The 54,507-nt window shown below is 45.5% G+C and carries 65 protein-coding genes and 1 tRNA gene (2 of these 66 only partly in view); 29 read left to right on the top strand and 37 right to left on the bottom strand.

All coding sequences use genetic code 11. From position 1 onward, the window contains the following. Window positions 1-1,266 carry the 5' portion of an FAD-dependent oxidoreductase gene (locus THAL_RS02300; RefSeq protein ID WP_012991503.1) on the bottom strand. Its footprint begins 57 nt before the window's first position, so 1,266 of the gene's 1,323 nt are visible here — the first part of the coding sequence; it begins with the start codon at window positions 1,264-1,266; its stop codon lies off the left edge, out of view. 164 nt (window positions 1,267-1,430) lie between these two features. On the opposite strand from THAL_RS02300, the gene THAL_RS02295 reads away from it, so the two are divergent. Beyond that, complete coding sequence (locus THAL_RS02295) at window positions 1,431-2,690, top strand: S8 family peptidase (protein WP_012991502.1); 1,260 nt, start codon at window positions 1,431-1,433, stop codon at window positions 2,688-2,690. Then, on the top strand, window positions 2,660-3,670 hold the full coding sequence (locus THAL_RS02290) for a histidine kinase (protein ID WP_012991501.1): 1,011 nt from the start codon (window positions 2,660-2,662) through the stop codon (window positions 3,668-3,670). Before THAL_RS02295 ends, THAL_RS02290 begins: the two co-directional genes overlap by 31 nt. Here THAL_RS02290 and THAL_RS02285 read toward each other — a convergent pair. Both THAL_RS02285 and gatA read right to left on the bottom strand, forming a co-directional pair. Continuing rightward, a complete protein-coding gene (locus THAL_RS02285) occupies window positions 3,654-4,232 on the bottom strand; it encodes a tRNA threonylcarbamoyladenosine biosynthesis protein TsaB (RefSeq protein ID WP_012991500.1) in 579 nt (192 codons plus the stop codon). The genes THAL_RS02290 and THAL_RS02285 overlap by 17 nt on opposite strands. Then, window positions 4,229-5,677 carry an Asp-tRNA(Asn)/Glu-tRNA(Gln) amidotransferase subunit GatA gene (gene gatA / locus THAL_RS02280; RefSeq protein WP_012991499.1) on the bottom strand — a complete coding sequence of 483 codons (1,449 nt, stop codon included), beginning with the start codon at window positions 5,675-5,677 and terminating at the stop codon, window positions 4,229-4,231. Before gatA ends, THAL_RS02285 begins: the two co-directional genes overlap by 4 nt. 19 nt (window positions 5,678-5,696) lie before the next feature. Here gatA and mtnA point away from each other — a divergent pair, with 19 nt between their 5' ends. The 9 genes from mtnA to THAL_RS02235 all read left to right on the top strand — a co-directional run bounded on the left by mtnA (window position 5,697) and on the right by THAL_RS02235 (window position 12,169). After that, window positions 5,697-6,653: an S-methyl-5-thioribose-1-phosphate isomerase gene (gene mtnA / locus THAL_RS02275; protein WP_012991498.1), complete on the top strand. Its 957-nt coding sequence runs from the start codon at window positions 5,697-5,699 to the stop codon at window positions 6,651-6,653. Further along, complete coding sequence (gene hslV, locus THAL_RS02270) at window positions 6,650-7,168, top strand: ATP-dependent protease subunit HslV (protein WP_012991497.1); 519 nt, start codon at window positions 6,650-6,652, stop codon at window positions 7,166-7,168. The genes mtnA and hslV overlap by 4 nt, the downstream gene beginning before the upstream one ends. Window position 7,169: 1 nt before the next feature. Then, window positions 7,170-8,462: a ribosome biogenesis GTPase Der gene (gene der / locus THAL_RS02265; protein ID WP_012991496.1), complete on the top strand. Its 1,293-nt coding sequence runs from the start codon at window positions 7,170-7,172 to the stop codon at window positions 8,460-8,462. 11 nt (window positions 8,463-8,473) lie between these two features. After that, window positions 8,474-8,962, top strand: a complete 489-nt coding sequence (locus THAL_RS02260; protein ID WP_012991495.1) for an ADP-ribose-binding protein — start codon at window positions 8,474-8,476, stop codon at window positions 8,960-8,962. Beyond that, window positions 8,963-9,985: a chorismate-binding protein gene (locus THAL_RS02255; protein ID WP_012991494.1), complete on the top strand. Its 1,023-nt coding sequence runs from the start codon at window positions 8,963-8,965 to the stop codon at window positions 9,983-9,985. It begins immediately after the preceding gene. Continuing rightward, window positions 9,982-10,632: a (d)CMP kinase gene (cmk, locus tag THAL_RS02250; protein WP_012991493.1), complete on the top strand. Its 651-nt coding sequence runs from the start codon at window positions 9,982-9,984 to the stop codon at window positions 10,630-10,632. The genes THAL_RS02255 and cmk overlap by 4 nt, the downstream gene beginning before the upstream one ends. Before the next feature lie 13 nt (window positions 10,633-10,645). Further along, a tRNA-Leu gene (locus tag THAL_RS02245) sits at window positions 10,646-10,732 on the top strand. Between the two features lie 7 nt (window positions 10,733-10,739). Continuing rightward, on the top strand, window positions 10,740-11,534 hold the full coding sequence (locus THAL_RS02240; RefSeq protein WP_012991492.1) for a TIGR00282 family metallophosphoesterase: 795 nt from the start codon (window positions 10,740-10,742) through the stop codon (window positions 11,532-11,534). Continuing rightward, window positions 11,531-12,169 (top strand): hypothetical protein, encoded by a 639-nt coding sequence (locus tag THAL_RS02235; protein WP_012991491.1) that lies wholly within the window; start codon window positions 11,531-11,533, stop codon window positions 12,167-12,169. Before THAL_RS02240 ends, THAL_RS02235 begins: the two co-directional genes overlap by 4 nt. On the opposite strand, the gene hisG is transcribed toward THAL_RS02235, so the two are convergent. Both hisG and tpx read right to left on the bottom strand, forming a co-directional pair. Beyond that, window positions 12,138-12,749 (bottom strand): ATP phosphoribosyltransferase, encoded by a 612-nt coding sequence (gene hisG, locus THAL_RS02230; protein WP_012991490.1) that lies wholly within the window; start codon window positions 12,747-12,749, stop codon window positions 12,138-12,140. The two genes, THAL_RS02235 and hisG, sit on opposite strands and share 32 nt — an antisense overlap. Window positions 12,750-12,760: 11 nt before the next feature. After that, complete coding sequence (gene tpx / locus THAL_RS02225) at window positions 12,761-13,270, bottom strand: thiol peroxidase (protein ID WP_012991489.1); 510 nt, start codon at window positions 13,268-13,270, stop codon at window positions 12,761-12,763. Window positions 13,271-13,376: 106 nt separating this feature from the next. Here tpx and THAL_RS02220 point away from each other — a divergent pair, with 106 nt between their 5' ends. From THAL_RS02220 to THAL_RS02205, 4 genes are all read left to right on the top strand, one after another. Continuing rightward, entirely contained in the window at window positions 13,377-14,240 is an 864-nt protein-coding gene (locus tag THAL_RS02220) for an SDH family Clp fold serine proteinase (RefSeq protein WP_012991488.1), read from the top strand. 127 nt (window positions 14,241-14,367) lie between these two features. Further along, a complete protein-coding gene (glyA, locus tag THAL_RS02215; RefSeq protein ID WP_012991487.1) occupies window positions 14,368-15,654 on the top strand; it encodes a serine hydroxymethyltransferase in 1,287 nt (428 codons plus the stop codon). Window positions 15,655-15,689: 35 nt separating this feature from the next. Further along, on the top strand, window positions 15,690-15,965 hold the full coding sequence (locus THAL_RS02210) for an acylphosphatase (protein ID WP_012991486.1): 276 nt from the start codon (window positions 15,690-15,692) through the stop codon (window positions 15,963-15,965). Then, window positions 15,934-17,193 (top strand): LysM peptidoglycan-binding domain-containing protein, encoded by a 1,260-nt coding sequence (locus tag THAL_RS02205; RefSeq protein ID WP_012991485.1) that lies wholly within the window; start codon window positions 15,934-15,936, stop codon window positions 17,191-17,193. Before THAL_RS02210 ends, THAL_RS02205 begins: the two co-directional genes overlap by 32 nt. Here THAL_RS02205 and THAL_RS02200 read toward each other — a convergent pair. After that, the gene (locus THAL_RS02200; protein WP_148209089.1) at window positions 17,165-17,611 is read right to left on the bottom strand and encodes a RusA family crossover junction endodeoxyribonuclease; all 447 of its coding nucleotides are present in this window, start codon (window positions 17,609-17,611) and stop codon (window positions 17,165-17,167) included. The two genes, THAL_RS02205 and THAL_RS02200, sit on opposite strands and share 29 nt — an antisense overlap. Beyond that, a complete protein-coding gene (locus THAL_RS02195) occupies window positions 17,527-17,922 on the bottom strand; it encodes a DUF4149 domain-containing protein (protein ID WP_012991483.1) in 396 nt (131 codons plus the stop codon). Before THAL_RS02195 ends, THAL_RS02200 begins: the two co-directional genes overlap by 85 nt. Window positions 17,923-17,988: 66 nt before the next feature. On the opposite strand from THAL_RS02195, the gene THAL_RS02190 reads away from it, so the two are divergent. Then, a complete protein-coding gene (locus THAL_RS02190; protein WP_012991482.1) occupies window positions 17,989-19,101 on the top strand; it encodes a S41 family peptidase in 1,113 nt (370 codons plus the stop codon). Here THAL_RS02190 and THAL_RS02185 read toward each other — a convergent pair. Next, window positions 19,058-19,576, bottom strand: a complete 519-nt coding sequence (locus THAL_RS02185; protein ID WP_041434169.1) for a P-loop nucleotide/nucleoside kinase family protein — start codon at window positions 19,574-19,576, stop codon at window positions 19,058-19,060. The genes THAL_RS02190 and THAL_RS02185 overlap by 44 nt on opposite strands. Window positions 19,577-19,598: 22 nt before the next feature. Between THAL_RS02185 and THAL_RS02180 the strand changes: the two genes are divergently transcribed. Genes THAL_RS02180 through pyrG form a run of 5 tightly spaced genes read left to right on the top strand, consistent with a single transcriptional unit; the run spans window position 19,599 to window position 25,143 of the window. Continuing rightward, complete coding sequence (locus THAL_RS02180) at window positions 19,599-20,891, top strand: M16 family metallopeptidase (RefSeq protein WP_012991480.1); 1,293 nt, start codon at window positions 19,599-19,601, stop codon at window positions 20,889-20,891. After that, window positions 20,888-22,150, top strand: coding sequence for a M16 family metallopeptidase (locus THAL_RS02175; protein ID WP_012991479.1), 1,263 nt, complete (start codon window positions 20,888-20,890; stop codon window positions 22,148-22,150). The genes THAL_RS02180 and THAL_RS02175 overlap by 4 nt, the downstream gene beginning before the upstream one ends. 8 nt (window positions 22,151-22,158) lie before the next feature. After that, entirely contained in the window at window positions 22,159-23,373 is a 1,215-nt protein-coding gene (locus tag THAL_RS02170; protein WP_012991478.1) for a (Fe-S)-binding protein, read from the top strand. Continuing rightward, a complete protein-coding gene (locus tag THAL_RS02165; protein WP_012991477.1) occupies window positions 23,342-23,557 on the top strand; it encodes a MoaD/ThiS family protein in 216 nt (71 codons plus the stop codon). The genes THAL_RS02170 and THAL_RS02165 overlap by 32 nt, the downstream gene beginning before the upstream one ends. A gap of 11 nt (window positions 23,558-23,568) precedes the next feature. Then, the gene (gene pyrG, locus THAL_RS02160) at window positions 23,569-25,143 is read left to right on the top strand and encodes a CTP synthase (RefSeq protein ID WP_012991476.1); all 1,575 of its coding nucleotides are present in this window, start codon (window positions 23,569-23,571) and stop codon (window positions 25,141-25,143) included. On the opposite strand, the gene THAL_RS02155 is transcribed toward pyrG, so the two are convergent. The 13 genes from THAL_RS02155 to THAL_RS02100 all read right to left on the bottom strand — a co-directional run bounded on the left by THAL_RS02155 (window position 25,140) and on the right by THAL_RS02100 (window position 36,877). After that, window positions 25,140-25,421 (bottom strand): CCE_0567 family metalloprotein, encoded by a 282-nt coding sequence (locus THAL_RS02155; RefSeq protein WP_012991475.1) that lies wholly within the window; start codon window positions 25,419-25,421, stop codon window positions 25,140-25,142. The genes pyrG and THAL_RS02155 overlap by 4 nt on opposite strands. A gap of 20 nt (window positions 25,422-25,441) precedes the next feature. Next, the gene (locus THAL_RS02150; RefSeq protein WP_012991474.1) at window positions 25,442-25,870 is read right to left on the bottom strand and encodes a TOBE domain-containing protein; all 429 of its coding nucleotides are present in this window, start codon (window positions 25,868-25,870) and stop codon (window positions 25,442-25,444) included. Between the two features lie 3 nt (window positions 25,871-25,873). Next, window positions 25,874-26,260: a nitrogen fixation protein NifX gene (nifX, locus tag THAL_RS02145; RefSeq protein WP_012991473.1), complete on the bottom strand. Its 387-nt coding sequence runs from the start codon at window positions 26,258-26,260 to the stop codon at window positions 25,874-25,876. Continuing rightward, window positions 26,254-27,597: a nitrogenase iron-molybdenum cofactor biosynthesis protein NifN gene (gene nifN / locus THAL_RS02140; protein ID WP_012991472.1), complete on the bottom strand. Its 1,344-nt coding sequence runs from the start codon at window positions 27,595-27,597 to the stop codon at window positions 26,254-26,256. Before nifN ends, nifX begins: the two co-directional genes overlap by 7 nt. Then, the gene (nifE, locus tag THAL_RS02135; RefSeq protein WP_012991471.1) at window positions 27,585-28,943 is read right to left on the bottom strand and encodes a nitrogenase iron-molybdenum cofactor biosynthesis protein NifE; all 1,359 of its coding nucleotides are present in this window, start codon (window positions 28,941-28,943) and stop codon (window positions 27,585-27,587) included. Before nifE ends, nifN begins: the two co-directional genes overlap by 13 nt. 14 nt (window positions 28,944-28,957) lie before the next feature. Continuing rightward, entirely contained in the window at window positions 28,958-30,034 is a 1,077-nt protein-coding gene (locus THAL_RS02130) for a DegT/DnrJ/EryC1/StrS family aminotransferase (RefSeq protein ID WP_012991470.1), read from the bottom strand. Then, a complete protein-coding gene (locus THAL_RS02125) occupies window positions 30,031-30,492 on the bottom strand; it encodes a NifX-associated nitrogen fixation protein (RefSeq protein WP_012991469.1) in 462 nt (153 codons plus the stop codon). The genes THAL_RS02130 and THAL_RS02125 overlap by 4 nt, the downstream gene beginning before the upstream one ends. Next, window positions 30,486-31,055: a Crp/Fnr family transcriptional regulator gene (locus THAL_RS02120; protein ID WP_012991468.1), complete on the bottom strand. Its 570-nt coding sequence runs from the start codon at window positions 31,053-31,055 to the stop codon at window positions 30,486-30,488. The genes THAL_RS02125 and THAL_RS02120 overlap by 7 nt, the downstream gene beginning before the upstream one ends. 5 nt (window positions 31,056-31,060) lie before the next feature. Further along, entirely contained in the window at window positions 31,061-31,954 is an 894-nt protein-coding gene (locus tag THAL_RS08585) for a nitrogenase component 1 (protein WP_083762859.1), read from the bottom strand. A 1-nt stretch (window position 31,955) separates the two neighbouring features. Then, window positions 31,956-32,699 (bottom strand): DUF3364 domain-containing protein, encoded by a 744-nt coding sequence (locus THAL_RS08580; RefSeq protein WP_083762858.1) that lies wholly within the window; start codon window positions 32,697-32,699, stop codon window positions 31,956-31,958. Window positions 32,700-32,717: 18 nt separating this feature from the next. Beyond that, complete coding sequence (nifD, locus tag THAL_RS02110) at window positions 32,718-34,166, bottom strand: nitrogenase molybdenum-iron protein alpha chain (RefSeq protein WP_012991467.1); 1,449 nt, start codon at window positions 34,164-34,166, stop codon at window positions 32,718-32,720. Between the two features lie 11 nt (window positions 34,167-34,177). Beyond that, the gene (nifH, locus tag THAL_RS02105; protein ID WP_012991466.1) at window positions 34,178-35,017 is read right to left on the bottom strand and encodes a nitrogenase iron protein; all 840 of its coding nucleotides are present in this window, start codon (window positions 35,015-35,017) and stop codon (window positions 34,178-34,180) included. Between the two features lie 279 nt (window positions 35,018-35,296). Continuing rightward, the gene (locus tag THAL_RS02100) at window positions 35,297-36,877 is read right to left on the bottom strand and encodes a sigma-54-dependent Fis family transcriptional regulator (RefSeq protein WP_012991465.1); all 1,581 of its coding nucleotides are present in this window, start codon (window positions 36,875-36,877) and stop codon (window positions 35,297-35,299) included. A 171-nt stretch (window positions 36,878-37,048) separates the two neighbouring features. On the opposite strand from THAL_RS02100, the gene THAL_RS02095 reads away from it, so the two are divergent. The 5 genes from THAL_RS02095 to THAL_RS02075 are packed head-to-tail and all read left to right on the top strand — an operon-like array spanning window position 37,049 to window position 41,363. After that, window positions 37,049-37,303, top strand: coding sequence for a MoaD/ThiS family protein (locus THAL_RS02095; protein WP_012991464.1), 255 nt, complete (start codon window positions 37,049-37,051; stop codon window positions 37,301-37,303). Then, window positions 37,300-37,527, top strand: coding sequence for a 4Fe-4S dicluster domain-containing protein (locus THAL_RS02090; protein WP_342606916.1), 228 nt, complete (start codon window positions 37,300-37,302; stop codon window positions 37,525-37,527). Before THAL_RS02095 ends, THAL_RS02090 begins: the two co-directional genes overlap by 4 nt. Continuing rightward, the gene (locus THAL_RS02085) at window positions 37,524-39,320 is read left to right on the top strand and encodes an aldehyde ferredoxin oxidoreductase family protein (protein WP_012991462.1); all 1,797 of its coding nucleotides are present in this window, start codon (window positions 37,524-37,526) and stop codon (window positions 39,318-39,320) included. Before THAL_RS02090 ends, THAL_RS02085 begins: the two co-directional genes overlap by 4 nt. Then, window positions 39,310-40,416, top strand: a complete 1,107-nt coding sequence (locus tag THAL_RS02080; protein WP_012991461.1) for an aminotransferase class V-fold PLP-dependent enzyme — start codon at window positions 39,310-39,312, stop codon at window positions 40,414-40,416. The genes THAL_RS02085 and THAL_RS02080 overlap by 11 nt, the downstream gene beginning before the upstream one ends. Then, on the top strand, window positions 40,413-41,363 hold the full coding sequence (locus tag THAL_RS02075) for a LeuA family protein (protein ID WP_012991460.1): 951 nt from the start codon (window positions 40,413-40,415) through the stop codon (window positions 41,361-41,363). The genes THAL_RS02080 and THAL_RS02075 overlap by 4 nt, the downstream gene beginning before the upstream one ends. Before the next feature lie 4 nt (window positions 41,364-41,367). On the opposite strand, the gene THAL_RS02070 is transcribed toward THAL_RS02075, so the two are convergent. From THAL_RS02070 to THAL_RS02005, 14 genes are all read right to left on the bottom strand, one after another. After that, on the bottom strand, window positions 41,368-41,574 hold the full coding sequence (locus tag THAL_RS02070; protein ID WP_012991459.1) for a hypothetical protein: 207 nt from the start codon (window positions 41,572-41,574) through the stop codon (window positions 41,368-41,370). After that, complete coding sequence (locus tag THAL_RS02065; protein WP_012991458.1) at window positions 41,522-41,803, bottom strand: nitrogen fixation protein NifZ; 282 nt, start codon at window positions 41,801-41,803, stop codon at window positions 41,522-41,524. The genes THAL_RS02070 and THAL_RS02065 overlap by 53 nt, the downstream gene beginning before the upstream one ends. Next, complete coding sequence (gene nifW, locus THAL_RS02060) at window positions 41,790-42,110, bottom strand: nitrogenase-stabilizing/protective protein NifW (protein WP_012991457.1); 321 nt, start codon at window positions 42,108-42,110, stop codon at window positions 41,790-41,792. Before nifW ends, THAL_RS02065 begins: the two co-directional genes overlap by 14 nt. Window positions 42,111-42,113: 3 nt before the next feature. Further along, complete coding sequence (locus tag THAL_RS02055) at window positions 42,114-42,329, bottom strand: 4Fe-4S binding protein (RefSeq protein ID WP_012991456.1); 216 nt, start codon at window positions 42,327-42,329, stop codon at window positions 42,114-42,116. 3 nt (window positions 42,330-42,332) lie between these two features. Continuing rightward, entirely contained in the window at window positions 42,333-43,751 is a 1,419-nt protein-coding gene (nifB, locus tag THAL_RS02050; RefSeq protein ID WP_012991455.1) for a nitrogenase cofactor biosynthesis protein NifB, read from the bottom strand. Then, the gene (nifT, locus tag THAL_RS02045; RefSeq protein ID WP_012991454.1) at window positions 43,748-43,972 is read right to left on the bottom strand and encodes a putative nitrogen fixation protein NifT; all 225 of its coding nucleotides are present in this window, start codon (window positions 43,970-43,972) and stop codon (window positions 43,748-43,750) included. Before nifT ends, nifB begins: the two co-directional genes overlap by 4 nt. Before the next feature lie 4 nt (window positions 43,973-43,976). Continuing rightward, window positions 43,977-44,384, bottom strand: a complete 408-nt coding sequence (locus THAL_RS02040; RefSeq protein ID WP_012991453.1) for a P-II family nitrogen regulator — start codon at window positions 44,382-44,384, stop codon at window positions 43,977-43,979. After that, window positions 44,381-44,698 (bottom strand): P-II family nitrogen regulator, encoded by a 318-nt coding sequence (locus THAL_RS02035; protein WP_012991452.1) that lies wholly within the window; start codon window positions 44,696-44,698, stop codon window positions 44,381-44,383. The genes THAL_RS02040 and THAL_RS02035 overlap by 4 nt, the downstream gene beginning before the upstream one ends. Window positions 44,699-44,935: 237 nt before the next feature. Continuing rightward, window positions 44,936-46,234 (bottom strand): hypothetical protein, encoded by a 1,299-nt coding sequence (locus THAL_RS02030; RefSeq protein WP_012991451.1) that lies wholly within the window; start codon window positions 46,232-46,234, stop codon window positions 44,936-44,938. A gap of 13 nt (window positions 46,235-46,247) precedes the next feature. Next, window positions 46,248-47,597, bottom strand: coding sequence for a c-type cytochrome (locus THAL_RS02025; protein ID WP_012991450.1), 1,350 nt, complete (start codon window positions 47,595-47,597; stop codon window positions 46,248-46,250). A 41-nt stretch (window positions 47,598-47,638) separates the two neighbouring features. Next, the gene (gene moaA, locus THAL_RS02020) at window positions 47,639-48,637 is read right to left on the bottom strand and encodes a GTP 3',8-cyclase MoaA (protein ID WP_012991449.1); all 999 of its coding nucleotides are present in this window, start codon (window positions 48,635-48,637) and stop codon (window positions 47,639-47,641) included. Next, the gene (locus THAL_RS02015; protein ID WP_012991448.1) at window positions 48,634-49,056 is read right to left on the bottom strand and encodes a molybdenum cofactor biosynthesis protein MoaE; all 423 of its coding nucleotides are present in this window, start codon (window positions 49,054-49,056) and stop codon (window positions 48,634-48,636) included. The genes moaA and THAL_RS02015 overlap by 4 nt, the downstream gene beginning before the upstream one ends. Window positions 49,057-49,067: 11 nt before the next feature. Then, window positions 49,068-50,294: an FAD-dependent oxidoreductase gene (locus THAL_RS02010; protein WP_012991447.1), complete on the bottom strand. Its 1,227-nt coding sequence runs from the start codon at window positions 50,292-50,294 to the stop codon at window positions 49,068-49,070. After that, window positions 50,291-50,779 carry a V4R domain-containing protein gene (locus THAL_RS02005; RefSeq protein WP_012991446.1) on the bottom strand — a complete coding sequence of 163 codons (489 nt, stop codon included), beginning with the start codon at window positions 50,777-50,779 and terminating at the stop codon, window positions 50,291-50,293. Before THAL_RS02005 ends, THAL_RS02010 begins: the two co-directional genes overlap by 4 nt. Window positions 50,780-50,855: 76 nt before the next feature. Between THAL_RS02005 and THAL_RS02000 the strand changes: the two genes are divergently transcribed. From THAL_RS02000 to THAL_RS01990, 3 genes are read left to right on the top strand one after another with little or no spacing between them, the layout of a single operon-like run. Continuing rightward, a complete protein-coding gene (locus THAL_RS02000; protein ID WP_012991445.1) occupies window positions 50,856-52,247 on the top strand; it encodes a TldD/PmbA family protein in 1,392 nt (463 codons plus the stop codon). Then, a complete protein-coding gene (locus tag THAL_RS01995) occupies window positions 52,244-52,474 on the top strand; it encodes a hypothetical protein (RefSeq protein ID WP_012991444.1) in 231 nt (76 codons plus the stop codon). Before THAL_RS02000 ends, THAL_RS01995 begins: the two co-directional genes overlap by 4 nt. A gap of 1 nt (window position 52,475) precedes the next feature. Next, window positions 52,476-52,826 carry a 6-pyruvoyl trahydropterin synthase family protein gene (locus tag THAL_RS01990; protein WP_012991443.1) on the top strand — a complete coding sequence of 117 codons (351 nt, stop codon included), beginning with the start codon at window positions 52,476-52,478 and terminating at the stop codon, window positions 52,824-52,826. 1 nt (window position 52,827) lies between these two features. Here THAL_RS01990 and THAL_RS01985 read toward each other — a convergent pair whose 3' ends face one another. Continuing rightward, window positions 52,828-53,283, bottom strand: coding sequence for a hypothetical protein (locus THAL_RS01985; RefSeq protein WP_012991442.1), 456 nt, complete (start codon window positions 53,281-53,283; stop codon window positions 52,828-52,830). An 81-nt stretch (window positions 53,284-53,364) separates the two neighbouring features. Continuing rightward, on the bottom strand, window positions 53,365-54,507 hold the 3' portion of the coding sequence (locus tag THAL_RS01980) for an iron-containing alcohol dehydrogenase (protein ID WP_012991441.1). 12 nt of this gene lie beyond the right edge of the window; the window shows 1,143 of its 1,155 coding nt (coding positions 13-1,155); its start codon lies beyond the right edge, outside the window; the stop codon is at window positions 53,365-53,367.

The raw sequence follows: 54,507 nt of genomic DNA, 5'->3' as shown, positions 1-54,507 counted from the left end.
AGCTTCAGAACGCTGGTTTATCACCTTAGGATGGGGGATGATCTTCTTCTCCTTCTCATCGTACTTGTAAGTGACACTTATCACTATAGCTTCCTGAGGGTTACCGTTCACCATAGAGTAGCAGGTGTTATCGGGAAGTTCCAGTTTATGCTCCTTACCCTTTATTCGTGAAGCTATTATGCGGGCTACAATTTTACCCTGAGAGTTGGCCATGTGACCACTCTTAGGATACGGCACACCTCCTACCACATCACCCACCAAGAAGACGCGAGGGTCTGCCTTAGCTTGGAAGGTGAGAGGATCTTGATCGGCCCACCCTGTAGGCTTACCTTCTTTGTCCTTAGCTATGAGATCGGCCATCCACACCAACTCACCCGCCTGATGGGGAGGTACAAGGTTGGCGTCGGTAAACTTAAAGTCTCCTGCTGTGGTCTTTATGATCTTGTTGACGGGGTCTACCTCCTTGATGCTAGCCTTAGGAACATACTCCACTATACCAAGGTAAAGCTGTTCGTAAGCTGCTCTAAAGCCTGGTCCTTTGGGAGCTATGTCTTCCTTAGGATCCAAGATTATCACCCTTCCCTTAACGTTGTTCTTCTTAAAGACGTAAGCTATCATAGCAGCCCGTTCGTAAGGAGCGGGAGGACATCTGTAAACGCCGGGAGGCACGGTTATGACAAAGTCACCTCCCTCAAACTCCCAAACCTTTCTCTTGAGGGCCAGATGCTCAGATCCCGGTATGAAGGCGGCAGGATAATGATACTTGGTGTACCTGGTCATATCTTTGTCCCCTTTAAACCAGGCATCGTAGTTGTACTTTATCCCCGGTGCCAGTACCAGATAGTCGTACTCTATGTAGCCGTGAGGTGTGTAGACCCTTCTTTTGTCTCTCTCTATGGCTACAACGGTGGTGTTGATGAATTTGTAACCATATTTGGAAGCAGGTTGTAGGTAGTCGTGGGATATAAAATCTAGGTCCACAAAACCCGCCAACCACTCGTTGGATATGGGACACGAGAAGAAGTTGGGCCTCTTCTCTATGAGTACCACATCTATGGAAGGATCTTCCTTCTTAAGGTATTTGGCCACCGTAAGACCGGCCCATCCACCACCACATATAACCACTCTGTTACCTTTGGGAGAAGGAAGCATAGCGGACATCTTAACTACACGTTCCGCTGCTGAAAAGGCAGGTTTTGAAAGTAACCCAGCCCCCAAGATACCTACACCGGCTACTTTGAAAAGATCCCTTCTTGAGATACTCATGGCCCACCTCCTTAATTTTTTAGTTCTACATCAAACATTATATGTTCTACTTGTTGAAGGTGTTATCAACAGTTGGTTATAGCATTATAAGGAGACATAATATAAGCCTCTACTTATATTCAAAAATCCTCATAAAGCTCTGTTTTCCTTTATAATAACGCTTTATGGTGCTTAGAGTTTTATGGATTTTTGTTCTGAGTTTTGTTTTTTCCTTTGGAGAGGAACTTATAGTAAAGACAAAAGGAGATCCTCCTCCCCAACTAACGGTAAACGGAGACAGGTTAAAGCTGGTGAAGAAGCTACCCCTTCCCAACACAGGCCTCTACAGAGTGGAAGGGAGGGCGGAGGTGAGGGAGCTGACCTTGAGAGCCCAGAGCCTTCCCAACGTGGTGTATGCGGAACCCAACTACAGAATAAAACCTTACCTCATACCCAACGATCCCCTCTACGGATATCAGTGGTATCTACCTGTGGTGAAACTTCCGGCGGTCTGGGATATAAGAACTTCTGCTAGCGTAATAACGGCGGTTCTCGACACGGGTATAAAACCTTCTCAAGATCTGGACGGTAGGATTTTAAAAGGTTATGACTTTGTGGACAACGACCAGGACCCTACAGACACCTGTGTTGATTCTCACGGGACTGCTGTGGCCAGTATCATAGCTTCCCTCACCAACAACAACTGGGGAATGAGTGGTGTCACGTGGAGTGGACAGGTTCTTATGGTGAGGGTGTCAGACTGTAACGGCGGAACTCTGAGTGCGCTTATAGAAGGGCTTATCTATGCGGCACAGGGTCCGTATCCTGCCAGCGTGATCAACATCTCTTTAGGTTCGGCGGATCCCGGTTCGTGTCCTCAATCTCTTCAGGAGGCTATAAATACGGTACTTTCCCAACCCCAAAGACCCGTCATAGTGGTTGCTGCAGGAAATGAAAGCAGTGATGCTAGCCGGTACTTTCCTGCCAACTGTAATGGTGTCATAGTGGTGGGGGCAACCGATACGCAGGGTAAAAAGGCATCTTTCTCCAATTACGGCGATAAGGTGGACATCTACGCTCCCGGTAGCAGCATCTTGGTAAACGTGGGTGGAGATGTTTTTTATAAATGGGACGGAACTTCTTTCTCCACGCCCATCGTATCGGGAACGGTGGCCCTCATAAAGAGTCAGAGGCCTGAACTGGAGTGGTACCAAGTGAGGGATTATCTTAGGCTTTCAGCCAGTTATACCTCCGATGGTTTTCCTTTCCTCAACGCTTACATGGCTTTCCTTACAGCCTCCAGCTATCAACCTTCCCAGGTGGTGGCAGCAGGGGGTGGTGGCGGTGGATGTCAGATAGGAGGTGAGGCCTCCGGTTGGGGATACATATCCCTTATAGTTTTCTTAATCCTGCGATGGATGGTAAGAAGGGTGTCAGTGCCTTAGAGAGATTTTTCCTCAGTTTGCTTTTGTTGATAACTCTGCTGGTGGGTTTTGGAAGTGTGAACCTCTTTCTGTATGTGGAACTGAGACGCCTTTTGGAAGATACGGTACGCTTGCAAGCCACAGCTCACTTCTTCATGTTTTTGGCCGACAGAAGCTACAGAGGTGACGAAAACTTTAGGGTACTGACAGGTCCTCTCACTGATCTGAGAAACGTCTTTCTGTTCAGGGATCCTTCTGACCCGGTGCGCACGGTGGCCGTGCAGGTAAAGGAGGGATTTGTAGAGAGCCGTATCAACGGCATCTTCCTGCGACTGTTGATGGTGGAGTTTCTTCTCGTGTTTCTTCTGGCTCTCCTTTACGAGATGATAATAGGAAGCTTTGTGAGACGTATAAGCCAAAGGGAGGATTACACTCACCTGTTGGTGAGATCCTTAGCTCACCGTGCCTTTAACTTTATGGCCGTTCAGAAGATGAACATCACTCTTCTTAAAAAGAGATACCAAGACTCTCCCCTACTGGACAGGTTGGAAAAAAGTTTAAGGAAGTTTGAACTGGATATGGGTCTTCTGATGAGACTGGCAAGAGGCGAGGTGGATACAAGGAGGGAAAAGGTAGATGTATGCCATATTATGCGACAGCTCTACCAACTTCTTGAAGAGGAGCTCTCTAAGAAGAGGTTTATTTTCCGGTGTAAAGAAGGTACGTCTCTTTACATGGCTCCTGCCGACGCTGAGGAACTTATTTACAATCTTCTTTACAACAGTGCCAAGTATTCGTTAAGTTTTGTCCACGTGAAAGTGTGTGAAAAAAATAGGCGTGTCCTTATAGTTTTCAGGAATGATATGATGGAAGGTCTACCTAAGGGAGGTGCGGGTATGGGTACGTACTTGGTGAGGGAAATCCTGAAAAGCTACAGAGGCAGTATGGAGATAAAATGGAGAGGAAAGTATTACACCGTCTTTGTCAGGCTGGAGGCCTGAGATAGAGGGGTTCCAACCACATAGGATCTTCTCCCTTGTACCCCGACAGGAGGGCTTCGTAGGCCCACACACCACCGTAGAAAGAGAAGGGAAAGATGCGATAAACAAAGTGAGCCTGCGGATAGTGTTGATGAAGGCTCACTGTGCTGCCCGTGGGAGGGTTATCCTCCAAAGGCTTCACGGGAGATAACTCCCTTCCGTCATAAGTTCTGTAGAACAGCTTGTTACTGACCCTCAGGACGGCAACACGAGGTAAGGCCATAGGTGTGAACTCCAACATCATATGTAGGTTCTCGTAAGGAATCACGGGTTTTTTGGTAAGGTAAGCCCAGGTTTTCACCAGAGTAAGCCCTATACGGAGGGGATTAAGATATCCCACGCCCACCGAGATGGCAAAGGCATCCACCTCCAAAGGATGTATACCTACCTCCTTCAGAAGGAGGGGAAGGTTCTCCAAAGTCTTCCTGTTGTTGTCCCACATACATAACTTAAGGAGTTTTCCATCTTCAAAGACAGAGACGTTCACGGAAGAGAAGGATGTGTCAAGAGAGAGGAGGATCATGCCACAGGTGGAAGAAGTTCCCAGTGACGGTAGTAGTGTTCCCAGGCGTAAGAAACTCTGAGAAGTAAAGCTTCGTCAAAAGCCTTGCCTATAAGCTGTACGCCTACTGGAAGACCGTTCCACATACCTGCAGGTATGGAAAGACCGGGAAGATTGGCCAGGTTTACGGAGACGGTGAATATATCTGAAAGGTACATCTGGATAGGGTCCTGTGTTCTCTCTCCGAAAGGAAAGGCAACGGTGGGAGAAGTCGGTGAAACTATAAGGTCCACCTTCCTGAAGGCCTCCTCAAAGTCCCTCCTTATGAGGGCTCTTACCTTCATGGCCTTAAGGTAGTAAGCGTCGTAATAACCAGCCGAGAGGGCAAAGGTACCCAAAAGGATCCTGCGCTTCACCTCCGGACCGAATCCTTCATCCCTAGTTTTGGCGTAGAGTTCTTCTATACTGTTGTAGTCCTTTGCTCTGTAACCGTAGCGCACACCGTCGTAGCGTGCCAAGTTGGAGGATGCTTCGGAAGGTGCTATAACGTAGTAGGCGGGGATAGAGTACTTTACGTGAGGTAGAGACACCTCTGTTACTTCACACCCGTTTTTCTCCAACCAACGGAGGAAGTTGTCAAAGATCTCCTTCACACCCTCTTCCACCGGATACTCTGTAAACTCCCGTGGCACACCTACTTTCAAACCTTTTATGTCCTTCTTTATCTCTTCCGTGTAACGAGGTACCTCCTTGGGAGCGCTGGTGGAGTCTTTGGGATCATACCCGCTTATCACTTCCAGAATGAGGGCCATGTCCTCAGTCCGACGGGCAAAGGGTCCTATCTGGTCTAAGGAGGAGGCAAAGGCCACAAGACCGTATCTAGAAACCCTACCGTATGTGGGTTTTAACCCTAAGACACCGCAGAAACTGGCTGGCTGTCTTATGGAACCTCCCGTATCGGAACCTAAGGACAGAGGTGCAGATAGAACCGCCACGGCAACCGCCGAACCACCCGACGAACCACCTGGAACCCTACCAGTGTCCCACGGGTTTCTGGTAGGAAAGAAGGCAGAGTACTCGGTAGAAGAACCCATAGCAAACTCATCCATGTTGGTTTTCCCCACCACTATGGCTCCGGCTTCCTTTAACCTCCTTATCACCTCCGCATCGTAAGGAGATACGTAGTTTTCCAAGATACGGGACGCGCAAGTAGTTCTTGTCCCTTCTACGTTGATGTTATCCTTTACCGCTACAGGTATGCCGTAAAGGGGTCTGTGGGAAGGTTTTTCTTGGTCCAGTTTTTTGGCCACTTCTAAAGCTTCATGGTAGAGGGGTGTAATGTAGGCTTTCACTTTGTCCTCTGTGGCCAAAAACCTCTCGTAAAAGGACTGCACCACCTCCGACGGTTTTACCTCTCCTTTGCGCAAGAGCTGGAGAATCTCCACCACCGATTTTTGCCACAACATGCAGAGTATTATATTACGCATGGAGGTGAAGGCCTTCTTTTGGAAGAAAACTCATCTGTTACTTTTGGACCAGAGAGTGTTGCCCCATAAGGAAGAGTGGTTGGTGTTGGAGGATCACAGGCAGGTGGCACAGGCCATAAAGGATATGGCGGTAAGGGGTGCTCCTGCCATAGGCTGTGTGGCTGCCTATGGCTTCGTTCTAGGTGTGAAGAAGGGATATCCTCCGGAGGAGGTTTATAACACCCTCAAGAACACGAGACCTACAGCCTACAATCTCTTTTATGCCTTAGATCGCGTTACGAGAGCTTTGAAAGAAGGAGCGGACCCAGAAGAGGAGGCGGTGAAGATAGAAGAAGAGGACTACAAAGCCAACAGACAGATGGGTGAGATAGGAAAGGATCTTGTGCCTGATAACGCACGTGTGCTTACCATATGTAACACGGGAGCTTTGGCCACAGCGGGATGGGGTACCGCCTTAGGTGTTATAAGGTCCGCTCATAGGGCAGGGAAGAAAGTGTTCGTATGGGTGTGTGAAACAAGACCTTTCCTGCAAGGAGCACGCCTCACAGCATGGGAACTTCTCAAGGAAGGTATACCTCACAGTATTATCACCGATTCCACCGCCGGTTTTCTTATGAAGAAGGGAATGGTGGACTGTGTGTTGGTGGGGGCAGACAGAATAACCAGGAGGGGAGATGTGGCCAACAAGATAGGAACTTATACCCTATCGGTACTGGCCAAACATCACCGCATACCCTTTTATGTGGTGGCACCTACCTCTACCTTTGACCCCCACATAACGGACGGAGACACCATACCTATAGAGGAAAGATCTCAGGAAGAGGTAAAGTCCTTCCATGGATGCAGGGTGGCTCCAGATGGATCACCCGCTCTCCACTGGGCCTTTGATGTAACACCTGCTGAGAACATAACAGCTATAATTACCGAAAAAGGAGTGGTAAAATTACAAGGATGACCACTGTACTGGTGGTGAGAAGGAACGGCAGAACGGTTATGGGAGGGGACGGACAGGTAACCTTAGGAAGCTCTGTGGTAAAGCACGGAGCCAGGAAGATAAGGAGACTGTATCACGACAGTGTGCTGGTAGGTTTTGCAGGATCCGCAGCGGACGGACTCGCTCTAATGGAAAGACTGGAGTCTAAGCTGGAGGAGTTTAGGGGAAGTTTGGTAAGAGCGTGTGTGGAGTTGGCAAAGGAGTGGCGTACCGACAGGTACCTGAGGAGACTTGAGGCCTTTCTTCTGGTGGCAGACAGGGAGCATATATTCCTCCTGTCAGGTGGAGGAGATCTTTTGGAACCGGATGAGCCTATAATGGCTATAGGATCGGGTGGTGATGTGGCCAGAGCGTCCGCAATGGCACTGTACCGACACACCTCCCTCAGCGCCGAGGAGATAGTGCTGGAGTCCCTCAAGATCGCCTCCCAGGTGTGTATATACACCAACGACAGATTTGTGATAGAGAGTCTCTGATATGGGAAGAGTTCTGATAGTGGGAAGGCCTAACGTGGGTAAGTCCACCCTTTTTAACCGACTGGTGGGCAGGAGAAAGAACATAGTGTCTCCTATCCCCGGCGTGACCCGTGACATAGTGGAGGCTCAAGTTCAGTGGAAGGATAGAAAGTTCATAGTGGCCGACACAGGTGGTATCATGGAGAAAGGGGATGAGCTCACACGGGAGGTGAGAGATAAGGTGTTAAAGGCCATCAGAAAGGCCGACGTTATCCTCTTTGTGGTGGACGGAAGAGAAGGCATCACAGCATCAGATCAAAACATAGCCAAGATTTTGTATCCTTACAGAGACAAAGTGTTCTTAGTAGTCAACAAGATAGACAACAAGTCCTTGGAGAAGAACCTGTACGAGTTTTACTCTCTCGGTTTTGAAAGGGTGTTTGGAATTTCTGCAGAGCACGGGAGAGGTGTGGGGGATCTGCTGGATGCCGTTCTACCTTTTCTCAAGGAGGATGAAGAGTTATCCTACGAAGGCATAAAGGTCTCCTTTGTGGGGAGGCCTAACGTAGGTAAGTCTTCTCTCATTAACGCCATAATGGGTGAGGAAAAGGTACTGGTGTCACCTGTAGCCGGAACCACCAGGGATGCGGTAGAATTACCCTTTGAGTACGGAGGTGAAAGGTTCGTCTTGGTGGACACAGCAGGTATGAGAAGACCCAGTAAGGTGGAGTACGGTGTTGAGTTTTTCTCCGTGGGGAGAAGTATAAAGGCCATAGAGCTTTCCGATGTGGTGTGTCTTGTCCTTGATCTAACGGAAGGTGTTACCCATCAGGATCAAAAGATAGGTGGTCTCATAGAGAGGCGATACAGAGGATGCGTCATAGTGGGTAACAAGGTAGATTTGGTAAAAACACCTCCTTCGCAGCTGGAGTCTTACATACGCCAGCGTCTTCATTTTTTAGACTTTGCTCCCGTAGTCTTTACGTCAGCTATACAGAAAAGAGGCGTAGAAGATCTCCTTAAAACCATCACATTGGTGTATGCAGACTACGTTAAGCAGCACAAGACCTCTTTCGTAAACAGAGCTGTGGAGAAAGTTTTGGCTGAGAAAGAGCCACCCTCTTACCAGGGAAAGGATCTTAAGGTATACTACGCTTTTCAAGAAGGTATAAAACCACCCACCGTAGTTATCATCACCAACTATCCCGAGGGTTGGAAAGCCCATTACGTCAAGTTCTTTACCAGAAGATTACGGGAGTATCTCAACATAAAGCACGCACCCCTTAAGCTGGTCATCAGAGGAAGGGAACAGTAAAATTACTCTTTATGGAGCTGGAAGTACGTCTGGGTAGTATACTGGAAGTGGAGGCGGATGCCATCGTAAACCCGGCCAACTCTTTGGGATACATGGGGGGTGGTGTAGCCGGTGTGATAAAGAAGTACGGAGGGGAGGAGATAGAGAAGGAGGCCATAGCTAAGGCACCTATACCTGTAGGAACCGCTGTGGTCACAAAAGCCGGGAGCCTTCCCTTTAAAGGTGTCATACACGCTCCTACCATGGAAAGGCCTGCCATGGAAACCACAGAAGAGAAGGTAAGAAAAGCGGTGAGAGCATCCCTTGAGGTAGCAGATAAGGAGGGGTTCCGCGTCATAGCCATGCCGGGTATGGGGACAGGCGTAGGCGGGTTACCCAAAGATGTAGCGGCAAAGGCCATGCTGGAGGAGATAAGAGCCTTTAAACCTAAGAACCTTAAAAAAATCATTCTGGTGGATGTGGACCACCTTATGGTCCAAGAGTGGCAGAAGAACCTTTAGATGAGACTCATCCTTTCGGGAGGTTTTCTGGAAAAGAGGGGGCTTTGGGAAGCTATACCCGGAAGACTACTCTTCTTGCAGAGCATAGAAGAGATTCCCAACAGGAGAGGTTTTTTGATCATCTCCTACGGAGTTTTGGAAGAAACCTTAGGGATAAAGGTAAAGAAAGGTCCATACCCTCCCATCATCTTTGTGGAGATTGAGGACATAAAGACCTTCCATCCTCAGGAAGCTAACTACCGTCTGACACTGGAAGGCATGTCTCTGAAAAAAGATCATTACATAAAGAAGGTGAGGAGAATAAAGAACCTCATAGAGGAAGGAACCCTTTATCAGATCAATCTTTCGGTACGCTTTGATATGTCACTGGAAGGTAGCAGGTTGGGTATGTTTCTTCAATACTACATGCGCCAAGAGGTACCTTTCGCCTTCTTTCTGGATATAGGAGAGCTGTTTGTGGTGAGTGGTTCTATGGAGCTTTTCCTGAAAAGGAGAGGTGAGTATCTGTGGAGCAGTCCCATAAAGGGCACGGCCGGTAGTCCTTATCAATTACTGAAAAGTGAAAAAGATAAAGCGGAGAATCTTATGATCACCGATATGGTGAGAAACGACATGTCGATGGTAGCTCAACCAGGTAGTGTGGAGGTAGAGGAGCTCTTTGCCGTAAGAGAGTACGCCACCTTATGTCAGATGCACTCTACGGTGAGGGCCACCACCCACAGAGACTCCAGAGAGGTCCTCCTGGCTCTCTTTCCCCCGGCTTCTGTAACGGGAGCTCCAAAGAGGAAGGCGGTGGAGATCATAGACCAGCTGGAACCCCACGCGAGGGACTACTACTGTGGAGCTGCAGGTGTATGGGATGGCCAAGATATGACGCTGAGTGTTCTTATAAGAACCGCCTTTGGTATGAGAAACCAAGTCCACTACTTTGCTGGTTCTGGTATAGTGTACGACTCAGACCCAGAGGGGGAATGGGAGGAAACCCTCTCAAAACTGAGGGCTTTCTATAATAATCCCTTATGAGAATAGCTATAGATGGGCCTGCGGGTAGCGGTAAGAGTACTATAGCCCGTATGTTGTCGGAGAGACTCGGCATTCCTTACCTCAACACCGGCATGGTGTACAGACTGTTTGCTTACATAGCTATGACAAAAGGAACGACCCATGTAGATAGTCTCTTCAACGAGAAGATACAGGTTCGTGTGGATGTTGGGAAAACAGAGGTTTTTTGGGAAGGTGTCAAGCTGGAGGAAGAGCTGAGGACTGAGGAGGTAGGACAGTGGGCCTCACTGTTGGCACAGGATCCCACTTTTCGAAAGGCTATAAACCAACTCTTTTGGTCCATCATAGGCTCATCCCAGATGGTGGTAGAAGGAAGGGACGCCTCCACCCATATAATACCTGATGCAGACCTAAAGATCTTCATAACAGCCTCACCGGAAGAAAGGGCAAGAAGACGTTACATACAGCTGATGGAACAAGGTTTAAAGGTGGATTACCATGAGGTGTTGAAGAACCTCCTTGAGAGAGACGAAAGAGATGCCAGGAGAAAGGTGGCACCCCTGAAACCTACAGAAGGTGCCCTTATAATAGACACCACAGGTAAAACACCGGAGGAGGTTCTCCAAGAGATACTTCACCTTGTTGCATCAAAGGAGAGAGGCTATTAAAATTATCTTTTCAGCGGGTGTGGCGGAATTGGCAGACGCGCGGGACTCAGGATCCCGTGCCCGAAAGGGCGTGAGGGTTCGACTCCCTCCACCCGCACCATAACATCATGAGATTTCTCCTGGTAGGTGACATAATAGGGAAGCCGGGTAGAAAGGCACTGCGTTACTTTCTGGCTTCTTATCCTAGCAGTTTTGATGCTGTTATAGTGAACGTGGAAAACTCGGCAGGTGGCTTTGGTATAACTCGCAAGGTTTACGAAGAACTGAAGAAACTGGGTGTAGATGTACTGACATCTGGTAATCACATATGGGACAAGAAGGAGGTATTAGAGATAATAGATGAACCGGATCTTCTGAGACCAGCCAACTACCCCAAGGCACCAGGGAAGGGGTACGGTTTATACGAAAAGAGGGGTGTTATGTTCGGGGTGATAAATTTGATGGGTAGAGTTTTCTTGGACTGTCAGCTGGAGAATCCTTTTCTCACCTTTGATAACCTTTACGACCAGCTGTCACGCCATACCCCTATAGTGTTGGTAGATTTCCACGCTGAGACTACCTCCGAAAAATGGGCCTTTGGCATATACGCGGATGGTAGGGCCAGTGTGGTGTACGGTACCCATACTCATGTGCCTACAGCCGACCAGATAATACTACCCGGAGGGACAGGATACGTCACTGACATAGGTATGACGGGATGTTGGTATTCGGTGATAGGGATGAAACATCAGCAGGCTATACAGAGATTTCTCACAGGTATGCCCCAGCGCTACGAAGTGGAGGAGAAGGGAGACGTGGTTTTCAACGCGGTGATAGCGGAAGTGGAGGAGACTAAAGGAAGATGCGTTAAAATGGAGAGGGTACAGTTGTACATATCCCAGGAGGAGCTAAGAGAGCTATGAAACTTCAGGCTGTAGACAGGGACAGAGAGAGATTGTTGGAGCTTTTTCGCGTTTGGGAGGAGGTGAGCTACACACTCCACGAAGGCCATCATAACCACTGCAGGATCCTGTATGCTCACGTAGATGACGAGAGTTTTGACAGACTTCTTCACATCTTCCCTTCAAGGGAAGAGGCTATGGGAGCCTTTCTCAGTTACGCACAGGAACTGGGTTGGGAAGAGTTCCCCACCACCTTTGTGGTGTACGATGTAGAATGGGACGGCAATTCCCTACTGGCAGGTATCAAAACCAAGGAAGGCGTTGAGTTCTACACGCAGACGCAGTTGGAAAACATGGTGAGGAAGATGGCAGTCCATCACCGTGTGGTCGTCTACTCCTCCGATGTACTTACCTACATAAAGGATATATACCCGGAGGTAGATTCTAAGAGTTACGTTATAGCCAGAATAATAGCCAAGATGACGGGAAGCGCGCCGGATCTGGAACAAATAGCAAGACTTCACAGAGTCAGTGTAGGAACTTTAGAGGAGAGGCTGAACTTTATAGAAGAGCTGGTGGGTAATGTGGTACGACTTCCGCAGGGAGAGCTACAACTGCCCTCCATCAGTTTGCCGTTAGGATGTTTAGAAGATTGAGAATCTCCTCACGTTTGTTTCTGTAACTGGCTCTGTTACACACAAGCTTTGCTGTGGAAGGCATGATCTCCTCAAAGACTACCAGATGGTTCTCCTTAAGGGTTCTGCCTGTCTGAACCAAGTCTACGATGACATCAGCCAGTCCCAGAAGAGGTGCCAGCTCCACAGACCCACTCAGAGGAATTATGGAGCTCCTTATGCCTCTTTCTGAGAAAAATCTACGAGCGATGCGAGGGTATTTGGTGGCCACCTTTAGAAAGGAGCCCTTTTCGTACTTTTCCCTGTCTTCTTCCCTACCGGCCACCACCATCCTACAGAAGCCTATACCAAGATCCCACAGAAGATAAACCTGTGTCTCTGACTCAGCCAGTACATCGTAACCTACAACACCCAGATCCGCAACGCCGTTCTCTACATAGACGGGAACATCGAAAGGTTTAACCAGTATATACTCCTTATCCCCCTGCCTTACGCTGAGTTTTCGGCCCTCCTCCAGGGGTTCTTTCAGTATTCCCAATTTCAGAAAGAACTGTAGTGTCTCTTCAAAGAGTCTACCCCTGGGGAGGGCTATGCGTAACATTCTGAAAGAAATTATAGCAATTCCTTCACCTTGTTGATAACCTCGTCGTAGTTGGGTTCTTGGGTTATCTCGGGGACCAGTTGTACGTAAGCCACCTTACCCTCTTTGTCCACAATGAAGACCGCCCTGGCCAGTATGCCCTTAAGAGCACCTTCTCCTATGAGGACACCGTACTTCTCCATGTCTCTGTAACGAAAGTCGGAGGCTACCGTCACGTTGCCGATGTTGAAGCTCTCACAGAACCTCTTTTGAGCAAAGGGGAGATCCATAGAGACTACGGTAACATCCACACCTGTCATACCTGCCAGCATCTCGTTAAACTTCTTGGTTTCTGTCTCGCATACTGGCGTGTCCAAAGAGGGCACCGTTATGATAACTTGTACCACACCCTTCGCGCCACCTACGGTTTTCTCCTGAAGATCTTTTGTGACCACTATGGCCTCAGGTGCTCTGTCACCCACATTAGGTAAGGATCCTATCAGTGTAACGGGAGAGCCTTTTAGATTTACGGTCTGCGCCATGTTACCAACCTCCTGAGAGTTTTGTGGAGTATTCTAAAGGACACAACTGAAGTTTTCAAGATGATACTCATCAGTGTGGCAGAGATGGGGTGGTATAATACCCTTTATGGAACAACCTATGGTGAACCCTTTCGTTAGTTTTTTCAACTTCTTCTTTTGGATCCTCTTTCTGGTGTTCTTCCTTTTACCTCTATGGAAGAGGTGGGCCCTTAACAATGCCAGAAACTCTCTCATTGAGACCTTAGAGAAAAAGAGAGGTAGCAGAGTCATCACCCTCATTCACCGACAGGAGAGTGTGGGTTTCTTCGGCATCCCCATATTCCGTTACATAACCATAGAAGACTCGGAGCAGGTGCTCAGAGCCATAAGACTGACACCTCCTGACATGCCTATAGATCTCATAGTTCACACACCCGGAGGGTTGGCTCTCGCCGCCACTCAGATAGCTAATGCTCTGGCACGTCACAGAGGTCCCGTTCGTGTTATAGTACCTCATTACGCTATGTCTGGAGGTACCCTCATAGCTCTTGCCGCCGACGAGATAATCATGGATCCCAACGCGGTGCTTGGTCCAGTGGATCCCCAGATAGGACAGCTACCAGCAGCATCTATACTGAAGGTTCTGGAGATAAAAGATGTAAAGGATATAGATGACCAGACTATAGTGATGGCAGATGTGGCAAGGAAAGCCATAGAGCAGATGGAACAGTACGTCACCTATCTTCTGACTTCAAAGGGTATGGATAGAGAGAAGGCCCAAAGTATTGCCAAAGAACTGTCGGTAGGTAAGTACACCCATGACTATCCCCTTACGGTGGAGTACCTGAAGTCTTTGGGTCTCAACATATCCACCGATGTGCCCGAGGAAGTATACGAGCTTATGGAGTTGTTCCCTCAGCCCATGGGTTCTCAGGTTCCCTCCGTACAGTATATACCCGTGCCATACAGAACTCACAGAGCGGTAAAGTGATAATATTTAGTTTTAGTGCGGATGTCCAAATACCGCCTGCTGGGGCATGGGCATCCGCCAAGAGGCGGTATAAAAATACCCCAGCACCCGGACTGTGGACGCCTATGTCCGGGTAGAAGAGTGAAGTATGGACCATCTGAAGAGGACAGACCCAGAGATCTACCACGTGATACTGAAAGAGTACGAAAGGCAGTTCTACCATCTGGAACTTATAGCCTCTGAGAACTTTACATCCTTGGCGGTTATGGAAGCCCAGGGTTCCTTACTCACCAACAAATATGCGGAGGGACTCCCGGGAAAGAGATACTACGGGGGATGTGAGTGGGTGGACGTGGCAGAAACCCTCGCCATAGAGAGGGCCAAAAAGTTGTTTGGCGCAGAGCACGCCAACGTACAACCTCACTCAGGAAGTCAGGCCAACATGGCCGTTTACATGGCTGTCCTACAACCAGGTGATACTCTACTAGGAATGGATCTGGCCCACGGCGGACACCTTACACACGGTGCAAAGGTAAACTTTTCCGGTAAGATATACAACGCCGTCTACTACGGTGTTGATCCCAACACGGAGCTGATAGATTATGATCAGCTGTATCGTTTGGCAAAAGAACACAAACCCAAACTGATCGTGGGAGGAGCATCCGCTTACCCACGCATCATAGATTGGGCCAAGCTGAGGGAGATAGCGGACGAGGTGGGAGCTCTCCTTATGGTGGATATGGCTCACTACGCAGGTCTCATAGCGGGAGGGGTGTATCCCAATCCTGTGCCCTACGCTCACTTTGTTACCTCCACCACTCACAAAACACTGAGGGGTCCACGAAGTGGTTTTATCCTTTGCAAAAGCCAATTTGCCAAGGACATAGATAAGTCTGTATTTCCCGGTATACAGGGTGGCCCTCTCATGCACGTCATAGCAGCCAAAGCTGTAGCCTTCAAGGAGGCTATGACAGAAGAATTCAAAGTTTACGCTCGTCAGGTGGTAGCCAACGCCAAGGCCCTCGCTGAGGAACTGACCAAGGAAGGCTTCAGGATAGTGACGGGAGGAACAGACAGCCACATAGTGCTGGTGGATCTAAGAGGGACGGGACTCACCGGTAAAGAGGTGGAGGCCGCTCTCGGAAGAGCCCACATCACCGTTAACAAAAACGCTGTTCCCTTTGACCCTCTACCGCCCACCAAAACGAGCGGTATAAGGCTCGGTACACCCGCTATGACCACCCGTGGTATGAGAGAGGACGAAATGAGGAGAATAGCTAAACTGATATCCACTGTTATTAAGAACATTTCTGACGAGAAGGTGATAGAGAGGGTGAGAGGAGAAGTGATGGAACTTTGTGAACAGTTCCCTCTTTATCCAGAAATGAGGGAAAGACTCCATGAGCTTTCTGATAGCCAAGCAACCCGTCTTTGATAAGGAAGGGGACATAAGGTTATAATAAACGTATAATGTTGGTGGCTTATAGGGTGTACTTGCGGGGTGTGGTGCAGGGTGTGGGTTTCAGAGCCTTCACTAGGAAGGTGGCGGAGAGTTATGCTCTCGATGGTTGGGTGAGGAACCTACCCGACGGTAGAGTAGAGATATGGGTCCAGGGAGATAAGGATGTGGTGTGGCAGTTTCTTAAGGAGGTGTCAGAAGGTCCGAGGGGCGCTAGGGTAGATGTGATGGAGATAGTAAAGGAGGTGCCTCAGCATGAGGAGAGGGGTTTTTCTGTTAGGTATTAGCTTACTTATAACTTTAGCGTGGGGGAAAGAGTGTAAGTTCCACAAAGTGAGAAAAGGTGACACTTTGGAGAGTATAGCTCGAGAGTACGGCGTATCTCTATCCGATATCAAGCGGTACAACAAAAACCTTAAGGAGAACAGGCTGAAGGTAGGTCAGCAGATATGTATACCTGTAAAGACAAAGGCAGAGAAAAAACAAGGAGATTACGCCATCTACAGGGTGAAAAAGGGTGATACCCTTGAGGAGATAGCTCAGAAGTTTGGTGTAGATGTAAAGGAGTTGGCCAAATTCAACGGACTAAAATCTCATGTCATAAAGGAAGGTCAAGAGCTGAAGATTCCGGCACGTAGTCACGGGGAAAAAGTCAGTAAAAAAGGGAAAGAGGTTGATTACACCACTTACACTGTTAAGAAGGGGGCAAAGCTTCAGCATGTGGCTCAAAAACTGGGTGTACCGCTCAGAGAGCTGGAAAAACTAAACCCAGAGCTGAAAGGAAAATGGCTAAAGCCGGGAACGGTGGTAAAAATCCCTAAAAAAATGAAAGAAGAAAAGGTGGCTGAAAAGGTGGAAAAGGTCAGTAAAAAAGGAGAAGAGGTTGATTACACCACTTACACTGTTAAGAAGGGGGCGAAGCTTCAGCATGTGGCTCGAAAACTGGGTGTACCGCTCAGAGAGCTGGAAAAGCTAAACCCAGAGCTGAAAGGAAAATGGCTAAAGCCGGGAACGGTGGTAAAAATCCCTAAAAAAATGAAAGAAGAAAAGGTGGCTGAAAAGGTAGAGAAAGTGGAAAAGAAAACAGAGAGGGAAAAAATACCAACGGTGGAAGAGAGGGAGACACCACCTCCACCACCGGTAGAGAAGAAGATAAGCATAGGGAAACTGCCTATGCCTGTAGAGGGTAAGATAGAAAAGGCTCAGAGGGGTGTGCAGATAGTAGGAAACTGTGATCAGAAGGTAAGAGCTGTTGAGTCAGGGAAGGTGATATACAGCGGAGATGATCTTAAGGCTTACGGTAACATGGTCATTGTAGATCACGGTAGCTTTATATCCCTTTATGCCAACAACTCCACCAACCTGGTAAGGAGAGGAGACACGGTGGAAAAGGGACAGGCTATAGCAGTGATAGGAAAGGATAAGGATTCTGGAAGGTGCGTTCTTCACTTTGAACTTAGAGACAAGGATGGTATACCCCTTAATCCTACTGAGTATCTGAGATCCCTTCAATGATCCTTATCTTAGTACCCTGCTGCCCCTTAGAGTACCTTTTTATGACGTAAAGTTCCTGTATTTGATCGTCGTTGCCTATAACCTTTGCTTTTTCTAAAATATCCCACAAGCTTTTTAGCATGTTGTCTATGTCCCTCTTCCTCCGGTTGGGTAGTGTAAGCTCCACTTCCATCCGTAATGGTCCCAAAAGGGTACTTCCCGAGTACTGCTGTTTTATCTCCCAGAGGGCTCTCACCTCCCAGTTTTTTATACGAGGTGGTTTAAAAACCTTCCCACCACGCCTTCTTATGTATCTGTTGCTTTTAGGAACAGGGAGTGTGGATATGTACAGCTCTACAACTTTCTGAGTATTATCACCACCATGAGGAGGGTTATCACCAGAATGGCTAGATTCACGCTCACCGATATACCGTGCCATCTCATAAACTCCTCGTAGTTACTCTGCTTAAGTTGGTTTGCCGTTGGAAGTATGTAAAACTCCTGCAGTATGTGCAGTAGTAAATTGAGGATGGCTAGAAGGACAAAGAATTTACCTATCCGAAAACCCAAAAGGACGGACAGAAGTGCTACAAGGCCACCTACACCAAAGTAAACGGGAAACACCTTCTCCACCACCTTGCCCGCCTGCTCCTTGCCTAATACCTTAAAGAGGGTAGGTGCCACATAGAAACTGAAAAAGGAAGCCATTCCCAGATAGAGGCTGTTGAGAAAAACCAGCATCTTCTCCATAGTCTTTTATTTTAACAGCGTTGCCAAAAGGCACCACAGATGTTATTATTAGGATACTGCGGAGCTATGAACCTGCCCATTTTCCTACTTCTCATACTGCTTCAGTTAGCTTACAGTCAGGAAACTTGCTCCAGAGAGGAAACACTGCAGAGACTGAGGGAATACATACAGAGATACTACCTGTGGAAGGAAAAACTGGGTCCTTTACCCACGTGGCAGGATGAATCAGAGGCTATTCAGTTTCTCCGCCAGAAGGGTGATAAGTGGACTACCATAACCAACATAGAGGAAGACAGGAGTTGGTACTCTGAAGGAAAGTTGGTAGGAATTGGTATAAGGTGGGATGACAAAGGTCAGGTGGTTAGGGTTTTCAGAGGCTCCCCTGCTGAGAAGGCAGGCATAAGGCCCGGAGATATCATTTATTCCATCAACGGCGAAAGAGACAACACCAAGTGGAGTGTTGTCATCAGAAACACCCCTGCTGAAAAGCCCGTAGAACTAGTCCTAATAAGGAACGGTCTTTTCGTCACCGTTGATGTTTACAAAGGGCCCTTTGTGGTGGATCCTATAGAGGACGTAAAGGTGCTGGAGTTCATGGGTAAGAAACTGGGTTACATACACCTCGTTAACTTTACAATGCCTGCGTTAAGGGAATTTTCTGCAGCTTTAGAAAAACTGATATCAGAAGGTATAGATGGTCTTGTACTGGATCTAAGAAACAACAGCGGAGGCCTCATATCGGTGGCCAAAGGTATAGCGGACACTCTGATAGGTGGTGAGGGGGTGATGTTCTACTTAGAGTCGGCGGGTAACGGCGTTGTTCTTTATGAATTCAGTAACAGAAAGGGCATTGGAATGCCTATTTTGGTTCTCGTTAACAGAAACACAGCGTCAGCGGGTGAACTACTCACTGCCCTTCTCAAAAGGTATGCCAAAGCGGTTGTAGCGGGTGAAAACACTTTCGGAAAGTATGTGGGAAGTAACGTTTATCCCCTTAACTCCTGTGGGAAGGTGGTGAGGCTGGTGACCTTTGTCATGAAATTGCCCGACGGTTCCCCCATAGCACCGGATGGTGGCATAAGGCCAGACTGTCCTTTAGGAAAGGACGATTCTCTGTCCTCTGCTCTGAAGTGTATCAAACCCCTTTTGCCGAAAGAAGATTTTGCAATAACTCCCTAAGCTCCTCTTCACTTTTCTCCGTGTTTACCACCACCGCGTAAGAAGGTCTTTCAAATACCTCCTTCTGTTTTAGGTATATCTCCTCTGTGGCGTCGGAGATATCTTCTCTTTCCCTCAACCTACGCCTTATGGTCTCGTCACTTGCCTCGGCCAGTAGAAAAATAGCATCAGGGAAAGCCGATTTTACTAACTCTCTCTGCCACTCCTTCAAAAAGGTGGCGTCCAGTACCACCTTTTTCCCCTCCTTCACCAGATCCTCAGCCATCTTCACCATCTGACTATATACCCTCTCGGTCCAGTCTTGAGAGTATATACCCTCACCGAAGGCCTCCCTTACGTGCTTTGTCGGTTCTATCCCGGCCAGTTTTTTCCTTATCTCGTCACTTCTTATCCATTCGAAACCCCAGTAACGATGGAGCAACTTGGCCAGATAAGATTTACCGCTCCCCGAAAGACCCATCACCACCACTATCACAACATTGCATAATATTATCATTGTGCTGGTTCTCCTTATAGTGCTTCTGGAGGTAGTGGTTATGAGTGTTAGCTTTGCCACAACTCAGTTGAAAGTGTACAAACTCAGCAACGGAGCCACCCTCATAGTGAATCCTAGGGACGACACCACAGCGGTGTCTCTACAGGTGTGGTTCAGGGTAGGTTCCATTTACGAGAACTACCAACAGAAGGGTATGGCTCATTTTCTGGAACACATGCTCTTTAACGGTTCGGAAGAGTATCCTTACGGTGAGATAGATAGGTTGGTGGAAGAGATGGGTGGCGACATAAACGCGGGAACTTCCAAAGACTACACCTTCTATTACATCACTGTGGCGCAACCTTACTGGCAACAGGCTTTGAGATTACTTTACCAACTCACCCAAAAACCCTTACTGCAGGAGCAGATGGTGGAAAAAGAAAAGCCCATCGTCATAGAGGAGTTAAGAAGAGGCAAGGACAACCCCTCCAACGTGTTGTGGGAAGAGCTGGAAAAACTGGCCTACAAGGTATCACCCTATCGCTTTCCCATCATAGGCTTTGAAGAGACAATCCAGAAGTTCAACAGAGAGATGCTTCTTGAGTTCTTCAGAAACTTCTACCAACCCCAAAACATGTACGTGGTGGTGGTGGGAGATGTGGATCCTCAGGAGGTGCTGAAGGTGACAGAAGAAACCTTCGGTAAGGAGACGGGCAGAAGAGTTCCCTTCTCCGACTTTTTACCGGAACCTGATTGGTCTCAGAACCGTTTCAAGAAGTTGGAAGATCCGAGATTAGAGAGAGCTATGTGGGCTATAGCCTGGAAAACAGTTCCGGCTGGTGAGAAGGAGTACTACGCTCTCGTGGTGCTGGACCAGATTCTGGGAGGAGGACGAACATCCCTCTTCTACAGGGAACTGAGGGAGAAAGGTTTGGTTTACAGTGTGTCTACAGGGGACATGGGAAGGCCTCGTGACAACCTTTACGTGATTTATGCCACCTTTGATCCTTCCAAATACCAAGAGGTAAAGGAAAGGATCTTTAAGCTTATGCAAGATCTCAGTACAAACCTATCTGACGAGGATGTGGAAAAAGCTAAGGAAAGGATAATAAACGGTGAGGTGTTCACTCAAGAAAAACCTCAGCGAGAGGCTTACTTCATAGGATACTCTGCTACAGTCATAGGGAGATTGGATTACTATCTTTACTTTGAAAACAACATAAGAAGTGTAAGGAAGATAGACGTTCTTCGGGTTTTAGAGAGGTACTTCTTGGGAAGGCCTTACGTGGAACTCCTTATGGTACCTAAGAGATGATTATAATACTCCTTTTCCTGAGTTTTTTAGGTATCTCCTACGGAGGTGGTAAGGTGCATTATCTGACCCTCAAAAACGGTGTACGCATCATAGTGGAAGAGACTCACGGCAGGGGTATAGTAAGCGGCAGTATCTTCATAAAAGGGGGTACCCACGGAGAGAAAAAGAGAGGCACCACACACCTTATGGCCACTCTCCTTATAAGGGGTACTAAAAGCTACGACGCTTACAGTATAGCCAGTACCTTTGAAGACTGGGGAGGTAGTATATCAACCTCCACGGCAGATGATTACGTGGAGATAAGCTTTTCTACAAGACCACAGGGTTTTGAAAAGGCTCTTGAGGTTATAAAGAGTATACTGACAGAACCCCTCTTCTCGCAGGATGACCTCAGTAGGGAAAAGAACAACACCATAGTTGCTATAAGGGCCAGCAGAGAGAGAGGCTTTGACTTTGCCATGGAACATCTAAGAAGGATAACCTACAGAGGAACCAGCTACGAAGTATCTCCTTTAGGAAGAGAAGAGGACATACAGAACATAACACGGGAAGATCTTCTTGAGCGGTGGCGCCAGCTTGTAAAAGGTGGAAACGTGGTGGTGAGCATATCGGGAGACATAAGTTGGGATCAGGTGAGAGGAAAATTGGAAGAAGCTTTTTCTTCTTTACCTGCAGGTAGTTATCCTGTGGATACGGTGAGCACTTATATAGAAGAAACCAAGTTAGAAAAGGTGGAGAGGGAAGGATCTCAGGCAACCATAATGTGCGCTTTCAACGCAGTTCCTTACAACTCTAAGGACTACTTTGCTTTCAAGGTCCTTACCTCTATACTGGGTGATGGGATGAACTCAAAGCTTTTTAAGGAGTTGAGGGAGAAAAAGGGCTATGCTTACGCCACCTTTGCCATGTACCCAACACGCCTTGCATCTCCCCGTCTTATAGCTTACATAGGCACTTCTCCCCAAAAGGCACAGGATGCACTTCAGGACCTGGTGAAAGTGATCTTACATTCTCCTATAGAAGAAGGAGATCTTCAGCTGGCTAAGAAGAGAATGGTGGGCGACTATATCCTTGACCATCAAACAAGAGCCAGAAGAGCCTGGTACAGGGGCTTTTACGAGGTGTTAGGTCTTGGTTACAAAACGGATGATGAGTACGTTTCACGGATACAGGAGGTTAGGTGGGAGGACATAAAGCGTCTGAGGGAAAATCTAGGTGATAAGTATCATTGCGTGGTGGTGCAACCACCCAAGATTTAATAAAGACTATGGAAAAGTTGGTAGAGATACCTTTGGATTTAGCACAAAAGTGCGTAAAGTGTGGCCTCTGCAAGTCAGTATGTCCTACTTACCGACAGGAGGAAGGATCTTACGCACGGGGTAGGTTGGCTTTGGCAGAGATGGTGGTAAAGGGAGATCTGCCTCTCACCCAAGAAGTAGCCAAGCAGTGGGATGAGTGTGCCATGTGCAGAAGGTGTGAGTGGATATGCCCCAACGATGTTCAGTATAAGGAGATAATGGCCTTTGCGCGACATCACCAAAAGAAAAAACTGGGTATGGGTCTGGTAAAGAGGATGGCGCTGAAAAGCCTTATGTTACTACAGTCTCCGTTGGGCAGAAAAGTAGTTCCCATCCTAGGGAAAATACTTCGACTACTTCCTGCAGAAGGTTTGCGTATCATCTTTCCTACGGGGGCTCGCAAGTTTATGCCGAAGGCATCTCCCTCCGCCTTTGAGTTGCGTGGTAAGGTCTTTCAGGCGGATCAGGAGAAAGGTAAGCTCCTCTTCTTCACAGGTTGTATGATAGATGCCTTTTACACAGAGACAGGCAGAAACGTAATAAAGTTGATGAACAGAGCTGGTTATACGGTGATAGTCCCGGAAGATATAAGGTGTTGTGGAGCGCCTCACTACTACTCAGGTGATATGGAGAGTTTTACCCAACTGAAGGAACATAACATGAAGGAGATGAGTAAATACCAGTACGATGCAGTGGTAGTAGCCTGTCCTACCTGTGGTGGTGCACTTAAGGAAGATTACGGTATAGACAAGGATGTTTTTGACTTTACCCAGATAATACAGAAGAACCCTCTTCCTTTTAAAGGAAACGGTGAGAGGGTGACCTTTCACGTACCGTGTCACTCTTACACCGCCATGAAGCTGAAAGAGGAGGTTTTTTACGACACCCTGAAGATGGTAAAGAACGCTGAAGTTAGAAAAGCCAGCAAAGATAAATCTTGTTGTGGTTTTGCGGGTATTTTTTCCATAACCAATCCTGCCCTGTCAGATAAAATACAGAAGGAGAAGATGGATGACCTTCTCAAAACGGAGGCCCAGGTGGTTCTAACCACTTGTCCCGGTTGTGTACTCCAACTGACCGACGGAACCAGAAAATACGGGAAGTGTCAGAAGGTAATGCACTTGGCTGATTATCTGGCTCAGAGGCTTCACGATGGTGAGGATAGAGGTTCTTTACAGAGGTAGAAAGGTAGAGTTGCATTTTGAAAAGGACAAAGTTACTGCAGATGATGTACTGAAGGCTCTCGGATTATCTAGACAGTACGCCTTTGTGGTAAAAAACGGAGAAGTGGTCAGTGAGGAAGAACCTATAAAACCGGAGGACCAGGTAAGGGTCATAAACGCCATCTCGGGTGGTAAAAACCTCTAAAATATTCTCACATGGCCAAGTTTATATTCGTGACGGGTGGCGTTCTGTCTTCCTTAGGGAAAGGTGTCACCTCAGCAGCCATAGCCTCCCTTTTGGAGGAGATGGGTTATAAGGTCACCCTTCAGAAGCTGGATCCGTACCTTAACGTAGATCCGGGTACCATGAGCCCTTACCAGCACGGAGAGGTTTTCGTTACAGAGGACGGCGCAGAGACAGATCTAGACTTAGGGCATTACGAACGCTTTACCAACGCCCGTATGGGAAGATGGAACAACGTGACATCAGGAAGGGTTTACTTTAACGTCATCCAGAGGGAGAGAAAGGGTGAGTATCTGGGAATGACAGTCCAGGTCATACCCCACATAACGGAGGAGATAAAGAGACTCATTAGGTCCATAGAGGAAGATAAGGATGTGGTGGTGGTAGAGATAGGGGGTACGGTGGGAGATATAGAGAGTCTGCCTTTCTTGGAGGCCGTCAGGCAGATGGGTCTTGAAGTGGGCAGAGAAAACGCGGTGTACATACACGTCACGTATGTACCCTATGTGAAGAGCGCTGGTGAGCTAAAGACAAAACCCACACAACACTCGGTGAAGGAACTGAGAGCCATAGGCATACAACCAGATGTAATCGTATGTAGATCGGAGATAGAGATACCCGACTCCATCAAGGAGAAGATAGCTCTCTTTACCAACGTAAACAAATCTGCTGTTATCTCCGCACCCGACGTGGAGTTTATATACGAGGTTCCCATCATCTTCAGGAAGCAGGATCTTCACCGCTGGCTCACCCGAAGACTTGGACTGGAGTTCAGAGAAGTGCCCTCCCGGTGGGACAGAATAGTACACATCTTGAAGCATGCCCAAAGAAAAGTGAAGGTGGCTCTTGTGGGTAAGTACGTAGCTCTAAGAGACGCCTATAAGAGTGTGGTGGAAGCTTTAACTCACGGAGGCATAGCCAACGATGCGAGAGTGGAGATACTTTGGATAAACTCCGAGTGTGTGAGGGAGGAGGATCTAAAAGAAGCGGACGGTATTTTGGTTCCGGGTGGTTTCGGAGAGAGAGGCATAGAGGGTAAGATGCTGGCACTACGGTTCGGAAGAGTGTCCGGTAAACCTACCTTTGGTATATGTTTGGGTATGCAACTCATGTGTGTGGAGTTTGCTCGCAGTGTCCTTAAGTTGGAGAGAGCCAACTCCACCGAGTTTGATCCTTACACACCTTACCCTGTAATAGATCTTATGGAGGATCAGAAAAACATAGAAGAGCTGGGTGGGACCATGAGGTTAGGAGCTTACCCGTGTGTGCTTGCAGAAGGAAGCAAGGCAAGGGCTATATACGGCAAGGAGATAGTTTACGAAAGACACCGCCACAGGTACGAGTTTAACAACGCATACAGAGACATATTCCAAAAGGAGGGTGTAGTGTTCTCGGGGCTTTCACCGGACGGCAAGTTGGTGGAGATCATAGAGCTCAAAGATCATCCGTGGTACATAGGATGTCAGTTTCACCCTGAGTTTAAGAGTAAACCCTTTGAACCACATCCTCTATTTGCATCCTTCATAAAGGCATGCTTGGGCGATTAACCTCCTTCTTTGGACCTTTTCTCAAAAATAGTCTTAGCTACAAAGTACTTTCTGTGTATCTCGTAAGCTTCCTTTGCAACGGAAGGTATTTCTCTCCACCTGTTAGGAAGTCCCTCCTCTGCAAGATCGTGAAGTTTTGTAGCGCTCTGAACGGCCATCATCCTTAACTTTTTCACCTCTTCCTTTAGCTCCTCTAGGCTCATCTTGGAGTACACACTTTCCAAGTCTTCCCTCTCTCTCTCCATATTCATATCCAAGGACAGCTTACTAACACACATGGCTACACCTCCTTACTTATTTATTGAATCGATATTATTACATTGGAAGCCTTTACTATAACAAAAATCTCCATTCCTTCCTTTATTCCCAACTCTTTAAGAGCCTCTGTAGTTATAAAAGATGTGAATGTCAGCCCACCTACGTCCACTTTTACTATACTGTTTATATTATGTTCCGTTACAGCTTTGACAGTTCCCTTCATTATATTCCTAGCACTCAGTGACGGGGCATCGTTTTCCTCAGGAACCCCCAGCATAACATCTGTGGCCTTTATGATGACGAATACGTCTCTTCCTACTTCTAATTTCAAAGATTCTACAGCCTCCGTAGTGATTATGGACTTTATGATCTCACCGTTTTTTAACATTACTGAAACCTTTGAAACCACACGACCTCTTTCTATATCGTTGACTATACCAGAGAACTTATTTCTTGCCGCAAGTTTCATCTCTTAACCTTCCATAAGTTTTTCCTTACTGTCCATAAGTGCCTTCTTCAACCAAGGTGGCGGATTAGAGTTCAGGGTTTCTACTAACTTATTCACTATGTCCTCTATAGGAGTAGGCTCGTTAACCTTTACGGGATGAATCTTGTGCTTTACTATTCTTGCGGCCGCAGTTGCCCCTATCGCTATAACGTAAACTATGGAACAGTCCATCAGTTTTTCTACTTTAGAGTTTATCTTGTCGTACTCTTCATCAGGTATGTCTTCAAAGTATCTGTACTCAACGAAACTGTAACCTGTGGGTCCCACGTCGTATATGGCAAACACCCTAGCATGTCCAAAGTGATCGTCCACCTTATCGAGACTTTTTGTAGCAAAAGCCACTCTCAACATTGCTCGTACCTCCTCTTGACATAATCAGGAACTCTGTAAGATTCTTCTTCTTCCCTTTCCATAAGAAGATTTGCTATATCCATGGTAAAGTAAGTGGAACCTTTATACCCTATAAAACCTTTCAGAAAGTGTCCCAACCTGTCAAAGATGGGAATGCCCACTCTGTAATGAGGTACATTCAGTTTAGAAGCTACATGTCTTAGATTGGTATTACCTATCAGTAAGTCAAAGTCCTTTTTGCTGTTAAGAATATCTTCAAGGTCACCCACTATGATGTCTTCTACTGGTAAGGTCTCTAAACTTTCAGTTTTGACAGTGGTGACAGCCAACGAAACTACCATTCCCAACTCTTTTGCAAGGAACTGAGACAGTCCTATAATGTAATCTGGTTCTCCCGCTATGGCTACTCGCTTTTTAGATAAGTAAAAATGACTGTCTATCATCATATCCAGTAATCTGTTTCTCCATCTCTTGACACGTTCCGGCAGATCACGGCCCGTTAGATTAATAAGCAATCTTATCAACTCATCGTAACTCTCTATTCCCATAAGATGTTCAAAGTAGTACATAGGTATCATAAACTCTTTCTCTAAATACTCACCTGCAGCCTTGGCACTCTCTCCCACCGCTATGGTTATGGTAGAAGAACTCATTCTTTGAATATCCCTCAGTGCTGTTCCATTTGGTATTACCGAAGAAAAGCCCAGCACACCTCCATCCATACTCATGGATATGTCAGGTAATACTATTACCTTTAAACCAAAAAGTTCCAAAAGCTCCTTTAAAGTATCTATGTCCTCGGCAGTCAAGCTGTAACTTACTATCAGGTTTACTTGATCTGGTACCGTTGCATACTTTGTACGCACAACATTCTTTACTATGGAAAGAAGGGCCTCTTTATAGCCCGTGTGAAAGGATCCTTCGTAGTCAGGTGTGTGCACACAAAGTATTTCTACATGACGGAAATCAGGGTAAAGCTCTCTAAAGAGTTTTATAGAACCTTCTGTATAATCTCCTCTTGTCTCCGTGACCCCAGTAGTGATTACAGCTACCACTTCAGGTTTTGCCCTTTCTATTACGTTCTTTAGGGCTGTGTGTAGTACATCGTCGTTTCCCATAACCGTTGCTATCTGTGATAAGGCAGTAGTTTGTACCGGTATGTTTTCCCAAAAGTGTCTTGTTAAGAAAGTTTTTGCGAAAGAGGCACAGCCCTGAGATCCATGAATTAGTGGTATACTTCCTTTTACACCCATAAAGGCATACATAGCTCCTAGAGGCTGACTCAACTTAAGGGGATATACGGACAGTGCCTTTTTACTCTCCACTACTCTTGCCATGGCGCTTTCCTCCTTCTGAGATTCCATACCGGGTTTTCCAGTGTTCTAACTATATCTTCTGCTAGAAGAAGCATACCCTCATAACCAGCGTATCCCCTTATCCTCTCTTGGTTAACGTCAAGGAATGGTATACCTTCCTTGAAGGCTACAAACTTGCTTCTACCTCCGGCCAAGAGTAAATCAACATTTTCTGATCTCATTATCTTAATAAGCTCCTTAGGGTTAGGGTCATCTATAAGTTTCTTCTCATCTCCTAAAAGTTCTAACATCCTGCCTTTGTCTCCCTCTGTGCTTTTCTTTGCACTGGTACCTACCACCTCCATACCGAGTTCCTGAACCTGTGCCACCATGGACCAGCTTTTAACACCACCGGTGTTTATAAGTACCTTCTTACCCTTAAGTTTTTCTATATAGGGTTTTAGTTTTTCCTTAGTCTCTGCTTCCTTTACCTCTATTAACTTCTCAACTCTTTCTATCAGGTCCTTGTCACCTATAAGAAGAGCCATGTTTCTCAAGGCATCACTTGTGTCCTTTATCCCGTAAAATGAACCTTCAAAGTACGGTATACCGTATTTTTCCTCCATTCTTCTTGCAAGGTTCAGTAATGCTTTTGAACATACTACCATATTTACCTTCGCTCTATGAGCCGTTGCTATGTCGTTGTATCTTGAGTCACCGGTTATACACGCTAGTATTCTAAAGCCAGCCTCCTGAAGAAGGGGAAGCACCTGCCAAAGTTCTCCTGCTATGTTGTATTCCCCTAACAAGTTCACATCGTAGGGTGTTGTATACTCCGGTTCTTTTGTACCTATAACGTATCTGAATAAAGCATCTCCGGCAAGCTTGTTGCCCAAATTCTTACTACCCACAAAACCTGGTGAATCAACAGGTACAACTGGTATGTTAAAATCTTTGGAAGCCTTGTTGCAGATGGCCTGTATATCGTCTCCTATCATAGCCGGTACACACGTTTGGTATACAAACACAGCAGGAGGGTTATACTTTTCCACTGCCTCCTTTATGGCCATATACAGTTTATTCTCACCTCCGTGTATCACATCTATCTCAGAGAGGTCAGTGGTGAAACCCATCCTATAGTAGGTGATAGGTGAAGAGGATCTTGTGCCTCTGTTATCCCAAGAGTTTCCAGCGCATGCTATTGGACCGTGAACTATATGAACGGCGTCCGCTATGGGAAGAAGTGTTATCTGAGCACCGTCAAAGGCACATCCTCCGGATGCACTTCCTGGTTTTGGTTTAGAGCATCCAACTTTTTTCTCTTTATCTCCCTTACTTTTATTAATACCGCACGCAGGTTCTGTAAAAAACTCTTCTAAGTTTCTCATGGCAACAACCTCCTTCAATGATCTACACTACCTGCTCCTATCTGTATCACATAATCCTTAAACCTCTCACAGACAAAGTACACGTCCTCCTCGTCCATATCCTCATGAAGAGGCAACAGTATGGCTCTCGTACTTACCTCATGAGATATATGTAGGTGAGGCATACTTTTACCTTCCTGTATATCCTGTGACACAGGATACTTTAGAGTTTCTATACCATCGTCCCACATTAGTTCTACGATACTGTCTACTGCATCCCTTCCGTATCTTTTTGCTAAATGAACACACATATATGACCAACAAGGTTTGTTTACGTATTTAGGGAAAAACTGAGGTTTCATACCTTCCATGTTTGACAGCAACTGGGAGTAAAGTTGCGCAAGCTCCCTTCTTATATTTATCCTCTCTTCCAGACTTTTGGTTTGGGAGATAAGAAGGGAAGCCATTATATCGTCCATAGGTTCCACTTTCTCTCTGATTCTTTTGTAAATAAGTGCGTCGTCGGTTAGTATTACTCCTCCGTAACCCCTCAGCACAGAGTTGGGAGAAAAAGCCAAGAAGGAAACGTCACCCAAAGAGCCTGCAGGGCGCCCTTTATAATCGCTGAAAAGCGTCTCTCTAGAGTCTTCTATCAGAAATATACCTGTTCCTTTTAAGAGTTCTCTTACAGCATCCCAATCTGCAGGTATACCAAGAGAATTGTTTACTATAAGAACTTTTGGCTTATACGATGTTATTACGTTGGACAGTCTTTTTACATCAACGTTAAAGAACCACCTCTCTACATCTGCGTAAGCAGAGTTTAGTCCCATAAACTTGGTGTATTTAGCAAAATGAGGAGCTAAGGAGAGAGGAGTGTAGGCCACCGTGTCTCCGTACGATAAACCTAAGTACTCAAGAAGAGCCAAAAGGCCAGGAACGACATCACGTGTGGCAACGGCGTATTTTCTGCCACTGTACTGACAGAAAGAATCTTCTAATTCCTTTCTTCTCAGTCCCGAGAAACAGTAAGGATGACCCATAGCCTCAACGGCAGATATCATATCTTCCTTAGAATAACCGTAAGGTTTGAAAGGTATCAACCTCCTCATATCTTACAAACCTCTTCATACTTTTCTATAAGTTGTAAAGCTTTGTTTATCAACTTCTCCGCTTCCTGTTTGATGTTATCTGTAGATTTGAAACCAAAGTTATTGGCATCCCTTATGCTTTTATTTATCAGAATTAGTCTGCCAGCGTACAGAATAACGGTTCCATTTCCTTCATGGTCTATGTTTATCACTGCGGAAGTTAGGTAACCTGAAAGTCTTTCTATGATAACACCTAACGCTTTGAAATAAGCATGAAGTTTAAGCATAGCTCTTGGGTCCAGACTACAGGACCCTCCTGCATGTGCGATCTGTTTTGAAGATGTCTTGAGAAACTCCTTAAGTATATCTTCATCCTTCCTCTTCTCCCATGTTCCGTATGTATCGTAAGCTCTTACTTGCCGCACTATCTCTTTTAATACTTCCTCACCAAGATCTATGTCCTCCTTTTTTATCACCATAGTCTTATCCTCCCGTTTTTATTCTTTATTCTTATACACTTCATCTTTCTTACAACATGCTCATAACTTAGTCCTGTTATACTTGCTATTTGGCTCTTCCTAAGGGTAAGATATGTACCTTTTTCTTCCGCGCGCCTTTCAAGTAAACACATGAGGTCTCTTATCTTCTCTGTTGCATCACCTGCAAAGACTATGGTGAGTACATTGTAGAGATAGGCCTGCTTTGAAAGTAAAGAGGCAAAGATATCGAGGGCCAGGTGCGGTTCCTTCTCTCCTATTTTGATAAGCGCGTCCTCCTTGATGTAGAAGAGGGTGGAGGGGGTGAGTGGCCTAGCCTTGTAATTGGTAAGGGAAGTATTCCTCAATAGAAAGCCTATTACATCCCCCTTAAAGAGGAGATCCAGTACCTGTTTACCTTTTCTCTTGAAGGTGAATAGCTCTATGACCCCCTCCTTTACCACATAAACCCCCTTTTCAAAACTCAGATCCTCTCCCACCTTATAGGTGTGTTCCGCAACGAGGCCCTCTTCTATATATCTTTTTAACCTCTCTACGACACTCATCTTATTTACCTGATGAGATCAAAGCTATAGTCTGTAGTGGCAATGCCTATTGTTCTTCTGTCTACTTCATCCAGTATGGAGTTCACTATCCATACGAGCATGTTGAGAGCACCCTTGTAGAATAGGATGCCGTATCTGTGAAGATGATGCCTGTCAAAGATAGGATAACCGATACGTATGAGAGGAGTACCCGTATCTCTCCAGAGGTACTTTCCGTAGGAGGTACCTATCATGTAATCGACAGGTTCCGTAAACAGAAGACTTCTCATATGCCAAAGGTCCTTTCCGGGGAATAACTGTGCGTACTTTCCATTATCAAACTTCGAACAGAGCTCCTTAACCTCTTCCGCCCACTCTTCGTTACCGTTAGTGCTCAAAATGTGAACAGGCTCTGCTCCCAACTCTAAGAGGAAAGATGTAAGTCCGTAAACGAAGTCCGGATCTCCCCACAGCGCAAATCTCTTGCCGTGTATCCAGTAATAAGAGTCCGCTATGGCGTCCAGGAGCAACTGTCTCTCGCGTTCAAGTTCTTCTGGTACAGGATTTCCAGAGAGTTTGGAAAGTAGCATTAAAAACTCATCCGTTCCCTGTATGCCATAAGGTCTTACCACATAAGTAGGCTGTTTCCACTCTTTCTCTATGTACTCTCTGGTCTTTTCGGTAGAGTACTTCTGGAAGACTATGGTAGCCATAGAAGATTTGGCTCTGTATATATCCTTAAGGGGGGTGCCACCGTAGTACAGTTTGTAATCACCAGTGAGACCAGAGTTTAGATTTTCGGAAGGATCAGAGAGAACTATGCACTCTAGCCCAAACTTTTCCACTATCCTTCTTACCTCTTTATAATCCTCTAAGTATGTATGAAAACCTAGTATGATATTTACTCTACCCGCACTCATATTAATCACCTCCTTTACCTTTCTGGAGCCAGCCTAATAAACCACCCTCCTCATAGAACTCTCCGTTTTCATCGTATTTGTCTATGTTATCAACTCCGTACTTTTCGAAGTAAGATGTCATATGCTGAAGGATAGCTTTCATCATATTATCGTAACCAGTTATATGGGATCCTACGAAGGACGGTGTATGAGCAAAACATATGGGGAAATCCTCAGGTATTAACCCCTTCTCTTTTGCTGTTGTTATAAAGCTGTTGAGGTCATCACCGATCACCTCTGCCATACATGTGGTACTGACAGCTATCATCTTAGGTTTATAGAGCGCTATGGCATTCTGGAGTCCTTCATGCATATTGTTTAAGCCACCAAATACTGCGGCATCTTCTGTCATGGAAGTGGAAACCATAGGTACAGGCTCTTTAAAGTGTCTTGCCATGTGAGTTCTGAAATAGGCCACACAACCCTGGGAACCGTGAGAGAAGGGGAGGGTTCTTTCAAAACCAAGGGCGCACAGAAGCGCGCCCAGAGGTTGACATGCCTTTGCGGGGTTTATGGAGATGGCTTCCCTCTTAAAGTTCAGTTCTCTGTACTCCCATGTCTTTGTCCATTCTGCCACTTCTTTCACCTTCTCTTCGCCTACCCAATCTTCAAAGTTCTTTCGCTTGTTGGCGATCATATTCCTAAATTCATCATTTCTAAAACACTCAAGGTGATCTTTTATGTTTAGCTCATGATGTATACCCATGGCGATTACCTCCATAAATTATTTTTTCCAAGGAGCTTCTATATACTTCCACACATTTCCGTTTACTGCCATATCGATATCTCTTGCAAAGATCTCAAAACCTTCTATTCCGTGGTACGGACCACTGTAATCCCAGCTGTGCATCTGTCTGAAGGGCTTACCCATCTTCTGGGCTTGATACTTCTCCTTAATTCCAGAAGCTACCAGATCTGGGTTAAGTTTTCTGGTGAGTTCCTCTATTTCGTAAGCGGTAGCATCATCTATTATTATCGTAGTGTTTTTGTCTATGTAGTGAAGTGTTCTTTGATAGTCATCTTGGTGAGCAAATTCGTACCCAGTAGCTATAACGTTCATACCAAGATCCTCAAAGGCTGTGATCATATGTCTTGGCCTTAAACCACCTACATACAAGAGAACTGTCTTTCCTTCTAGTCTTGGTCTGTATTTCTCTATTACACGATCCAGTCTCGGCTTATAAACCTTCTCTATAAGCTCTTCGGTTCTTTCAACTATCTTATCATCAAAGAGGGCAGCTATCTTTCGCATGGAGGCAAATATCTGAGTAGGACCGAAGAAGTTGTACTCAATCCATGGGATACCAAACTTCTCTTCGAAGTAGCGTGCCAGATAGTTGGAGGATCTATAACAGTGTACGAGTATGTATCTCGCCTTTACAGCATTTGCCACTTCAGAAAAGGTCCCGTCACCTGAAAACTGGGTAATGACTCTGAGTCCCATATCCTCCAGTATTTTTCTCGTTGCCCATGCATCACCACCTATGTTATAATCTCCCCATATTGCCACATCGTAAGGTGTGGATTCTATCTCTTGACCCTTTAAACCTTTTTCGTATATCCAATCTCTCATACTATCGTTTGCTATATGGTGCCCCAGAGATTGGGACACCCCTCTAAAACCTTCACACCTCACTGGAATTACGGGTTTTCCTATCTTTTTGGAGGCCATCCTTGCCACAGCTTCAATATCATCTCCTATAAGCCCTATGGGACACTCCGACTGTATGGTTATACCCTTTGCAAGAGGGAAGAGAGTGTTCAACTCTTCAATGGCTTTCATAAGTTTTTTATCCCCGCCGAATACGATATCCCTTTCCTGAAAGTCTGTGGTAAAGTGAGGTGTCACAAAGGTATCTACACCTGTTGTACCTATATAGTAATTCCTTCTACCAGCTCTGGAGTAGTAACCACAACCTACCGGACCATGCGATATGTGTATCATATCCTTTATTGGTCCCCATACAACACCCTTTGAACCCGCATAAGCACATCCTCTTACGGTCATAACGCCCGGTCTTGATTTGATGTTAGACTTTGGAGTACACTTATCATCTTGAGGTTCCACTACGGCTATATGCTTCTCCCTGTCTTTTTTGGCTTTCTTAGGATAAGCGCTTAGTACTTCCTCTATGATCTTGAGAGCTGTTTCTTTATCAACTAGTACACCCATGGTAAACCTCCTTATGCAACCTCTTCAGGCTTCATTATGCCGTATTCTACCAGTAGTTGTTCCAACTCATCCATGCTTAAAGGTGTAGGTATGGTGAGTTTGGTATTGTTTTCTATCTTCCTTGCTAGGGCTCTGTACTCATCAGCCATAGGATGATCTGGTGCGTATTCTATGACGGTCATTCTTCTCAACTCTGCTTCCTGAACTATATTGTCTCTGGGGAGGAAGTGTACCAACTGAGTTCCTAACTTATCAGCTAAAGCTTCGATGAGCTCTCTCTCGTTGGCAACCTTTCTGCTGTTACATATAAGTCCTCCAAGTCTAACTCCACCACTGTGAGCGTACTTAAGAATACCCTTGCTTATATTGTTGGCTGCGTACATTGCCATCATCTCACCTGATGTGACTATGTAGATCTCCTGTGCCTTACCTTCCCTTATTGGCATAGCAAAACCACCGCATACTACGTCACCTAAGACGTCGTAGAAGACATAATCCAAATCATCGTCAAAGGCACCGTTTTCCTCAAGGAAGTTTATGGCGGTTATCACACCTCTTCCCGCACATCCCACACCTGGCTCTGGACCACCGGATTCTACACACTTTATACCTTTGAATCCTACAAGCATGACTTCATCCAGGTCAAGGTCTTCCACTGAGCCCTTCTCCGCTGCCAGGTGCATGACGGTAGCCTGTGCCTTGACGTGGAGGATCAACCTGGTAGAGTCCGCCTTTGGGTCGCAGCCCACTATAAAGCACTTTCTTCCGGCTTCCGCCAAGGCGGCAACTGTGTTTTGTGTGGTGGTGGACTTGCCTATTCCACCTTTGCCGTAGATAGCGATCTGTCTCATCTTACCACCTCCTATTAAGGTTTTTCACTTTTCTTTTATGCAAACAAGATGCCAAATCTACTTTTTACGCAGATGAAGATTTTACGTGCTTTTGCAAAATACGGTCAGTGTAAGAAAAAGGACAAAACTTACAAGGAGTTGTAATGAATATGACAAAACATCACACTAACACCGGTAAATTGGTCGGGGCTAAAGCTTGACGATACCAACTGCCTAGTCCTGCGCTTTAGTTGAGTTCTACAGAGTATTACCTTGCTTACTTACTTGCTGGCAAGATTGTTATATTTTCTTTATCTTTATTCCGTACTTTTTTATTCTATAGTTCAACTGCCTTACGGTCATTCCTAAGTAGCGTGCTGCTTTTGCCTGAACATAACCACACTTTTCAAGAGCTTCTATGATAATATCCCTTTCACTCTTATTACCATGTTCTTCAATCTTGTTTTCCTTTTGGATTGTATCTTGTGGTACATCAACCCTCTTTTCCGCCGTTGACTGAATTTCCAGTTTTTTTCTTAAATGTGCATAACACATGCCGGAAGATATACAGGCCAGATGATGGGCTTCTATAACACCGTTATCTGAATTGATAGCTGCTCTGGTTAAACAGTTGACAAGCTCCCTTACGTTCCCCGGAAATGAGCAGGATAACAGAACTTCCAAAGCATCAGGTTTTATGCTTAGCTTTTCTTTACCAACGACTTTATTTAGTTTAGATAGATAATAATCTACAAGTACAGGTATGTCCTCTTTCCTTTCTCGCAACGGTGGTATGTATATGGAATACACAGCTATCCTGTAATACAGGTCCTCTCTAAATCTGCCTAGCGATACTTCCTCTTCAAGATTTCTATTAGTGGCTACGATTATCCTGACATCTGATCGCATGGTCTTGTTGCTACCCAACCTCTCAAACTCTTTCGTTTGGAGGAATCTAAGTAACTTAGTTTGTACACTAGGGCTTATGTCACCTATTTCATCAAAAAAGATAGTTCCTCCGTTTGCTATTTCCACTTTTCCCGGTTTTGTGGTGTGAGCACCCGTAAAGGCTCCCTTTTCGTAACCAAAAAGTTCAGCCTCCAGAAGCTCTACAGGTATTGTAGAGCAGTTTACTTCCACAAAGGGACCATTCCTGCGTTGGGAAGCATAATGTATTAGTTTGGCAAGTGTTGTCTTTCCCGTACCAGATTCGCCTCTTATCATCACAGTAACATCTAAATTGGCAACTTTCATGGCTCTTTTTATTACATCGTAGTAAGCCTTGCTTACACCTACAAAACCCTCTGTTGTAAAGATCTTTATGAGATCACTTTTTAGCGCCGCTATCTCTCTTTTGTAAAATTCTTCTTTCCTCTTTATATTTACATAGGTACCTATGTAGTTCCCTATAAGATTGGATATCATAGTAAGAAGCTCTACAAAGTAGTCTGAAGGTAAGGAATCCTTTCTCTTATCTATTGTTAAAACACCCACCACTCTACCTTCGTACTTAATTGGTACACCTATGAAAATAATTTCTTCAAGATTCTCTCTCTTCAGCTTATTAAGGAATAGAGGTTCTTCACTTAAGGATTTTAGTACAACTGGATACCCTTTCTCAAATATGTGACCCACAACACCTTCCTTCCTTTTTAAAGTTACCTTTTCCCTAGCACCTACACTTGAGATAACGGAGATCTTGTCATCTTCCTCCTTTATATAAAACACCACCCTTTCTACACCATCCAGATCACTTAGCAGGCGGACCACATCATCAGCTATAGCGTTAGGTGCTTTACTCATACTGCTTAACTCTCGCGAGAGGTTATAAAGAAGTTGGATCTCCTTCCTCAAAAAACGATCCACAGCACCAGAACCCATGTTGGGCACCCCCTACTATTTAAATATAAGCAAATTTTGTGCCAATATGAATTTCTGCCTTTGTCATGTTTCTTACACATCTGTGTCAGCTTTATAACATAAAATGTTATCTTGCTTACGTGGTGTAGCCCTCCTTTTTGGCATGTTTTTTGCAAAATAAATTTTTGGAAGATGAAGGTAAAGCTATTGGGATATCTTGCTTACCGTGTGGGGCATGACACCGTTGAGGTGTATGGTGTGAGGAGTGTAAGAGAACTGATCCGATCCCTTGCCAAGTTCTATGGGATGGAGGAAGTGTTCTTTAAAGATGGTGATGTGTGGGAAGGTGTTTTGATCATAGTTAATGGGAAACTTGTGGGCATAGATTTTGAAGATCTAAAAGAAGAGGATGAGATAGTTCTATCCTTACCTACTGCAGGAGGGTGATAGTGATAAGGGTGAACTTGGAACTGTGCATTGGATGTAGGAGGTGTATGATGGCTTGCTCTTTTATGAAAACGGGTGGATTCAACCCGAGATACTCCTCTTTGATTATCCTTACAGATATAGGGAACAAACCAGAGGCCTACTTACTATCATCCTGTGAATCCTGTAAAGATTACGTCTGCGTGGAATTTTGTTCGCCAGGTGCTATAGAGTACAAGCCATGAGCTACTGGAAGAGGTACTTACTCATAGATCTAACCAGTAGGACCACAGAAACCTACGATATATCTCAAGATACCGTAGAGAAATTCTTAGGAGGTAATGGTATAGGAGTGTATCTTCTACACAAACTCACAAAGAGAGGTGTAGATCCTCTCTCACCACATAATCCGGTAATTATAAATACAGGACCTGCTAACGGAACTCTTGTACCCATGTCGTCCAAGTTCTGTGTAGTATCCAAATCACCACAAACTAATGGCTTCACAAAGGGCTTTTGTGGAGGTACCTTCGGTAATGAACTCAAGTATGCAGGATACGATGGTGTGATAATTATGGGATGCAGTGATGAATGGGTTCATATACACATAGAAGATGATAAAGTTTACTTTAATCCTGCAGATTACCTGAAGGGATGTACTACTAGTTTTACTCAGAAAATGATAAGAGAAAAGTTTGGTAGAGATGTTGGTTGTTTGGTAATAGGCCCCGCCGGTGAGAACTTGGTGAAGTATGCGTGCTTAATATCGGATCTAAGGGCCGTAGGAACCGGTGGCATGGGTGCGGTACTTGGTTACAAGAAGGTCAAGGCTATATCCGTAAGGGGTACTAAGCTTGTGAGACCCGTAAATCCAGAAAGGTTGCTTACCTTCGTTAAGGAGTTTGAAAAAGCTGTTTATCAACATCCTGGAGTGAAGAATCTCGCAATGTTTGGAACTGCCGCTGGCGTACTTCATCTTCAACATTTGGGAGCTTTACCTTCTTATAATTGGCAAAGGGAGACCTTTGATGATGCAGAAAAAATCAGTGGAGAAGCTTTGAGGAGTAAAGTCATTAAGGACGTAGCGTGTATGGGATGTATAGTTCCCTGCGGTAAGTATACGGTGGGTAAAGAAACCTTCACAGTAGGACCAGAGTACGAAGGGATCTTTGCCATGGGTACCATAATAGGTAACAGAGATTTAGATACACTCATAGACTTAGATCGTTTAACAGATGAGTTAGGGTTAGGACAGATACAGGCAGGCGGTGTGGTAGCTTGGGTAATGGAGTGTTACGAAAAAGGGTTGTTAAGTAAGGATGACTTAGACGGTTTGGATATGAAATTTGGGAACACAGAGTCGGTCGCACGTCTGCTGAAAAAGATTGCATACAGGGAAGGTATAGGTGATTGTTTAGCTGAAGGATCAGAAAGAGCCTCAGATATACTGGGTGTGGGGAGGGATTTTGTAATGACTGTAAAGGGTATGGAGATAGCGGGACACTCTCCACGTGCGGTAAAGACGCAAGCCATAGGTTATGCTGTGTCCAACAGAGGACCAGTTCACTGTGATATAAGGCCGGGCATGGAGGAGAACAACATAACACCTCTTGGAGATCCAACCAACAAAGGATCAGTGGCAAAAGAGCTGGCCGTGTGGACCAGTGTAGTGAACAGTATAATCTACTGTCTGAGCGCGGAGAGGGTGGTGGGTCTCAAGCTGAACGACAGCATACTAAATATGGTTAACGCATTGATGGACTGGCATTTAGACATGTCTGATCTTAATATAATAGGAGAACGTATATACACGCTAGAAAGACTGTTTAACATACGCGAAGGTTTTTCTAAGAATGATGATACATTACCCAGAAGAATAAGAGAAGAGGCTACAGAAAGAGGATACATAACAACAGATGATGAACTGAAAAGTATGATAGAAGAGTTTTACACCGCTTTTGGATGGGACAAAGATGGTGTACCTACACAGGAGACTCTAAAGAGACTTTCTCTTGAGGAGTTTATTCATGATACTTGATGCTTATTCTTCTGCACCTCTTCCAGATATGTTGGACGAACAGAAACAAAATTTGATGTACTTCTTTTTAAATCCGTCATCTTCAAATATGATGTCAATGAGATCTAAAGAAATACTTGTAAGGTCAAGGAGAAGTGTGGCACAGTTCTTAGGATGTTCTGACTCGGAGGTGATATTCACCTCAAGTTCAACTGAAAGCAACAACTTAGCTATAAAAGGTGTTTTATTTAACAGCTTGTTAAACACAAGGAAAGGGAACATAGTAACAACAGATTGGGAACATATCTCCATCCATCATCCTATCAAAAGTATGCAAAGACTGTTTGGGTTCGGTGTGGTGTATATAAAGACTGATTCACGGGGAGAGTTTGACGTAGAAGATTTAAGAAATGTTATAAACGAGGATACATTGCTGTTTACTATAGGAGCTGTATGCAGAGAGACGGCCACCATAAGAGATGTAGCTTCCATAGTTAGGAAAGTAAAGAGCATCAATCCAAATGTCATATGTCACGTAGACCTATGGGGGCTTTATTATCCTACAGACTATATCCCTATTGGAGAGATAGATATAGCAACCTTAGATGGACCCTTTTTGTTAGCTCCTCAAGGAATATCAGCCCTATATGTTAAAAAGGGAGTAAGGTTAAGGCCCCTTATAGAAGGTGGTATACAAGAAAGGGGAATAAGGGCAGGAGAAGGAAACTTGTTTGGTATCTTTTCTCTTGGGTACTCACTGAAGTTTTTAACTGATAACAAGAATGCTATTGTCCTCTCTCTCAAAGAAGCCGACAATCTATTAACAGAATATATACATCTTCCAGCTCTCTATAACCCAAATAGAAAAGCTTTGGGGTTGTTCTCTTACGGTATAAAAACAGATGCTGAGATGTTTGTCAGTTTGTTAGAAAAACATGGATTCCTTTTGGGAACCTCCTCTCCATGTATGCTAAACGATGTAAAAAAGATAACAAAGGTAAAAATAGGGGATTTTCAGGATATTCTGTTTATAAGGATACCACCTTTAACACCACTCAGTTACCTTAAGGATCTAGCTGAAAAAATAAAAGTTATATCTGAAGGTTCCAAGTTATGAGAGTTTATATAACTGACACTACTTTACGAGAAGGTATACAGTCTCCTTCGTTGGAACTATCCCTTGAGGAAAGATACGCCTTATTTAACCATTTGGTATCTTTAAACTTTTACGAAATAGAAGTAGGGGTCCCGGCAAAAGGTGAAGAAGAGAGAGAATACATAAGAAAGCTTACGAAGGGTGAGCACGCCGACAGAGTTATAGTATGGAACAGAGCAAACATAAAGGATATAGAGTATTCCCTTTCCTGTAATGTAAAGAAGGTGGAAGTGGCCTTTCCTGTATCCGATATCATGATAGAGAAAAAGTTGAGAAAAAGTAGAGAATACCTTAAGGGTCTTGCAAAAGAAATTGTTCCATGCTGTAAAGAAAAAGGTCTTTATCTGTCGGTAGGGCTTGAGGATGCTTCTCGAGCGGACTATAACTTTCTTTTAGAGTTTGTTGAATTGGTAAAGACTCATGGAGCGGATAGAGTAAGACTGTCGGACACAGTTGGTGTTATGAATCCTTTGAGTGTTGCAAAGGTGGTAAAAGATCTTTCTAACATCACAGATGTAGAGGTTCATTTTCATAACGACTTTGGTATGGCAACAGCTAACGCAGTAGTGGCAGTTATGAGTGGAGCGAAGTTTGTAAATTCTTCCCTCTTAGGGTTAGGAGAAAGATGTGGTATTACCCCAACAGAGGAAGTTGTGATCTATTTGGAAGTAATTTTGGGAATAAATACAGGTATTGATATAAGAAAATTGTATGAAAAAATAAGAGAGTTTGTCAATATGACAGGCATAAAAGTACATGACAACAAACCTATCATAGGCACAAATGCTTTTACCAACAAATCCAGAATACACATAGACGGATTATCTAAATCAAAAGATACTTATCTTCCATTTGACCCTCAACTAATAGGAGAGATGTCAAAGATATGTAAAGGTTATTATTCCTAACAATTTACCTTTTGAAAACGTATGTGTCCTTTCCATCTATGAAAACGTAAACTTTATCTCCTACTTTTATACCCCACTCATCTATCATAGATACTGGAACGACCATTCTGATTTCTAAGTTCTTAAACTGTACCGTAAGGTCTGCGAAAAAGTAGCCTCTATCCAGCTCTATCACTTTCCCTCTGAATAGTACCTGTTTCTTGGCTTTCATCTACCACCTCCAACTCACTTCCTAAACAACCCACTAAGATATCAAGTCGTGGAAAATAAACTGTGTAAACCTTATTAGTCATAAGAAAGTAACCTATATCCATAACGACACCTACCTCACCTTTATCTACTATAACTTCGCCCCAAGGCACACCTGGAAAAGTACCATCGTTCTTTATCTTTTTTCTAAGCCTTACTATATCTCCTACAGAGATCTCACGCGTTTTCATCTTTCTTTACCTCGATATTTATAAAAAAGTTTTTCACCGCTTCTTTGTGCACTTTAAAGAGTCTTTGCTCTATTGGGCTAGTCGTTAAGAAACTATTATAAGCCTGTTTGAGACACTCTCTTATATTTTCGTAAATTGTATCCTGCGGTGCATCCTCATGTTGCATCGCTTTATGTATGCATTCGCTGAATTTTTTCATTATATGAAGCCTGTAGGGGTTAAGGATGTTTTCATCATACTCTAAGTTGAAGTATCTGAAAAAGTCTTCCGCATCCCGTAAAGATTCTAAGTCTTTGAATATATTCATGCTTTACACCTCCTCCACCTCCGATAGCTTTACTATGCAACCATCTATGGGACATATAGCAAGACACTGAGGTTCCTCATAAAAACCTTCACACTCCACACAAACGGTAGGATCTATAAAGAACTCACCTTCCTCGTTATGAGAAATGGCTTTGGTAGGGCATTGATCTTCACACGCATAACAGGAGATGCAAAGGTCTTTCTTTATAGAGTACGGCATGGCTTATCCTCCGTTAGTACCCACTGGAACTTCCTCCTTGAGTACGTATTTTTTATAGTATCTTGCCAACGCCTCATCTATACTGAGATAAGCGAATTCGTCAACACAATCTATGTTCCTCTGTTTAAGTACGTCCCGCGGTTCGAAACCTATCTTGGCGGCTATGATGGCTTTGCAGTCTGATAGTTTTGCTATGGTATCTTCTAGGATGTTTTCACCCTCCAGGCAAGATATAGAGCCGTGGCAATAAGGAGTAACTTTTCTGTGATGTATGAACTTGGCACCCTTAGCACTGACCTCATAGATAAGAAACTCTTTTGCTGTACCAAAGTGTTCGTTTACCAGCATATTGCCCTTAGATGCTACAGCAACGAGGACTTTTGGACCTTCGTTTTCCGTTTCTCCAAACAACAGTTCTCTTGCCTTGCGGAGTTTTTCTCTTTCCTTTTCTATTTCCTCATGGATCTGTTTTCGCCAGTTAGGGTCGTAGTTTATGTTTATCTTACTTAACTTATCCTTGGTAAATTCCTGACCTCTATCTTCTCCCAAAAGTCCTATAGCATCAGCTCTGCATTGTCTACAGTGTCTCATAAGGTTCATATTTCCTTCGCATTTTTCTTGCATCTCCTTCAGTTCTTGCGGAGTGGGTGGTCTTATGCCTGCTTTTGAGAATGCTGTACCCTCACCTTCTACGTAAGGCATGATGTTGTGTAAGAAGGCCCCCATGGATCTAACCTTTTTGGAAAGTTCTGGTATCTCTTCTCCATTTATCTCCGGTACAAAAACAGTGTTTACTTTTACCAGAATGCCGTTTTCAACACATGCCTGTAAGCCTTCGTACTGCTTTTCTAGAAGTATTTTGGCGGCTTCTTTATCTCTATATCTTCTGTGATTGTAAAAGATCCAAGGATATATCTTGGATGCTGTGTCTACACTCACAGCGTTGATAGTGATAGTTACGTGATCTATTTCAAGATCCTTTATCTTGTTGATATACTTGTCCAACACCAAGCCGTTTGTGGAAAGGCACAGCTTTATGTCTGGAGCCTTTTCTTTTATGAGTTCAAAGGTTCTGAAGGTTCTTTCTGGATTTGCCAGAGGATCACCGGGGCCAGCTATACCCACCACGGTAAGTTGTGGTATTTCCATGGCTACAGCCAGGACCTTCTTTGCTGCTTCTTCTGGGGTTAACAGTTCACTTACAACCCCAGGTCTGGATTCGTTGGCACAGTCGTACTTTCTGTTACAGTAGTTACACTGTATGTTGCAGGCAGGTGCAACGGCAACATGCATTCTTGCGTAAAAATGATGTGCTTCCTGAGAATAACAGGGGTGATTCTCTACCTTCCTTCTTATATCTTCTGGAAGGAAAGATAGATCATCACTTCCTAACCCACATTGTTTAGAATGGCAACCACTCATGTCACTACCTCCTCGCCAATTTTTTTCACTTCCAAAGTTATGGGGAACGACGGCTCTTTGTCGTGATATGGTACCTCCAAAACCCAACCGTTGGAGAGCTTGAAGATACCACCCCAACCATCTCCTTCCTTCTGAATTTCTATCACCACAGCCTCTAAATCTTTCTTAGGTATATACACTTCTATCTGACCATTTATGTTCTTTCTGAAAGTGGCCTTCATTGTCTCAAACCTCCTTTTCTCCAGTTCTTACCGTTATAGCTTCTTCAACTGGCATTATGAAAATCTTTCCGTCTCCGTAATTTCCCGTTCTGTTAACCTTTATGATGGTTTCTACCACAGCATCCACCTTGTCATCTGGAACCACCATCACCAGTAGTTTTTTAGGTACATATACGACAGGTCTTGTTAAAGTAGCGCCCTCGTTCACCAAGGACGCAGGTGTGGGTACAAGCTTAGGAGCACTCGTAGCGTAAGATGCAAACTCACTCTCCACCTCTGACATAACAAAACCCTTCTGCATTCCCCTGCCCCATACAGAATGTATACTCATAGCACCACACCCTATCTCGTCAAGGGCCCTTTTCGTATCTGCGTACTTATCTCTCCTAATAACGGCCCATATCTCTTTCATACCTCCACCTCCCCAGTTCTTATAGTAATAGCTTTTTCAACAGGACTTACGAAGATCTTTCCATCACCTATGTTTCCCGTTCTGGCATGATTCATTATAGTGTTGACCACCTTCTCCACTTCTTCGTCCTTTACCACGATCAGTAAAAGAGTTTTGGGTAACTCTTCGTAGGTTACGTCTCCTATTTTCAGGCCTTTCTGCTTACCCCTTCCCAAAACGGACATTTTGGTAAGGGCGGGAAACCCAGCTCCCTCCAATGCCAGTACTACTTCCTGCTCTTTCTCCGGCCTTATAAAGGCTCTCACTAACTTCATCTTTCACCTCCTTCCATCTTCCTTCATTCTTGTTGTTTGCAAAAAACATGCCAAGTAAATGTAAGGTCTATCATTATGTCATTGTTAGAAAGATAACAATTTATGGTATGAAAAATTACTACTGTTGTAAGATTTATTACAATCTTATTTTTCCAAAATTTTCTCTGAGATTTTTTGCCTAAAGGTTTGACGATTTTTAGTGCTGTGAAGAGGCCGGGCCGAAGGCCCGGCAGTTCTTTAGCCGTAGTTTTTAACTATTACAATGAGGCCAACACCTATGAAAACCACGGCCCACAGGGTGACTACAAACACGGACAGGTCACCTAAGTGATGCTCGGTTTCTGTAGCTTCCACTACTTTACCTTTGGGCACCTTTCCTGCTCTGTAAGCCATCCACCAAGCGTAAGCGTAGAGTATGAGACCTGTTGCCAACGTACCGAAGAAGAGAAGGGGGCTCAGAAACTCCAGATTTAACTTGTGGTTGTAAGGGCTGTATCCAAAGCGAGCGGTGGAGGCTAACCTCAAATACTCACGGAATACGGAAATCAAGATTATGGCAACTCCACTGGCTACCAAAGATGGTAGGGCCATTTTCACAGGATTCTTCATAGAGACGAAGAGCATACCTAAGGTGAGTATGATACCCATACCACCCAGTAAGGTGAATATGCTGCCTTTAGCGTTCCAATCAGAAGGTATGCTGAGCACATACAGGAAGTAGCTGAGAAGCCACACAGCTGCCGAGGGCAAAGCCAGTTTGGCTCCTACATGAGAAGCCCATTCCAGATAAGACTGATCCATATCCTCCCTTCCCCTGAAGTACCAACCGTAGAGCATTAGGAATATACCAGTGCAGGTTAAGGCGGGAGCCACAAGGAAAGCTACATACCTGAAAATGTTAAAGGCGTATATGTTCCAACCACTTGTGTTCATAGTAGTTCCACCGTTGGTGTACCACTCCACCCATTTTTCAGGATAAAGGGCTTGGTAGTTGACCACGTGTATGATAAAACCCACCCACAGGAGGAACACAACTCCCAAGAAGGTCAAGACGGTGGCAACCGCAGGTTTTTGTTTCATAAAATAGGCACCCCATGTGAAGTAATAGCCTATGAGGAGAAGCACTATAAACATCACGTACCAAGCTGCTGATAGGTTGGCGGAAGCGTACCAAAGAGAGTCGTAGATAACCTGATAAAAGAGGAGGGGAGCCACACCCAACACTATAGCTAAGGACACCGACACCTTTGCCAGCTCAAGGGAAGCCTGTGCTAACCTCTGCCACCTTTCATCCTTTCTGGTAAAACCAAAGAGGGCAACCAACAAGCCTCCCACAGAGGCGTATGCGAAAGTTATATGCAGAGCAAAGGTTATCACCTGAAGTACCTGCATAACTACTGGATAAAAGGGCACACCCGCGGGGTCGCGGAGTGCCTCCAAGAGCTGGGTGGTGCCAGCAGCGAAGGAAACGTTTCCACCCACTAGCAGAAGGAAAAAGACCACCAACAGAAAGAGGCGTATGAATAGTTCCCACATGGCTTAAACCTCCTTATTTCTTTGCGGTGGTAGAACCACCCGATACAAGATGAGCTATGTAAGCAGCAAGAGCCCTTATCTCTTCGTCAGTCCCCACTAACTTAGGCATGTAAGGAGGTGGGTTTTCACGCAGGTAGCTTTTGAGAAAGTTATACACAGCCTCGGGATCCGTCATACCGGCGAACTTCTGCCCGAAAGGTCTAAGACCTGTGCTTCCTGTCACGTTATGACAGCCAGAACACGCTAGTATGGCCATGGCTTTTCCTGCCTCTATCTGGTTCTGAGGAGTTATCTTCTTGAGGCTCTCCGGTACAAAGGGATGGGTTGCCAAGAGTCCTTTCTGATCTATGAGAGGAACCTCAGACTTTATACCCTTTGCGGGGACATCTCTCGCTATTATCTGGTTGACCCAAACGAACTCACCAGCCACGAAAGGTTTCCTGAGGGTCTCCCTTATTTTCTCTTCTGGATAAACGGCGGCGAAGAAGATCATGGCGTATATGGGATAGGCCAGGTAGAACTTAGCAGAGGTTGGTTTAACAGCTGTAAACACAAAGTGAGCTAGAACCACCAGTATCATGATGAGGATGGGTAGCTTGAGGTACATGGGTATCACGTTGTTGAGAATGGTGATGCTTCTTTCTGGGAGGGTAGATACATACCATGCAAAGAACATAAGGCCGAAAACTGTACCACCTATTCCCCAATAAGAGACTGTCTTAACAATGTCCTTGTAGACTTTTTCTGGCAGATCCTTCTTCATAAGAGCAGCTATGGCTATACCCACCGTACCTGCTATAGCAAACATGAAGGAGGTTCTTTCCAGAAGGTGAGGGAAGTAGTTTTTGTTGTAAAAAGCATCCAGTATGTTGCCCGTCTCAAACCACTTTTCGTGACCCGGTGACAGCATGAAGGAGAGAATACCCACTATTATGTACATAGTGGCCCACGATCCGATGGCGAAGGTCCACGCTAAGCGTAGCCAGCTTTTCTCATCCAATTTACCCAAGGTGTAGTAGAGAATGTAAACAAGGGTCACTTCCGCTACGAACCATATCCATTCTGCAGCCCACACCCACACGAAGTTGTGAATGAGGGCGGATATTCCTCTCGGGTTTACAACGGTGGCGGAAAACCATATACCAGGACCAGTTATAGAACCACTTACGTAAGAGAACACCAAAAGTCCAAGTAAGTACTTCTTGATGTACTCGTAGATCTGGGGCTGGCGCTCTCGGTACGCTTTGGTGGCCAAGTAAGCTAGCAGTATAGAAGCACCTACCGACGTGTGAGAAGCCAGAACGTGGATGGAAGCTATGATGCCTATGATGGTAGCACTGCCCACCACGGGCACGTACCACATGGGGTAGTGGAAGAATGAGCCAGATCTTGCGTCGGTGGTTACTAGCCACCTACTTTAAACATCTCCACCTTTCTGGGTACACTACCCTTCTGAAGGAGGAGGAGCCTCTCCTCCGAGTACCTGTCCTTCCTTCCTTGCCAAACCTCCACTATAAACTCTGCCAGTTCTTCGTCGGAAGCACCCATCCTGAGGAGCTTTTTAATGTCGTGACCATCTGTAGCAAACAGACACGTGAGGAGTTTACCATCTGCGGTAAGCCTCAATCTGTTACAGTCTCCGCAGAAAGGTTGAGTTACAGAGGCTATAACACCGAACTCTCTCCCATCATCTTCGTACACATATCTTAAGGCCGTTTCTCCCCTGTAACTTCTCCCTATGGGTCTTATCTTCATGTGTTGGGCTATTGTGTTTACTATTTCCTGTGCGGACACCACCTTATCCAAAGACCAACCGTTCAGATTCCCCACATCCATAAACTCTATGAACCTTACCACAACGCCCATATCTTTGAAAAACTTAGCTATAGACAGGATCTCGTCGTCGTTTATTCCCTTCACTACGCATACGTTCACCTTCACCGGTGTAAGGCCTACCTTGATGGCCTCCTCTATACCTTCCAGAATATGGGCAACCCTCACGCTTCTACCTACCAATGCTGAAAACACCTCATCTCTAAGAGAATGAAAACTTACAGTAACCCTCTTGAGTCCTGCCTCTTTTAAAGAACTGGCCTTCTCCTTAAGTAGAAAACCGTTGGTGGTAAGACTCACATCCTCCACAAAAGGGCTTATCATAGAGATGAGCTTCTCTATATCTCTCCTAAGAAGGGGTTCTCCACCCGTTATTCTCACTTTTCTTACACCCAAACTTTTGGACACTTTCACCACGCGTGTTATTTCCTCAAAGGTGAGGATCTCTTCCTTAGGAAAAAACTCGTACTGATGTCCGTCGGGCATACAGAAACTACACCGAAAGTTACATCGGTCGGTTACCGATATACGAAGATCTCTCAGCTCCCTACCCAGACTGTCTCTAATCATGCACCCATCACCCACTTTCCTGTACCGTCAGAGAAAACCTCCTTCTTCCATATAGGTACCCTCTTTTTCACCTCATCCACCACGTACCTACATGCTCCGAAAGTCTCCTCTCTGTGTCCACCGAAGACAGCCACCAAGAAGGATGCCTCGCCTACTTTCACCACCCCCAGCCTATGATGTACGAAGATTTCTCTAACGCCAAACTTTTTCAGCGCTTCCTTTCTTATCTCCTCCATAACCTTCAGGGCCATCTCGTGAAAAGCTTCGTAGTGGAGTTCTGTCACATCCCCATCTTCCGGAGCGGATCTAGCTATACCCAGAAAAACACAGCTGGCTCCACAATCAGGAGGAGGTGTGTAGTGGGAGAATATGGCCTCTGGTCCGAACCATTCCACACCCAGATAGACACGTGGAAACATATTAAAGTAATTTAGTCTCTGGGAAGAAAAACATCCTGAGCAAAGTCAGTGAATATTTCACAGAGAGATGGATGAGAGAAGACCATGGAGTACATTCTGTCGTACCACAGTGGATTATCTATAAAGGGACAAACCGCATTTATCACTTCACTTACATCAACTCCTAGAAGTGTCACGTGGCTTAGTCTACCATCCTCATCCACTATTAACTGAACAACACCTCCCCACCCGTTCACGTAGCTTTTTGTATTAGCATTAAAGGTCTTAATGTACTTTTTACCCTTCGTACCCTTGCCTACAAAGGCTAGTTCAAGGGCAGAACATATGACGGTAGGCACTCTGTGAGGTTCGTACTTTGTTTCCAGTCCCAGTATAGCTTGGCAAGCTACCCGCGCCTTGGCTAAAGCATGTGTCGCACCCATAGGTCTCGTAACATCACCGACAGCATAGACGTAAGGAAGGTTTGTCCTCATAGTATCATCTACTTTTACGTAGCCATCTTCATCCATTTGTAGAAAAGGAAAAAGCTCTCTGTGAAGGCCAGGCCTTCTACCTGTAGCCATTATTCTAATATCCGCATCAACCTCCGTGGTGGTTATCTTTACACCGCACAACTCCAACTCTCTCTCCAACTTTTCTACAATATCTTCTTCCACAGGGTAGTCTTTGAGGAGCCTATCTTGTACCTTGAGGTACGTGTCAAAGCCAAATACGGAAAGTATGAAGGCAAGCTCACAGGCACTCGCTCCAGACCCCACCACCATAACTTTTCCCTTAGGAACCAACTTTCCCGTGAGCACATCCTCTACAGAAGGCTCTTCTAACGGTAGTGAACCACATGCCAGTACCAAAAATTTTCCCTTCAGGTACCTGTTCCTGCTAACTTTCACCGTTTGCTCATCCACCATGTAAGCATAACCCTCTATGAACTCTACTCCCTCTCTCTTTAACAGGAACCGTGCGTTTTCCCTTATCTTCTCCACCCTCCTTCTTACATAATCTAGCGCTTTCATAAAGTCAGGTTTTACCTTTGTACCTAGCTTCCTTCTAAGAGAGAGAACCTCGCGAGCTATCCTGTACATACCTTCCTTAGGTATACATCCTCTGTTGAGGCACGTACCACCCAAAAGGTTCCCCTCCACAAGGGCCACCTTTAAGCCGGCCCTGGCGAGGGGAAGTGACACGTTGAACCCTCCCGGACCGCTTCCTACTACGATAACGTCGTAACTTTTTATCACTTCTCTACCCTCAACTCAAAAAGACAACTATCCTTTCCCTGAGCTTCACATTCCAGCTCTTTACATTCCCACCTTTTTCCCGTCAGCTCCTCCAGTACACCGGCAAGAGCACCCTGCAGGGGTATACACACCGGTTTCTTACTTTCCTGACCTTCTGCGAAGACAGAACCCTCAATACGGAGTCTTATCAACCCATCCACATGCTCCCAACTCTTCACTCTGCATATACCCGCTTCTTCAAGAAACACTTTAAGGTAAAGCTCTATCTCTTCCACGGAAGACTCCCCAGGTCCCATGATGTCCTTCAGGAGGTTCCCAGCTATCTTTCCCGCCTTCTTACCCGACATGTGAAGTATACCTCCTATACCCAAACCCGACAGACGTACTATGTTGGAATAGAACTCTTGCAAGGGTTTTTTGGGTACTATAAATCCCTCTTCTTTTAGGAACACCCTGATCTTAGAAACAGCCTCCAGCTCCTTCATCCGTCTCCTCCTTTGCAATATTATAAACGTTCGTTCATTTTCTTCCACCGCCAAAAGGCTTATAATCTAAATATCCATGGATGCAAAGGAACTTTTAAAGGAGAAGGCAGGTTACATTCTGTCGCGCCTTATGGGTTCAGGTGGTCAGTACGGTGAGATCTTTTACGAGAGATCCCGTATCTGCCGTATGCATTTGGAGGACAACCGTATACAAAAGATACAGTGGGGTATAGATGAGGGAGTAGGTCTCCGACTCATAAAGGATGGAAACACCTACTATGGTTACACCACCAACATAACCTTTGAAAACCTGATGGAACTGGCCAAGTTGGTCTCCAGGGGAGAGGATCACGGACCTATAGCCATTGGCAAGATTTACAGGAAGTCCTTCAACCCTGTGTTACTGGATCCTGATCAGTTGGACCTGTCTTACAGGAAGGAGATACTTCTTAGAGCCAACGATGCGGCGCGCCGGTTGGGTGGCAGGATAAAACAGGTGACAGCTGTCCTTATGGACAAAACCAGGGATATTATGGTGATCAACACACTGGGAGAAAGGGCAGAAGATCTACAGAAGAGGGTGGTGTTCTTTACGGAAGTGGTGGCCAGTGATGGACAACAGTTACAGAGGGGATACGAATCTTTGGGTGGTACCAAGGGTTTTGAGATCTTTGAGGAAAAGCCTCCTGAAATGATAGCGGAGATAGCTGCCCGAAGGGCATTACTTTTATTGGAAGCAAAGCCAGCTCCTGCAGGCAGTTTTACGGTGGTTATGTCTGCTCAAGCTGGTGGCACCATGATTCACGAGGCCGTGGGGCACGGCTTGGAGGCGGATCTTGTTCAGAAAGGCCTCTCAGTTTACGCAGGTAAGCTGGGTGAAAGGGTAGCTTCTCCCCTCGTGACGGTGTTGGACGATGCCACGCTGGAAGGTCTCAATGGATCCTTTGGTGTGGATGACGAAGGTGTACCTGCTCAGAGAAAGGTACTGATAGAAAATGGCTACCTGGTAGGTTTCATGTACGACAGAATGACGGCACTTAAGGAAGGGAAAAGTTCTACAGGTAACGGAAGGAGACAAAGTTATGCTCACATACCCATAGTGCGCATGACTAACACCTTCATACAGGCGGGAGATACAGATCCTCAAGACATAATAAAGGACACTAAGAAGGGTGTTCTGGTGGTGAAGATGGGTGGAGGTGAAGTGAATACTGTTACGGGAGACTTCGTGTTTGAGGTGATGGAAGGTTACCTGATAGAGAACGGGGAGATAACCTACCCTATAAAGTCAGCTACCCTCATAGGTAATGGTCCTAAGGCTCTTCAGGATGTGGACGCGGTAGGTAGGGATTTGGGATGGGCTATAGGAACGTGTGGTAAAGATGGACAAGGTGTGCCTGTTTCCGATGCGCAACCTACCATACGTATAAGATCCCTCGTGGTAGGTGGAACCGAGGTGATCTCATGAGAGAACTACCCGTACCCACCCACATAAAGGAAGAGGTCATAAAGAGAGTGTCCAACAAGAGACTTGCTGAGGAAGCTTTCCGCTACATAAAACTTGTAGAGAAGGAAGATGGTACTCTGTGGGTAAAGGAAGAGCTGCCTTCTACCGACAACCATGCGTTGATGTTTATGGTGCTGGCTTGTGTTAACTACACCCAAAGACTTCTCAGGGGGGAGGAACTGGACTGAGATGCCGTGGCGCGTTGTGGTAAAACGCCAGTTTAACGCTGCCCATTTCCTCACCGACTATCATGGTGCGCCAGAACCTCTTCATGGACATACATGGTGCGTTGAGATCCATATCAGAGCAGACAGTTTGGACAAAGGAGGTATGGGTGTGGATTTTGTGGAGATAGACCGGTTTCTGAAGGATATCCTTCCCGATTATAAACTTCTCAACGAGGTTTTTGAGTTCTCACCCAGTGCGGAGAACGTAGCTCGCTGGTTGTTTGAAAAGGTAAAGGAAAGGTTTCCCACACTGGAAAAAGTGGTGGTGTGGGAAACCGAAAACTGCGGTGCAGAGTACTGGGAGGAAGAGTGATTTATCCCGCTTGTGCAGATAATTTTGCCTCTCTCGCCTTCCGAGCTGTTTCTGGATCATAAGCTCTACCTTGCCACAGCATTTTGTACACCACCTCGTAGGTGCTTTCTGCCAGCTGTGTTAACTCCTTAAAGAGTTGGTTAAACCTGTCAGATCTGTGAGACTTTTCGTGACTGTCCAGATCCTTCCAGAAAGTTATTATGAGAATCTCTCTGCCTTTGAGAGGGTGTTCGGTAGCCTTGCCTGCTGTAGACCCTTCCAGCGAAACACCTCCCGTGTTAAGTACCACAAAACCTCCGTAAAAACCATCGTCCGAGTGGTAAGTTTTTACGTGTTCGCACAGATAAGCAGCCCTCTCCATAACTTCGTCCAGATCAACACCTTCTTTCAGAACCACGTAGTTTATGTTAACAACAGCATCGTCTGGTATTCCGGGTATTAAAGGATTTCCGTACATCTCTCTCACCTCCTATTAGTTCATTATATAAGAATATCAGAATATTTCTATGATAAAGAACATAAGGTGGAAAAGGAGGCCTCAGCCGTAGGCCTTTTCGTAGAGTTTGTAGATATCTTCTATGGAAGGTTCCACCGGGTTTATCAAAAACAGACCCCTTGCCAGTAAGTAAACGTCCTCAGCAAGTCTTTCTAATTTCTCCTTTTCTACACCTAGGTCTTTCAGGGTAATCAGAAGACCCACTTTTTCTAAGAACCTTACCACGCAGTCCACAGCTCTGTGCGGTTCAGACCCACATCCGAGAACTTCAGCCACTACCTTGTACTTTTCCGGGTTACCTCTGTAGTTGAATTCGGTAACCGCAGGTGCAAGCGCAGCAAGTCCCTCTCCGTGAGCTACATGAGGATAGTGAGCAGAAACAGGATGCTCCATCCCGTGTATGAGGGCGACCCTCTTTCTGTCTATCGCTATTCCCGCCAGTGTGGCAGCATAACTCATCTGGGCTCTCGCTTTAAGATTCTCCGGCTCTTCCAGAGCTATAGGCAACCATTCTTTTATGATGGATAAAGCTGTGATGGCTAAGTGATCAGCAAAGGTATCTTCCACGCGGTTGGTGAAGGCTTCCAAGGCGTGCATAAAGGCATCAACACCAGTTACAGCGGTGAGCTTTCTGCTCATGCTGACAGTCAGTTCAGGATCCACTATGGCCGCCTTAGGGTAGTTGAGAGAGTGGGATATTACCATCTTCTCCTTTCTGACGGGACTCGATATGACAGAGTAACGGTTCACTTCGCTACCTGTACCTGCTGTGGTGGGTACACATATGACAGGTCTGTTTAGAAAAGGGATAAGTCTTGGACCCTCTGGGTAATTGACGTAGTCCCACGCAGAGCCTTCGTTAGAGGAAACTAAGGAAGATGCCTTGGCAACATCCAAGGCACTACCTCCCCCCAATCCCACTATAAAGTCCACCTTTTCTTCCACAATCAACCTGCTCAGTTGGTTAACGGTGGTATCGGTTGGATTGGGCTCTACCTCATCAAAAACCAAAACTTCCTTTATGCCATGTCTTTTCAGAGAATCTATCGCTTTTTCCAAAGCACCGCTCTTGCGGGCACTCTGCCTTCCTGTCACCAAAATGGCCTTGAAACCAAAACGCCTGGCTACCTCACCCAGTCGGTTGAGAGATCCAACTCCAAAGATAACTTCTACCGGCAAATAAAA

The organism is Thermocrinis albus DSM 14484 (assembly GCF_000025605.1).
GTDB classification, from domain to species: domain Bacteria; phylum Aquificota; class Aquificia; order Aquificales; family Aquificaceae; genus Thermocrinis; species Thermocrinis albus.
The sequence above is the reverse complement of the archived record's forward strand: the minus strand, read 5'-3'. Positions and strand labels throughout refer to the sequence as shown.

Coding starts and splice junctions, on each gene's coding strand:
- THAL_RS02295 (WP_012991502.1), top strand. CDS start 1,431: ATGGTGCTTAGAGTTTTATGGATTTTTGTTCTGAGTTTTGTTTTTTCC.
- THAL_RS02290 (WP_012991501.1), top strand. CDS start 2,660: ATGGATGGTAAGAAGGGTGTCAGTGCCTTAGAGAGATTTTTCCTCAGT.
- THAL_RS02285 (WP_012991500.1), bottom strand. CDS start 4,232: ATGATCCTCCTCTCTCTTGACACATCCTTCTCTTCCGTGAACGTCTCT.
- gatA (WP_012991499.1), bottom strand. CDS start 5,677: ATGTTGTGGCAAAAATCGGTGGTGGAGATTCTCCAGCTCTTGCGCAAA.
- mtnA (WP_012991498.1), top strand. CDS start 5,697: ATGGAGGTGAAGGCCTTCTTTTGGAAGAAAACTCATCTGTTACTTTTG.
- hslV (WP_012991497.1), top strand. CDS start 6,650: ATGACCACTGTACTGGTGGTGAGAAGGAACGGCAGAACGGTTATGGGA.
- der (WP_012991496.1), top strand. CDS start 7,170: ATGGGAAGAGTTCTGATAGTGGGAAGGCCTAACGTGGGTAAGTCCACC.
- THAL_RS02260 (WP_012991495.1), top strand. CDS start 8,474: ATGGAGCTGGAAGTACGTCTGGGTAGTATACTGGAAGTGGAGGCGGAT.
- THAL_RS02255 (WP_012991494.1), top strand. CDS start 8,963: ATGAGACTCATCCTTTCGGGAGGTTTTCTGGAAAAGAGGGGGCTTTGG.
- cmk (WP_012991493.1), top strand. CDS start 9,982: ATGAGAATAGCTATAGATGGGCCTGCGGGTAGCGGTAAGAGTACTATA.
- THAL_RS02240 (WP_012991492.1), top strand. CDS start 10,740: ATGAGATTTCTCCTGGTAGGTGACATAATAGGGAAGCCGGGTAGAAAG.
- THAL_RS02235 (WP_012991491.1), top strand. CDS start 11,531: ATGAAACTTCAGGCTGTAGACAGGGACAGAGAGAGATTGTTGGAGCTT.
- hisG (WP_012991490.1), bottom strand. CDS start 12,749: ATGTTACGCATAGCCCTCCCCAGGGGTAGACTCTTTGAAGAGACACTA.
- tpx (WP_012991489.1), bottom strand. CDS start 13,270: ATGGCGCAGACCGTAAATCTAAAAGGCTCTCCCGTTACACTGATAGGA.
- THAL_RS02220 (WP_012991488.1), top strand. CDS start 13,377: ATGGAACAACCTATGGTGAACCCTTTCGTTAGTTTTTTCAACTTCTTC.
- glyA (WP_012991487.1), top strand. CDS start 14,368: ATGGACCATCTGAAGAGGACAGACCCAGAGATCTACCACGTGATACTG.
- THAL_RS02210 (WP_012991486.1), top strand. CDS start 15,690: ATGTTGGTGGCTTATAGGGTGTACTTGCGGGGTGTGGTGCAGGGTGTG.
- THAL_RS02205 (WP_012991485.1), top strand. CDS start 15,934: ATGAGGAGAGGGGTTTTTCTGTTAGGTATTAGCTTACTTATAACTTTA.
- THAL_RS02200 (WP_148209089.1), bottom strand. CDS start 17,611: ATGGCACGGTATATCGGTGAGCGTGAATCTAGCCATTCTGGTGATAAC.
- THAL_RS02195 (WP_012991483.1), bottom strand. CDS start 17,922: ATGGAGAAGATGCTGGTTTTTCTCAACAGCCTCTATCTGGGAATGGCT.
- THAL_RS02190 (WP_012991482.1), top strand. CDS start 17,989: ATGAACCTGCCCATTTTCCTACTTCTCATACTGCTTCAGTTAGCTTAC.
- THAL_RS02175 (WP_012991479.1), top strand. CDS start 20,888: ATGATTATAATACTCCTTTTCCTGAGTTTTTTAGGTATCTCCTACGGA.
- THAL_RS02170 (WP_012991478.1), top strand. CDS start 22,159: ATGGAAAAGTTGGTAGAGATACCTTTGGATTTAGCACAAAAGTGCGTA.
- THAL_RS02165 (WP_012991477.1), top strand. CDS start 23,342: ATGGTGAGGATAGAGGTTCTTTACAGAGGTAGAAAGGTAGAGTTGCAT.
- pyrG (WP_012991476.1), top strand. CDS start 23,569: ATGGCCAAGTTTATATTCGTGACGGGTGGCGTTCTGTCTTCCTTAGGG.
- THAL_RS02155 (WP_012991475.1), bottom strand. CDS start 25,421: ATGTGTGTTAGTAAGCTGTCCTTGGATATGAATATGGAGAGAGAGAGG.
- THAL_RS02150 (WP_012991474.1), bottom strand. CDS start 25,870: ATGAAACTTGCGGCAAGAAATAAGTTCTCTGGTATAGTCAACGATATA.
- nifX (WP_012991473.1), bottom strand. CDS start 26,260: ATGTTGAGAGTGGCTTTTGCTACAAAAAGTCTCGATAAGGTGGACGAT.
- nifN (WP_012991472.1), bottom strand. CDS start 27,597: ATGGCAAGAGTAGTGGAGAGTAAAAAGGCACTGTCCGTATATCCCCTT.
- nifE (WP_012991471.1), bottom strand. CDS start 28,943: ATGAGAAACTTAGAAGAGTTTTTTACAGAACCTGCGTGCGGTATTAAT.
- THAL_RS02130 (WP_012991470.1), bottom strand. CDS start 30,034: ATGAGGAGGTTGATACCTTTCAAACCTTACGGTTATTCTAAGGAAGAT.
- THAL_RS02125 (WP_012991469.1), bottom strand. CDS start 30,492: ATGGTGATAAAAAAGGAGGACATAGATCTTGGTGAGGAAGTATTAAAA.
- THAL_RS02120 (WP_012991468.1), bottom strand. CDS start 31,055: ATGAGTGTCGTAGAGAGGTTAAAAAGATATATAGAAGAGGGCCTCGTT.
- THAL_RS08585 (WP_083762859.1), bottom strand. CDS start 31,954: ATGAGTGCGGGTAGAGTAAATATCATACTAGGTTTTCATACATACTTA.
- THAL_RS08580 (WP_083762858.1), bottom strand. CDS start 32,699: ATGGGTATACATCATGAGCTAAACATAAAAGATCACCTTGAGTGTTTT.
- nifD (WP_012991467.1), bottom strand. CDS start 34,166: ATGGGTGTACTAGTTGATAAAGAAACAGCTCTCAAGATCATAGAGGAA.
- nifH (WP_012991466.1), bottom strand. CDS start 35,017: ATGAGACAGATCGCTATCTACGGCAAAGGTGGAATAGGCAAGTCCACC.
- THAL_RS02100 (WP_012991465.1), bottom strand. CDS start 36,877: ATGGGTTCTGGTGCTGTGGATCGTTTTTTGAGGAAGGAGATCCAACTT.
- THAL_RS02095 (WP_012991464.1), top strand. CDS start 37,049: ATGAAGGTAAAGCTATTGGGATATCTTGCTTACCGTGTGGGGCATGAC.
- THAL_RS02085 (WP_012991462.1), top strand. CDS start 37,524: ATGAGCTACTGGAAGAGGTACTTACTCATAGATCTAACCAGTAGGACC.
- THAL_RS02080 (WP_012991461.1), top strand. CDS start 39,310: ATGATACTTGATGCTTATTCTTCTGCACCTCTTCCAGATATGTTGGAC.
- THAL_RS02075 (WP_012991460.1), top strand. CDS start 40,413: ATGAGAGTTTATATAACTGACACTACTTTACGAGAAGGTATACAGTCT.
- THAL_RS02070 (WP_012991459.1), bottom strand. CDS start 41,574: ATGAAAGCCAAGAAACAGGTACTATTCAGAGGGAAAGTGATAGAGCTG.
- THAL_RS02065 (WP_012991458.1), bottom strand. CDS start 41,803: ATGAAAACGCGTGAGATCTCTGTAGGAGATATAGTAAGGCTTAGAAAA.
- nifW (WP_012991457.1), bottom strand. CDS start 42,110: ATGAATATATTCAAAGACTTAGAATCTTTACGGGATGCGGAAGACTTT.
- THAL_RS02055 (WP_012991456.1), bottom strand. CDS start 42,329: ATGCCGTACTCTATAAAGAAAGACCTTTGCATCTCCTGTTATGCGTGT.
- nifB (WP_012991455.1), bottom strand. CDS start 43,751: ATGAGTGGTTGCCATTCTAAACAATGTGGGTTAGGAAGTGATGATCTA.
- nifT (WP_012991454.1), bottom strand. CDS start 43,972: ATGAAGGCCACTTTCAGAAAGAACATAAATGGTCAGATAGAAGTGTAT.
- THAL_RS02040 (WP_012991453.1), bottom strand. CDS start 44,384: ATGAAAGAGATATGGGCCGTTATTAGGAGAGATAAGTACGCAGATACG.
- THAL_RS02035 (WP_012991452.1), bottom strand. CDS start 44,698: ATGAAGTTAGTGAGAGCCTTTATAAGGCCGGAGAAAGAGCAGGAAGTA.
- THAL_RS02030 (WP_012991451.1), bottom strand. CDS start 46,234: ATGTGGGAACTATTCATACGCCTCTTTCTGTTGGTGGTCTTTTTCCTT.
- THAL_RS02025 (WP_012991450.1), bottom strand. CDS start 47,597: ATGTGGTACGTGCCCGTGGTGGGCAGTGCTACCATCATAGGCATCATA.
- moaA (WP_012991449.1), bottom strand. CDS start 48,637: ATGATTAGAGACAGTCTGGGTAGGGAGCTGAGAGATCTTCGTATATCG.
- THAL_RS02015 (WP_012991448.1), bottom strand. CDS start 49,056: ATGTTTCCACGTGTCTATCTGGGTGTGGAATGGTTCGGACCAGAGGCC.
- THAL_RS02005 (WP_012991446.1), bottom strand. CDS start 50,779: ATGAAGGAGCTGGAGGCTGTTTCTAAGATCAGGGTGTTCCTAAAAGAA.
- THAL_RS02000 (WP_012991445.1), top strand. CDS start 50,856: ATGGATGCAAAGGAACTTTTAAAGGAGAAGGCAGGTTACATTCTGTCG.
- THAL_RS01995 (WP_012991444.1), top strand. CDS start 52,244: ATGAGAGAACTACCCGTACCCACCCACATAAAGGAAGAGGTCATAAAG.
- THAL_RS01990 (WP_012991443.1), top strand. CDS start 52,476: ATGCCGTGGCGCGTTGTGGTAAAACGCCAGTTTAACGCTGCCCATTTC.
- THAL_RS01985 (WP_012991442.1), bottom strand. CDS start 53,283: ATGTACGGAAATCCTTTAATACCCGGAATACCAGACGATGCTGTTGTT.